The organism is Streptococcus infantis (assembly GCF_015546995.1).
GTDB lineage: Bacteria > Bacillota > Bacilli > Lactobacillales > Streptococcaceae > Streptococcus > Streptococcus infantis_J.
Map to the genome: position 1 here is coordinate 1 of NZ_JADMUH010000014.1, position 47,269 is coordinate 47,269.

Consider the following 47,269-nt stretch of genomic DNA (forward strand, 5'->3'; position numbering starts at 1 on the left):
TTCTATCTTTTTTCAAAACTATTTGAAATTATTTGTTGTTTAAAATCAAACAAAAAAAATAAAAATCAAACAAAATACAACAAAAAACATTGACAACGGTTTCATATAGTGTTATACTTGTATCATAAAAGTTAAATATGAAGGGAGAAGGTCATGGGATTAGATCATTTCTTCAGCAAAGACTTAGTTTTTTGTCTAGAAGCAGATAATCAAGAGCAACTATTTGATCAAGTTGCAACCCTATTGGAAGAAAAGAAAGTTGTTACGGATACCTATCGATCGGCATTGATTGAACGTGAAAAAATGTTTCCAACCGGTTTAGATATGGAATTTCTAGGGAAGGACTTGCCAAATGTAGCAATCCCTCACACTGATACGATTCATAATTTAACTGAAAACGTTGTTGTGGTTCGCTTAGCGAAACCAGTAACATTCCACAACATGATTGCTCCTGACAAGGAAGTAGAAGTATCGTTACTCTTCTTTATCATCAATAATTCAAGTTCGAGTCAAACTAATATTCTTGCTCAATTGATGGACTTCTTTACAGGTAATGGTCATCTAGAAGCACTTTCTAAGATTACAGAACCAGAAGCTTTGTTCCAGTATATCTCAGAAGCAACTGCTTAAATTCATAAATAAATAGTAAATATAAAACGGAGGAAATCCAAATGATTAAAATTCTTGCTGCATGTGGTGCAGGTGTTAACTCAAGCCACCAAATTAAAAGCGCTCTAGAAGAAGAGCTATCTAGCCGTGGATACGACGTACAGTGTGACGCAGTTATGGTTAAAGATGTCAACGAAGACTTGATTAAAGGTTATGATATCTTCACACCAATTGCTGCAACAGACTTAGGTTTTGACCCTGGTATCCCAGTAGTAGAAGCTGGACCAATCTTGTTCCGTATTCCAGCAATGAGCGCTCCAGTTTATGACAATATTGAAGCAGCAATCAAAGAACACGGATTAAGTTAATTATTATTTTGTAATTTTCCATAAAAATAAAGGGAGGAAAAATTATGGATTTCATTATCAATCTAGCCAACGATATTTTTAAACCTATCTTGGCTATGGGTGGCCCAATCATCATGCTGATCATTTTGACAGTATTGGCCTTGCTTTTCGGAGTTAAATTCTCCAAAGCACTTGAAGGTGGTATCAAACTTGCCATCGCACTTACTGGTATCGGTGCTATCATCGGAATGCTTAATGGAGCTTTCTCAGCTTCACTTGCAAAATTCGTTGAAAATACTGGTATTCAATTGAACATCACCGACGTTGGTTGGGCACCACTTGCAACAATCACTTGGGGATCTGCTTGGACACTTTACTTCTTGCTCATCATGTTGATTGTCAACGTTGTGATGCTTGCAATAAAGAAAACTGATACACTTGACGTTGATATCTTCGATATCTGGCACTTGTCTATCACTGGTCTTTTGATTAAATGGTACGCTGACAACAATGGAGTTAGCCAAGGAGTTTCACTCTTCATCGCGACTGCAGCAGTTGTTCTTGTTGGGGTTCTTAAAATTATCAACTCTGACTTGATGAAACCAACATTTGATGACCTTCTTAACGCACCAAGTTCATCACCAATGACTTCAACTCACATGAACTACATGATGAACCCAGTTATCATGGTTTTGGATAAGATTTTTGATAAATTCTTCCCAGGTCTTGATAAATACGACTTTGACGCTGCTAAATTGAACAAACGAATCGGTTTCTGGGGATCTAAATTCTTCATCGGTTTCATCCTCGGTATCGTTATCGGTTTGATGGGAACTCCACATCCAGTCGCTGGTGTAGAAGATGCATCTTCATGGGAACTTGTTATTAAAGGTTGGTTGTCACTCGGTTTGACTGCCGGTGTCTGCTTGGAGCTCTTCTCATTGATCGGTTCATGGTTCATCGCAGCCGTAGAACCACTTTCACAAGGTATTACAAACGTTGCTACTAAACGTCTTCAAGGACGTAAATTCAACATCGGTCTTGACTGGCCATTTATCGCTGGTCGTGCTGAAATCTGGGCTTGTGCGAACGTACTTGCTCCAATCATGTTGGTAGAAGCAGTGCTTCTTTCAAAAGTCGGAAATGGTATCTTGCCACTTGCTGGTATCATCGCAATGGGTGTGACTCCAGCTCTCTTGGTAGTTACTCGTGGTAAATTACTCCGTATGATTATCTTCGGAACTCTCTTGTTGCCACTCTTCCTTCTTTCAGGTACACTTATCGCACCATTCGCAACAGAACTTGCTAAAGGTGTAGGTGCCTTCCCAGAAGGTGTAAGCCAAACTCAACTCATTACTCACTCAACACTTGAAGGACCAATCGAAAAACTTCTTGGTTGGACAATTGGTAACGCTACTACAGGTGATATCAAAGCAATCCTTGGTGCTGTAGTATTCCTTGCTTTCTATATCGGTATCTTTGCTTGGTACAGAAAACAAATGATCAAACGTAACGAAGAATACGCAGCAAACGCAAAATAATTTGCTCCTAAAAATGTAAATTGTAAAAACTAGGTTGTCAGTTTCCACTATGGAGCAGCAGCCTAGTTTTTTTAGAAAATTGGAGGTAAGACTTATGATTGTATTAAAATCAGATCAATTATGTGTTGAGTTTCAAACACTTGGAGGAGCGCTTTCTTCCATAAAGGACAAGGAAGGCGTAGAGTATTTGTGGCAGGGGGATCCAACTTATTGGAGTGGGCAAGCACCCGTATTATTCCCAATATGTGGTTCAGTAAGAAATGATACGGTCCTTTATGATAAGGAAGATGGTAGTCAAAAAGAAGGAAAAATTCCTCGACATGGCTTAGTACGAAAAAAAGAATTTACATTAGTAGAACAAACAGATAATTCTGTTACATTCGCTATCGAAGACGATGAAGAAATGTATGCAAATTACCCTTATCATTTTCGTTTAGAAATCACTTATACAGTGACTGGGAAAACCATACGTACTCAGTATAAAATCTATAATAAAGAATCAGAAAAGAGTATGCCATATTTTATCGGTGGGCATCCTGGTTTTAACTGTCCCTTACTAGATGACGAGGTATATGAAGATTACTATCTTGAATTTGAAAAGCCAGAAACATGTACAGTTCCAAAACCTTTCCCAGAAACAGGAATGTTAGATTTCAAAGATAGAAGTTCCTGGTTAAATAATCAAAAAGAATTAGATTTAAATTTTGATTTCTTTAGTTTCGATGCTGTGACATTAGATGAGTTGGAATCTCGAACAGTAGCTTTGCGTTCAAGAAAACATGATAAAGGTTTGAAACTAGATTTTAAAGAGTTTCCATATTTAATCGTATGGTCAACTCTTAATAAAGGGTCTTTTATTGCCTTGGAACCATGGTCAGGTTTGTCTACTTCAATAGAAGAAGGAGATAGACTGGAAGATAAGAAAGATGTTAAGATTATAAAACCTAGTGATTTTGATCAGGTTGGATTTGATATCGAGATTTTATAAAAAAATAAACAAAAACAAACATAAATTGTTGACTTTTCCAACTAATAGTAGTATATTATGTTTATAAAGAACAATTTGTGTTTATTTTAACAAGATTACTGTTCTGGCTTTTCTCTGAAGAAAGCTTATTAAGAAACGAATAAGATATTTGTTCTTAATTTAAATTATTGTCAACAAAACTACTAGTAACTATTTGAGAAAGGTCTCTTTTAGGCTAGAATCAAAAAGTTTTACTGGTCTATTATAAAAAAGGAGTATACAATATGGCTATTGTTATTGGTGCAGATGCTGCAGGTTTAAGATTGAAAGAAGTTGTAAAAGACTTCTTGGAAAAAGAAAACTTCCACGTAGTGGATGTTACAGCAGAAGGTCAAGACTTTGTTGATGTAACTCTAGCAGTTGCGGAAGAAGTCAAGAAAGAAGAACAAAACCTTGGTATCGTCATTGATGCTTATGGTGCAGGTCCGTTTATGGTTGCTACTAAAATCAAAGGAATGGTTGCTGCAGAAGTTTCTGATGAACGTTCAGCTTATATGACTCGCGGTCACAACAACTCACGTATGATTACGATGGGTGCTCAACTTGTTGGTGATGAATTAGCTAAAAATATTGCTAAAGGCTTTGTGAATGGTAAATACGACGGTGGTCGTCACCAAATCAGGGTCGACATGTTGAACAAAATGTGCTAATACTCTTCAAAAATCAAGATAATCTGTCGTCAGCTCACTTTAGCTAACCTCAGTTATGCTCGCAGCTCGCTTCCTAAGCTAATCTTGATTTTTCTTGAGTAAGATAAATGATATTAGATTTATACAATTAATCGGAGGGAATAACTAATGAGAATTGCAATCGGATGTGACCACATCGTAACAAATGAAAAAATGGCTGTTTCAGAATTTTTGAAATCAAAAGGACATGAAGTTATCGACTTTGGTACTTATGACCATGCTCGTACCCACTACCCTATCTTTGGTAAAAAAGTTGGTGAAGCAGTAGTTAGTGGACAAGCTGATCTTGGTGTATGTATCTGTGGTACTGGTGTAGGTATTAATAATGCTGTTAATAAAGTTCCTGGTGTTCGTTCAGCATTAGTTCGTGATATGACAACAGCTCTTTATGCTAAAGAACAATTGAATGCCAACGTAATCGGATTTGGTGGTAAAATCACTGGTGAATTGCTCATGTGTGATATCATTGAAGCTTTCATCAACGCTGAATACAAACCATCAGAAGAAAACAAAAAATTGATCGCTAAAATCCAACACGTTGAAACTCATAACGACCATCAAACGGATGCCAACTTCTTTACAGAATTCCTTGAAAAATGGGATCGTGGTGAATACCACGACTAAGAGGTGACTTATGATTTTAACAGTCACAATGAACCCATCCATTGATATTTCCTATCCTTTGGATGAATTAAAAATTGACACTGTCAACCGTGTTGTAGATGTAACTAAGACGGCTGGTGGTAAAGGTCTTAACGTTACTCGTGTCCTATCAGAATTTGGTGACTCCGTAGTCGCAACAGGACTTGTCGGTGGTAAACTGGGTGATTTTTTAGTAGAAAATATTGATGATAAAGTAAGCAAACGTTTCTTCTCTATTCAAGGTGAAACCCGTAACTGTATCGCAATTCTACATGGAGAAAGCCAAACAGAAATCCTAGAAAAAGGTCCTGAAGTTCAAGAAAAAGAAGGTCAAGATTTCTTGGCTCATTTCAAAGAACTTTTAGAGACTGTAGAGGTAGTGGCCATTTCAGGTAGTCTACCTGCAGGACTTCCAGTTGATTACTATGCTAGTCTGGTTGAACTTGCTAACCAAGCTGGTAAACCTGTTGTCTTGGATTGTTCAGGAGCTTCACTTCAGGCGGTTCTTGAATCTCCACATAAGCCAACAGTTATCAAACCAAATAATGAAGAATTATCTCAACTTTTGGGAAGAGAAATTACTAAAGACTTGGATGAATTAAAAGAAGTTCTTCAAGAACCACTATTTGATGGAATCGAGTGGATTATCGTTTCCTTAGGCGCTAATGGTGCCTTTGCCAAACACGGTAACACTTTCTACAAAGTAGATATTCCAAGAATTCAAGTAGTAAATCCAGTCGGTTCTGGAGATTCTACAGTGGCAGGTATTGCTTCAGGTCTTTTCCATAAAGAAACGGATCAAGAATTACTGACTAAGGCTAATGTCCTTGGTATGCTAAATGCTCAAGAAAAAATGACCGGTCATGTCAATATGGCTAACTATCAAGGTCTCTATGACCAATTAATTGTAAAAGAGGTATAAAATGGTTTTAACAGAAAATAAACGCGCTTGTATGCAAAAACTCTCTGATGAGAATGGTATCATCTCAGCTCTGGCCTTTGACCAACGTGGTGCTTTGAAACGCCTCATGGCTCAATACCAAACAGAAGAGCCAACAGTTGCTCAAATGGAAGAACTTAAAGTATTGGTAGCAGATGAATTGACTAAATATGCTTCATCTATGCTACTTGACCCTGAGTACGGACTTCCAGCTACAAAAGCTCTTGATCCAAATGCTGGTCTTCTCCTTGCTTATGAGAAAACAGGATACGATACAACAAGTACAAAACGCTTGCCAGACTGCTTGGATGTTTGGTCTGCAAAACGTATCAAGGAACAAGGTGCAGATGCTGTTAAGTTCTTGCTTTACTATGACGTAGATAGTTCTGACGAACTTAACCAACAAAAACAAGCCTACATTGAACGTATTGGTTCTGAGTGTGTAGCTGAGGACATTCCATTCTTCCTTGAAATCTTGGCTTACGATGAAAAGATTGCGGACGCTGGTTCTGCCGAATACGCTAAAGTAAAACCACGCAAGGTTATCGGTGCTATGAAGGTCTTCTCAGACCCTCGCTTTAACATTGATGTTTTGAAAGTGGAAGTTCCAGTTAACGTGAAATACGTTGAAGGATTTGGCGATGGCGAAATCGTTCACACACGTGAAGAAGCTGCAGACTTCTTTAAAGCTCAAGACGAAGCTACTAACTTGCCATACATCTACTTGAGTGCAGGTGTATCAGCTAAGCTCTTCCAAGAAACTCTTGTATTTGCCCACGAATCAGGTGCAAACTTCAATGGTGTTCTTTGTGGACGTGCAACATGGGCTGGATCAGTTGAAGCTTATATCAAAGACGGTGAAGCAGCAGCTCGCGAATGGCTTCGTACGACTGGTTTTGAGAACATCGATGAACTCAACAAAGTTCTTAAAACAACAGCAACTTCATGGACCGAACGTGTGTAAATCCGAGTAAAAAATATAATAAAAAAAGTCTCACCATTGGTGAGACTTTTTAAGATGTAGACTTAATAATTTTAGTTTGTTTGGACAAAGTTTTTAGGGTTTCTTGGCTAAGTTTTGAATCTGAAATTATCGTATCAATATCAGCGATATTATAGAAAGTATAAAAATCAAACTTATTAAATTTACTGTGGTCAGCAAGAAGAATCTTTTTATTAGCATTATTTAATGCTAGCTTTTGGACTTCACCTTCATCTTCGCTAAAAGTAGCGATAGCATGATCTTTTATACCATTGCAACTAACAAAAGCTTTAGAGTATTGAAGACTTTCGATATCTTGGAGCGTTAAGGTTCCGACAAAGGCACCGGTGATTTCTCGATAATTTCCGCCAATCAAAATTAAATCAGTCAGTTTTCGTTCATTCAAGATAATGAAAACAGGAAGGCTATTTGTTACCACACGAATATTATCTATCGGAAGTTCACGCGCAAAGAACTCAAGAGTAGTACCTGGACCGATAAAAATCGTTTCTCTTTCTTCGACTAAATGACCAGCAAATTTTGCGATTTCTTGTTTTTCAGCAATCTGAAGACCTTGTTTTTCGACATTCGAGCGTTCATTTGCTAATAGAGAACCAGAACGAAGTTTTTCAGCGCCTCCATGTACTCGAACAAGTAGATCTTTGTCAGCTAACTCTTGCAGATAACGTCGAGCAGTCATATCAGAAATATCTAAACGATTCATTATTTCTTTGACTGTGATGGTTCCTCTTGTATTGACAATCTCTAAAATCACATCTAGTTTTTCTTGTTTTAGCATTGAATCACCCCCCATATCCAATATCATTTTATCATATTTTAAACATCTAAGCAACTTAAACAAAACAAAAATAAACAAAAACAAAAAACATCTGTGTTTGTTTTTAACTCAGATGTTTTTATATTTTTTAATTAGTCTAATCCGTAGTTATAATCATCGTCCTGCATAGCTTCAACTTCACCAAGTAGATAACCATTACCAACTTGAGAGAAGAAGTCGTGGTTGGATGTACCAGTTGAAATCCCGTTCATAACAATTGGGTTTACATCGTCAGCTGAGTCAGGGAAGAGAGGATCTTGTCCTAGATTCATAAGAGCTTTATTGGCGTTGTAGCGAAGGAAAGTTTTAACCTCTTCAGTCCAACCAACACCATCATATAAACTCTCTGTATAACCTTCCTCATTTTCATAAAGAGTGTAGAGGAGGTCGTACATCCAGTCCTTTAACTTTTCTTGCTCTTCTTCTGGTAATTCGTTGAAACCAAGTTGGAATTTATAACCAATGTATGTTCCGTGAACAGATTCGTCACGAATAATAAGTTTGATGATTTCAGCAACGTTTGCCAATTTGTTATTTCCAAGATAGTAGAGTGGTGTAAAGAAACCAGAATAGAAGAGGAAGGTTTCAAGGAATACACTGGCTACTTTCTTTTCAAGAGGAGTACCATTGAGGTAAATTTCATTGATGATTTGTGCTTTTTTCTGAAGATATGGGTTTGTATCAGTCCATTCAAAGATTTCTTCAATCTCAGTCTTGGTATTCAAGGTTGAGAAAATAGAAGAATAAGATTTAGCGTGGACAGATTCCATGAATTGGATGTTGTTAAACACAGCCTCTTCGTGAGGAGTACGAATATCAGCGCGAAGGGCATTTACCCCTGTTTCAGACTGCATGGTATCCAAAAGTGTTAAACCGCCAAAGACTTTTCCTACCAAGTCTTTTTCTTGATTTGATAACTTTCTCCAGTCATCTAAGTCATTTGACAAAGGGATACGTGTATCTAACCAAAATTGTTCGGTTAGTTTTTCCCAAGTTGATTTATCAATGACATCTTCAATGGCATTCCAGTTAATGGCTTTGTAGTAAGTTTCCATTACAAATCTCTTTCTTTTGATTTTTTTAAAATAGTGATGAATGTTCTAGCCTTGTGTGATTGGGCTACCTCACAAAAAGTCGGAGTACCGACTTTTTGATGTTACCTTATCTTTGTAATCAAGATTTTAGTGAGATTTTAAATCACACAGCTTTCACATTGGTTAGCACCAACTTCACCGCCGTCATCTGTGTAGGTACGAACGTAGTAGATAGACTTGATTCCTTTGTTAAAGGCGTAGTTACGAAGGATAGAAAGGTCACGTGTTGTTTGTTTGTTCTCTTTCTTCCATTCATAAAGACCTGTTGGGATATCACTACGCATGAAGAGAGTGAGTGAAAGCCCTTGGTCTACGTGCTCAGTTGCAGCAGCATAAACATCAATTACTTTACGCATATCCATGTCATAGGCAGAAGTGTAGTAAGGAATTGTTTCAGTTGACAATCCTGCAGCAGGATAGTAAATCTTACCAATTTTCTTCTCTTGTCGTTCTTCAATACGTTGCGTGATTGGGTGGATAGAAGCAGAAACATCGTTGATATAACTGATTGATCCATTTGGTGCGACAGCTAAACGGTTTTGGTGGTAAAGACCGTCTGCTTTAACTTTATCACGAAGTTCAGCCCAGTCAGCTGCAGACGGGATAAAGATACCTTCAAAGAGTTCTTTGACACGATCAGATTTTGGAACAAACTCGCCTGTTACATACTTGTCGAAGTAGCTTCCGTTTGCGTAGTCTGATTTTTCAAAGTTGTGGAAGGTAACACCTCGTTCACGTGCGATGTTGTTTGATTCAACGAGAGTCCAGTAGTTCATGAGCATAAAGTAAATGCTGGTGAACTCAATAGACTCAGGTGATCCATATTCGATCAGTTGTTGGGCAAGGTAGCTGTGAAGTCCCATAGCACCAAGTCCGAATGTGTGAGCTTGGCTATTTCCATGGTCGATAGTAGGAACAGCTACAATGTGAGAACTATCAGTAACGAAGGTCAAAGCACGTACCATAGCTCGGATTGAGCGACCAAAATCAGGTGAAGTCATCATGTTGACCACGTTGGTTGAACCAAGGTTACATGAAACGTCAGTACCCATTTTAATGAATTCTTGTGCGTCATTAATCAAGCTTGGTTCTTGAACTTGAAGAATCTCAGAACACAAGTTACTCATAATGATTTTTCCATCAACTGGATTTGCGCGGTTAGCCGTATCGATATTGACAACATATGGATAGCCAGATTCTTGTTGCAATTTAGAGATTTCTGTTTCCAAATCACGCGCCTTTATTTTTATCTTGCGGATGTTTGGATTTGCAACCAATTCATCGTATTTTTCAGTGATATCAATATAGTTGAAAGGTACGCCATACTCTTTTTCAACAGAATAAGGACTGAAGAGATACATTTCTTCGTTTTTACGTGCTAATTCGTAGAATTTATCTGGTACCACAACACCAAGTGATAAAGTCTTCACACGAACTTTTTCATCGGCATTTTCTTTCTTAGTTGAAAGGAAGGCGATAATGTCTGGGTGGAAGACGTTGAGGTAAACAACCCCAGCACCTTGACGTTGACCAAGTTGGTTAGAGTAAGAAAAGCTATCTTCGAAAAGCTTCATAACTGGTACGACACCAGAAGCAGCCCCTTCATACCCTTTGATAGGTGCTCCAGCTTCACGAAGGTTGCTGAGGGAAATTCCGACACCACCACCGATACGTGAAAGTTGAAGAGCTGAGTTGATAGAACGTCCAATAGAGTTCATATCATCTGTTACCTGAATCAAGAAACAGGATACCAATTCACCACGACGTGCACGGCCTGCATTCAAGAAAGAAGGTGTAGCTGGCTGGTAACGCTGGTGGATGATTTCATTGGCAATATCAATTGCGATAGCTTCGTCACCATCAGCAAAGTAAAGAGCGTTAAAGAAGACACGGTCTTCCATGCTCTCAAGATAGTACTCTCCGTCATTAGTTTTCAAGGCATATTGATTGTAAAACTTGTATGCTGCCATGAAAGACTTGAATTGGAAGTTTTGATCCTTAATAAATTGGTAAAGCTCTTCTAAGAATTCTGGACGATATTTCTTGATAAACGCTGTTTCGATATAGTCTTGTTTAATAAGGTAATCGATTTTATCAGTGATAGAATCAAAAACCATAGAATTTGGCACAACATTTTCTTTAAAGAAAGCGTCCAAGGCTTCTTTATCTTTGTGGAGCATGATTTGTCCATTAACAGGACGGTTGATTTCATTATTTAGACGGAAGTAAGTTACGTCCTCAAGTTGTTTTAATCCCATAAAATTTCCTTTAATTCATTACAAAAGAAAGGCTTCTAAGATTGACATAGAAGCTTTTAATCCTGATACTTAAGCAAGTTCTTTAAGTTTTGCTGGTTGGAAACCAGAGAAAACTTCAGTTGGTGTTTGAATGATAGGAGCAGCATTGAAGCCTAGCTCTTTAACTTGTTCAATAAATTCAGGTTGTTCATCAAGATTGATTTCGCGATATGCGATTTTGTTACTATCTAAGAATCGTTTGGTCATTTTACATTGAACACAATTGTTTTTAGAATAAACGGTTACCATTCTGTAACTCCTCTTTCAAAATTTAATTACTTCTTAAGTATATCAGAAAAAAAATCTTTGTCAACGAAGAAAAACTAAATATTGTAGATTTTTTTTAGATGAGAGTTATCTGAACACAATATATAGTGATTGCAAAAAATAAAACCCATAAATAACAGCGTTTTCTAAATGTTAAAATTATAAAAAACTACATGATGTATTTTGATACATAAAATAGAAGATTTTCAGCAAGTTATCTGAAAGGAAAAAGAAGAAATCCCATAAAATACTTGAAAAAAATCCTAGAAGGTGATATAATACCAAATTGTAAGGGTTATCAGATATAACTCAAAAAGAAAACATTTAAAGGAGAGTCAAATTATGGCTTCTAAAGATTTCCACGTAGTGGCAGAAACAGGTATTCACGCACGTCCAGCAACATTGTTGGTACAAACAGCTAGCAAATTTGCTTCAGATATCACTCTTGAATACAAAGGTAAATCAGTAAACCTTAAATCTATCATGGGTGTTATGAGCCTTGGTGTTGGTCAAGGTGCTGACGTTACAATCACTGCTGAAGGTGCAGACGCTGATGACGCTATCGCTGCTATCTCAGAAACAATGGAAAAAGAAGGATTGGCATAAGAATATGACAGAAATGCTTAAAGGAATCGCAGCATCTGATGGTGTTGCAGTTGCTAAAGCATATCTACTCGTTCAACCGGATTTATCGTTCGAGACTGTTACAGTCGAAGATACAAATGCAGAAGAGGCTCGTTTGGATGTTGCTCTTGAAGCTTCTCAAAACGAGCTTTCTCTTATTCGCGAGAAAGCTGTAGGTACGCTTGGTGAAGAAGCGGCGCAAGTATTTGACGCTCACTTGATGGTTCTTGCTGACCCTGAATTGATTGGTCAGATTAAAGAAACTATTCGTGCAAAAAAAGTAAATGCAGAAGCAGGTCTTAAAGAAGTAACAGACATGTTTATTACTATCTTTGAGGGAATGGAAGACAATCCATACATGCAAGAACGTGCAGCGGATATTCGCGACGTTACCAAACGTGTTTTGGCAAATCTTCTTGGTAAGAAATTACCAAACCCAGCTTCTATTAATGAAGAAGTAATTGTCATTGCACACGACTTGACTCCATCTGATACTGCTCAATTGGACAAAAACTTTGTAAAAGCTTTTGTAACGAACATTGGTGGACGTACAAGCCACTCAGCTATCATGGCTCGTACACTTGAAATTGCTGCTGTTTTGGGTACAAACAACATTACTGACCTTGTAAAAGATGGTGATGTTCTGGCAGTTTCAGGTATTTCAGGTGAAGTTGTTATTAATCCAACTGAAGAACAAATTGCTGAGTTTAAAGCAGCTGGTGAAGCTTACGCTCAACAAAAAGCTGAATGGGCTCTTTTGAAAGATGCTAAAACAGTTACTGCTGATGGTAAACACTTTGAGTTGGCTGCGAACATCGGTACACCTAAAGACGTTGAAGGTGTGAACGAAAACGGTGCGGAAGCAGTTGGTCTCTACCGTACTGAATTCTTGTACATGGATTCTCAAGACTTCCCAACTGAAGACGATCAATACGAAGCTTACAAAGCAGTTCTTGAAGGTATGAACGGTAAACCTGTTGTTGTTCGTACAATGGATATCGGTGGGGATAAAGAACTTCCTTACTTTGATCTTCCTAAAGAAATGAACCCATTCTTGGGTTACCGTGCTTTGCGTATCTCAATCTCTGAAACTGGTAACCAAATGTTCCGTACACAATTGCGTGCATTGCTTCGTGCATCTGTTCACGGTAAATTGCGTATCATGTTCCCAATGGTTGCTTTATTGAAAGAGTTCCGTACTGCTAAAGCTATTCTTGAAGAAGAAAAAGCGAAATTGGTTGCTGAAGGTGTTGCAGTTGCAGATGATATCCAAGTAGGTATCATGATTGAAATTCCTGCTGCAGCTATGCTTGCTGATCAATTTGCTAAAGAAGTTGATTTCTTCTCAATTGGTACAAACGACTTGATCCAATACACAATGGCTGCTGACCGTATGAACGAACAAGTTTCATATCTTTACCAACCATACAATCCATCAATCCTTCGCTTGATTAACAATGTTATCAAAGCAGCTCATGCTGAAGGTAAATGGGCTGGTATGTGTGGCGAAATGGCAGGTGACCAAACTGCGGTTCCACTCCTTGTTGGAATGGGCTTGGATGAGTTCTCGATGTCAGCTACATCAGTACTTCGTACACGTAGCTTGATGAAGAAACTCGACACAGCTAAGATGCAAGAATACGCTAACCGTGCTCTTACTGAATGTTCAACAATGGAAGAAGTTCTTGAACTTTCTAAAGAATACGTTAACTTAGATTAAAAACATTAAAACCTTGTAAGATAAAACTACAAGGTTTTTTTGTACGCTAATTTAAAAAGTCCACCTGTAAAATTTTCTAAAAATATGGTAAAATAGACAAAGGAAAAATACGGAGGCAACTATGCAAAATAGACCAATCATTATCGGAGTAACAGGGGGATCTGGGGGAGGGAAAACCAGCGTTTCTAAAGCAATCTTATCGCATTTCCCCAATGAAAAAATTGCCATGATTGAGCATGATTCCTATTATAAAGATCAATCTCATTTAACCTTTGAGGAGCGTATCAAAACCAACTATGACCATCCTTTTGCTTTTGATACTGATTTAATGATTGCGCAAATTAAAGAATTATTGGCAGGACGTCCTGTTGATATTCCTACCTATGATTATGCTGCCCATACAAGAAGTTCGAAGACTTATCGCCAAGAACCTCAAGATGTTTTTATCGTAGAAGGAATATTGGTTTTGGAAGACAAACGACTTCGTGATTTGATGGATATTAAGATTTTCGTAGATACTGATGATGATGTTCGTATCATCCGTCGTATTAAACGCGATATGGAAGAACGTGGTCGTAGTTTGGATAGCGTTATTGATCAGTATCTTGGTGTAGTAAAACCCATGTATCATCAATTTATCGAGCCGACAAAGCGTTATGCAGATATCGTTATTCCAGAAGGAGTGACAAATACAGTAGCAATTGATTTGTTGACAACAAAGATTGAAAAGATTTTAGAAGAAGCCCGTTTAGCCCAGTAATAGAAATAAAAAAACTGTATCTCTTGATACAGTTTTTATTGTTTAATCTTTTCAAGTCTCGGAACGATGACGAGAGTTAAAACAGCCGAGATAATTAACTCTGCTATCGAATTTGTTGATATTACAGATGCGAGTAGCAGTTGGATGTCTCCGTTATAAACATTTCCAAAGAGGAAGAAGATACCACCTAAGACAAATACGGTATTTGTTAAAGAACCAAGGGCACCTGCGAAGATTAGCCCAGCTTTTCCTTTTAGTAGTTTATAGACGAAATAGGGTGTTAAACCGATTAAGACACGAGGAACAATTGCAATGACAATTGAATAAAAATTACCGTTTGGTACAAATGGTGAGAAGAGATAGCTTGTTGGTAGGATTGTGATCGTATTGACCGTCAAGCTAAGCATTCCCATCAAAAAACCTAAGGTCGCGCCAATTCTTGGTCCGTATATAATACTTGCAATAATTACCGGAATGTGAACGATGGTTGGTTTGATTGGAAATGGAAGTACATTAAATAAAATCGAGCTCAGTAAATGAATTACAATCATAATGGCAAAAAAGATAGCAATTGGAGCAATATTAGAGCGTTTGTTCATGAAGTTTATCCTTTATTTCTTGTAAAATACTTTCAAGATCAGCGAGAGCGCCACGACCGATATCGCCGCATGCGAGTAGCGAATCTTTGGGAGAAATAATTGTATAACCATAATCTTCTAAAGTTTTAAGATTAGCTTGGGTAGCAGGATGGTCATACATCTTTGTGTTCATAGCTGGAGCCAATAGTTTAGGTACAAAGTGTGGCAAAGCAAGAGCAGTAGCAGTCACCATATTGTCAGCAAAACCGTGAGCTAATTTAGCGATTGTATTGGCTGTTGCTGGTACCACGATAAATAAATCTGTTTCTTTTCCTATTTGAATGTGATTCACTTGGTCTGGAAAAGGTTCCTGCATGACATCGAGATGTACTGTATTTTGTGATAGTACTTGTAGAGTTAAAGGTTGAATAAATGCTGTTGCAGCCTGGGTCATAAGAACAGTTACTGAATGCCCCTGTTTTTTCAAAGAACTAACTAGGTCAACTGTCTTGTATGCGGCGATAGATCCTGTAATAGCAAGTGTAATACGGGCCATAATATTCCTTTCTTTTACTCATAAGTCTGGATTTTCTTGAGAAGTAAATCCGCAATTTCGTGTTTACTAGTAGCGGTTTGGAAAGAATTTTTTTCAACTAAGTAAGCCTTATGTTGGTCGCTACTAATCTGAGTAAGGTCGTTTGCGACAATTAAATCAGCTTGGTTCTTTTCAAGACTTTCCCGAGCAACTTGAATCAGATGTTCCTGACTGACATCAACCAGTAATTTAAATCCTATCAGGTGAATCTTAGGATTCCATTCTTTGACCAGAGAAATAATCTTAGGATTTTTCTTAAGAAAAAGAATCTGAGCATCTTCCTTTGAAGAAATTTTGGTCTCAGTATTATGCTTAGTTAGAAATTCCGATAAATCTTGACTAGCTTGAACCTCATCTATATTTGTCATGTAGACCGGGGTATAGTCAGATACAGCCATAGAATGAATTAAAACTTGGTAATCTTTAACAAGATTTCGCATCTCCTCAAGTAAATCCAAAGTATTCTTAATTTCTATAATTTTAAGATTTGGATGACTAGCTGGTTTAATTGCATGAGAAGTTGTAATCAAGCAAACTTCATGACCTGCTTTTATTAAAGCTTCTGTTATAACCAAGCCAAGACGACCTGTAGAGTGATTAGTGATAGAGCGAACACGGTCTATAGCCTCACTAGTACCACCAGAAGTTACTAAAATTTTCATAGCATCATTTTACACAAAAAATATTTGCATGTCAAAGAAAGCGGTTCAGTATTTGATTCAATTCCTATAGTTTATCTTTATAAACACATATAAAAAATAAATAAGAATGAATTTAAACTAGAAAACTAAAGAAAAATACGAACATTAAAAAACTACTTGGATGAAATAAATCTTGTTTTGTGTTATAATGATTTCAAACATTAAAGGGCAGAGGAACTTCCTATGAAAACAGATATTGAAATTGCACAGAGTATTGAATTGAAACCGATTGTTGATGTTGTCGAGAAACTTGGTATTTCTTATGATGATTTGGAGTTGTATGGGAAGTACAAGGCTAAACTAAGCTTTGATAAAATTCGTGAAGTTGAAACCAATCCAGTTGGTAAGTTGATTCTTGTCACAGCTATCAACCCAACGCCAGCTGGTGAAGGAAAGTCAACCATTACCATTGGTCTTGCTGATGCTTTGAACAAGATTGGTAAGAAAACTATGATTGCCATTCGCGAACCTTCACTTGGCCCTGTTATGGGTATTAAAGGTGGAGCTGCTGGGGGTGGTTATGCCCAAGTGTTGCCAATGGAAGACATCAACCTTCACTTTACTGGTGATATGCACGCAATCACAACTGCCAACAATGCTCTTTCTGCCTTGATTGACAATCACTTACACCAAGGAAATGAGCTAGGAATCGACCAACGTCGTATTCTCTGGAAACGTGTTGTTGACTTGAATGATCGTGCGCTTCGTCACGTAACTGTTGGTCTTGGTGGTCCACTTAATGGTATTCCACGTGAAGATGGTTTTGATATCACAGTTGCTTCAGAGATCATGGCTATCCTTTGTTTGGCAACTGATATTGAAGATTTGAAACGTCGTTTGGCTAATATCGTCATCGGCTACCGTTATGACCGCACACCAGTTTCAGTTGGTGATTTACAGGTTGAGGGTGCCTTGGCATTGATTTTGAAAGATGCTATTAAACCCAACTTGGTTCAAACAATTTATGGTACACCTGCATTCGTACACGGTGGGCCATTTGCCAATATTGCCCATGGTTGTAACTCTGTATTGGCGACAAAAACAGCTCTTCGTTTAGCTGATTACACAGTAACTGAGGCTGGTTTTGGTGCAGACCTTGGTGCAGAGAAGTTCCTGGATATCAAGACTCCAAACTTGCCAACAGCTCCAAGTGCAGTAGTCATTGTAGCGACTCTTCGTGCCCTTAAAATGAATGGTGGAGTTGCTAAAGATGCTCTGACAGAGGAAAATGTAGAAGCAGTACGTGCTGGATTTGCAAACTTGAAACGCCACGTTGAGAATATCCGTAAGTTCGGTATTCCAGCGGTTGTTGCTATCAATGAATTTGTTTCTGATACAGAAGCTGAAATCGCGGCCTTGAAAGAACTTTGTGCCTCAATCGATGTACCAGTTGAATTAGCTAGCGTATGGGCTGATGGAGCTGAAGGAGGAGTTGCTCTAGCTGAAACTCTCGTAAAAACAATAGACGAAAACCCAGCAAACTACACACGTCTCTATGACAACGACCTTTCTGTTCAAGAAAAAATCGAAAAGATTGTGACTGAAATTTACCGTGGTAGCAAGGTTAACTTTGAGAAGAAAGCTCAAACCCAAATTGCACAAATCGTACAAAATGGTTGGGATAAACTGCCAATCTGTATGGCTAAGACTCAGTACAGTTTCTCAGATAATCCAAATGCACTTGGAGCACCTGAAAACTTTGAAATTACCATTCGTGAATTGGTACCAAAACTTGGTGCAGGCTTCATCGTTGCCTTAACTGGTGATGTCATGACTATGCCTGGACTTCCAAAACGTCCTGCCGCTCTCAACATGGATGTTGAAAGCGATGGAACTGTTCTTGGATTATTCTAATTCAAACACAAAAGACAACCTCTTAGATAAGGTTGTCTTTTTAACTACAAAAAAACTCCTAGAAATCATCTAGGAGTTTAGTTTTTATTTCATAGTTGGGAAAAGAAGTACATCACGGATAGTAGTAGTATCAGTGAGTAGCATGCAGAGACGGTCGATACCGATTCCCAAACCACCTGTTGGTGGCATACCATATTCAAGGGCTTCGATGTAGTCGTAGTCAATGCCTGTCGCTTCATCGTCACCAAGTTCTTTGGCTTTGGCTTGAGCTTCAAAACGACTAAGCTGGTCGATTGGGTCGTTCAACTCAGTAAAGGCATTCCCGTATTCTTTAGTCATGATGAAGAGTTCAAAACGGTCGGTGAAACGTTCATCTTCAGGATTTTTCTTAGCAAGTGGTGATACAGCAACTGGGTGACCATAGACAAAGGTTGGTTGAATTAAAGTTTCTTCTACAAACTCTTCAAAGAAAGCATTGATGATATGACCAACTTCTGTGTAGTGTTTTTCAACTGGAACTTTTTTCTCAGCTGCGATAGCTTTAGCTTCTTCGAAAGTCATATCTTTCCAGAAATCAACCCCTGTGATTTCCTTAATGGCATCCACCATGTGTACACGTTTAAATGGTTCGTTAAGTTTTATCTCAGTTCCTTGATAGATAACTGGAGCGTCGCCTTTAACAGCTTTTGCAACGTGTTGAATAATACCTTCAGTCAAGTCCATGATATCTTGGAAGTCTGCATAAGCTTGGTAAACCTCGATAGAAGTGAACTCAGGATTGTGTGTAGCGTCCATTCCTTCGTTACGGAAGATACGACCGATCTCATAAACACGTTCCATACCACCAACGATAAGTCGTTTCAAGTGAAGCTCAGTCGCGATACGAAGTACCATATCAATATTCTGTGCATTGTGGTGAGTGATAAACGGACGAGCAGCAGCACCACCAGCTTCATTGTGAAGAACAGGTGTTTCAACTTCTAGGAAACCTTTTTGATCAAGATAACGACGAATTTCAGAGATGATTTTTGAGCGAGTAACAAAGCGTTCAAAGCTTTCACGGTTTGAAATCAAATCAAGGTAACGTTTACGGTAAATAGTTTCAACGTCTGTTAAACCGTGGAATTTTTCTGGAAGCGGACGAAGGGCTTTAGACAAGTGAGTGATGTGAGTAGCCTTAATAGAGAGTTCTCCCATATCGGTACGCATGACTTCACCTTCGACACCAAGGAAGTCTCCGAGGTCAGCTTTTTTGAAGATTTCGTAGTTTTCTTCACCAACTTCATCATTACGAACGTAGATTTGGATTTGACCTTCACGGTCTTGAAGGTGAGCAAAACCAACTTTCCCTTTTCCACGTTTAGTCACCAAGCGTCCAGCGATAGTGGCAGTTTCATTTAGTTCGTGTAGTTGTTCTTTATCTAGCTCAGCAAATTTATCTTTTAGTTCTTGAGAGTTGGCAGTACGTTCAAAACGTTTACCGAAAGGATCAATTCCTTGTTCACGGAGCGCAGCCATTTTTTCACGGCGAACGATCTGCTGGTCATTCAATTCTTCCATATGTTCTGTTGACATGTGTTCCTCCTAATGAAATTCAAATTTTGAAATAATAAATCAATTTTTCACGGTACTCCCATTTTATCATAAAAAGCTAAGAAATTCACGGATATTCTATAAAAACTAAAAAGAACTTGACGTAATAGATCAAGTTCAATTATTTTTTTGATAAGAGGTATCGTTCCAAGTCTTAAGAGTAAATTTTTCAAAGTCGTCAGTCTCTAAAATTGTTAGACTTGCATTAGCCAAACCTCCGTCTTTACGAAGCAGAGCTTCCTGATAGCCTATAAGCGTTCGAAGACTAGCAGTAAGGTTCGCTCCATGACCGACTAGTAATAGGTGCTCTGCCTTAGAATTTTTTAAGGATCTGATAAATTGGATGGTGCGATGAGTTGTAGTGTAGAGTGATTCAGCTTCAAACATGCGAGTATCAAACTTAGCTAAGTTTGTTTTAAAAGCTTGAATTTGCTGAGGGTAGATAGCATTTAAAGTCGCAATTTTTAGACCTTCCAGTTTACCCAGATGCCATTCTCTGAGTTCGGGAACACTTTCTAAGGGACATGGATTTGTCAGCTGACTTTGGATAATTTCAGCTGATTTTACCGCTCTTGGTAAATCACTCGAATAGATCTTGTCAAAAGGGATATCTTTAAGATACCGACCCAGGTCTTTTAAAGTTTCAATAGATTCAGGGAGAAGTGGTGAATCTCCGCCAGCCCCTTGAAAGCGACCTTCTAGATTCCAGACTGTTCGACCGTGACGGACAAAGTAAAGTTTCATGAATTACTTTCCTCCAAGATATCTACAAATCTAGCTTTTACAAAGTTTGCCAGATCTTTAGGTGCGATGATGATACTGTGTCCAACCTCGCCAGCAGAGACAATCATTTTTTCCAATTCTAAAGCTGTTTCATCAATAAAAATAGGGTAGTTGTGTTTTTGACGGATACCTACAGGGTTATTAGCCCCATGGATATATCCAGTCGTTTTTTCTAAATCCTTTTGAGGAATCATGGCCACTTTTTTATTTCCAGAAATCTTTGCTAATTTCTTTTCAGAAAGGTGTTCGGTGATAGGGACAATTCCTATTACCGGACCAGTTTTATCACCCAATAATGCTAAGGTCTTAAAGATATGATTTCTATTATAACCAGAAGGAAGTTCTCCTTCTAAAGCATTGATTTGAATCCCTTGGTGTTCAACACCTGCCTTAGCTAATATTTGCTCGACTAAGGTCTTCTTTACTTTAGTTTTTTTTGCCATTATTTGTACTTATCCTCCAATTGACTCATCCAGATCCCTAACCAAATGCCAAGGGCGAAGAAGAAGGCGATGATGACATAGGAAACAAGAGATAAGCCACTATAGCTGATGCTCTCAGCATTACCAGCGTTTGGAATCAAAATCAGGAGAGTACTTGAAAGGACGATCCCAATGATAAAGTGATAGACACGAGAGTGGTAGACACGAAGAGCATAATCCATCAATTTTGAAAAAATAATAAGAGTGGCAGCAGCCCCAATTCCTATTGGAAGGAAGGTACCAAATAAATCAAAAGTTTTAAATCCAGTTAACATTGGGGTATAAAGACCTAAAATCAAGAGAAGATTTGAGGGGCTTAATCCAGGAACCAAGATACCTAGAGCGAGCAGAGCACCAGCTAGGATAAAACTTGTGAAACTTGCGCTGAGTGAACCAACAACAAAGTTTAAAGCGTAAAGACCAATTCCAGAAACGATAAAGGTAACCCAAAACCAAATCAGATCGACTTTGTCTCTTTCAGAATCTTGAGTAGCTTCCTTTACAAGACTTGGGACTGTACCAATAATAGCACCCGCAAAACTCCATAAAACATAAACCTGATAATGCTCAAGGAGGTACTCAATTGGATAAGAAAATAGCCCAATACCTAGTAACATTCCAATAGCAACAGGTAAGAAATAAAGGATATCTTCTTTAAGGTTTTTAAATGGATGGGCAAGAAAACGAATCATTCTCTCATAGATACCCAAAATAGCTGCCAAGACTCCACCAGAAATACCAGGCAAGATAAATCCTAGCGCAATAACAATTCCTTTAATCATTTTTGAAATCCAAGATAACATAAACTCTCTCCATATTTATTCTCTAAAATTCTCTTCTTGTATTATATCACAAAGTAAGAGAAATAAAAAAGCAAGCAGAAGTAATATCTGGCTTGCTGAATGAAATTAAGGTTTTAAGAATAATTTTCTAAACGTCTCTTCCTTATCTTTTGACAAAGAAATAAGATTTAGGTCTAGATAGTGTTCAAATCCAACCAGTTTACCCTTTGAGGTGTATTGATGAAGATCAAAGTCAAGGTCTGTATTTGGTGAACTTTCAAAGTAGCCTGAGTCAAGTCCGTAGGAAGGAATCCAAATAGCTGAAAACTTATCTGTGCTGATGCTATGCTCCTCCATGAAGTAAACTCCGATGTAAATACCGATGTTTTTAGCACCTAGAGATTCTAGTTTAGCACGGAAAGCTTCAACCCCTTTATTCATGTCTGACATGGTTTTTTCTTCGACATCTAACCAATAGTAACTTGGATTGTATGGGGAAGCTGAATTGTAGAATGCTTCAGCAGCCTTTTCCATTTCCTCTACACTTTTTCCAGATACATAGGCATATACAGCAACTGGAACATTTCTCTTTTGAAACTCAGCGATATGACTTTTATAAGCTTTATCTGTTCCATTCGTATAAGATGCATCGTTCTCAGTAGTAATCTGGTTTCCTCCGTGGACTCGAACAATAGCACCAGAGATATTTTTAGATAAAATATCATAGTTAATCTCTGACGGTCTTTGCCAACCAGAGATATCGATGATAGGCTTATCCAAGTTATGTAGAGCTTGTGTTTCTATTTGAACTGGATTTTGTTTGGTTTTTACAGGATGTTCTTCGAATCGTGGACGATTGAGAATCAAGAGTCCTATAAAAGCAGCAAATATAATAACTATAAAAGCTGGACGAATTTTTTTTCTCATACTCCTATAGTTTATCGTAATTTGTGGAAAAAATCAAAAAATTTACTCAAAATAGGACAGTGGCAGTAATTTGAGTGGCCTTGTCTTCAACAAATTTGTGTAAGATGAACTAAAATATGGTATAATGATAAAGAATTTCTATAGAAAAGAGAAAAATATGGCAAATTATGCAATTATTTTAGCAGCGGGTAAAGGTACCCGTATGAAATCAGATCTACCTAAAGTTATGCACAAGGTTGCGGGAATTTCAATGCTTGAGCATGTTTTTCGTAGCGTTGGCACAATTAATCCTGAAAAAACAGTTACTGTAGTTGGACATAAGGCAGAACTTGTTGAACAAGTTTTAGCTGGACAGACTGATTTTGTGAGACAGTCCGAACAATTAGGTACTGGTCATGCGGTTATGATGGCCGAACCAATTCTTGAGGGTCTTTCTGGACAAACATTGGTCATTGCAGGTGATACACCATTAATCACGGGTGAAAGTTTGAAAAACTTGATTGATTTTCATGTGAATCACAAGAACGTGGCCACTATCCTTACCGCAGAAGCTGAAGATCCATTTGGTTATGGACGTATTGTTCGCAATGATAATGCTGAAGTACTAAGAATTGTTGAACAAAAAGATGCGACTGATTTTGAAAAGCAAATCAAAGAAATCAATACAGGAACTTATGTTTTTGATAATGCTCGTCTCTTTGAAGCTCTAAAAAATATCAATACGAATAATGCTCAAGGCGAATACTATATTACAGACGTGATTGGTATTTTCCGTGAAGCTGGTGAAAAAGTCGGAGCCTATACTCTTAAAGACTTTGATGAAAGCCTCGGAGTCAATGATCGTGTAGCACTTTCTACAGCAGAAGCTGTTATGCGTCGTCGTATTAACCAAGCTCACATGATTAATGGCGTTAGTTTTATAAATCCAGAAGCGACTTATATTGATATTGATGTTGAGATTGCTCCAGATGTACAAATTGATGCTAATGTAACCCTCAAAGGTTCTAGTAAGATTGGTGCTGAGACTATTTTGACGAATGGAACTTATATTGTCGATAGTACTATCGGTTCAGGTGCAGTGATTACCAACTCTATGATTGAAGAGAGCACAGTTGCTGATGGTGTTACAGTCGGACCTTATGCTCATATCCGTCCAGGATCAAGCTTGGCAAAAGATGTTCATATCGGAAACTTTGTCGAAGTAAAAGGTTCTTCAATTGGTGAAAATACTAAAGCGGGTCATTTGACTTACATTGGAAACTGTGAAGTTGGAAGTGACGTCAACTTTGGTGCAGGAACCATCACTGTAAATTACGATGGTCAACACAAGTTTAAAACAACTATTGGTAACAATGTTTTCGTTGGATCTAATTCAACTATCATTGCACCGGTAGAACTAGGAGATAACTCTCTTGTCGGCGCAGGTTCAACGATTACTAAAGATGTCCCAGCAGATGCAATTGCGATTGGACGAGGTCGTCAAGTTAATAAGGATGAATACGCAACTCGTCTTCCTCACCATCCTAAAAACAAATAGGAGCAAACCATGGAATTTGAAGAGAAGACGATTAGTCGAAAAGAAATCTATAAAGGTCCTATTTTCCAACTGGTACAAGACCAGGTTGAACTTCCCGCAGGAAAAGGGACAGCTCAACGCGATTTGATTTTCCATAATGGTGCAGTATGTGTTCTTGCAGTTACTCCAGAAAATAAGATTGTTCTAGTCAAGCAATATCGCAAGGCGATTGAAAAAATTTCTGTTGAAATTCCTGCAGGAAAACTAGAAATTGGAGAAAATGCTGATCCTGAAGCGGCAGCCCTTCGCGAATTGGAAGAAGAAGCTGCCTACACTGGAAAACTGACTCTTTTGTATGATTTCTATTCTGCTATTGGTTTCTGTAATGAGCGATTAAAACTTTATTTGGCAAGTGATTTGACAAAGGTTAGAAATCCACGTCCACAGGATGAAGATGAAACTTTAGAATTACTTGAAGTTAGTCTTGAAGAAGCTAAACAACTGATCCAGTCTGGTGATATCTGTGATGCCAAGACTATCATGGCTATCCAGTACTGGGAATTACAAGAAAAATAGGGGAGGAACCTATGGGAAAACCTTTATTAACAGACGAAATAATCGAGCGTGCAAATCGTGGTGAAGATATCTCTGGTCCTACTTTAGTAGATGATCAAGAAACAAAGATATTGTCAACTTCATCTCAATATGATGGATATTCGCGTTCAAGAGACCACGGATTTAGTCAAGATACCTTAACGATCGAAGTTGAACCTCAAATCCATAAGAGTCGTCGAATTGAAAATACTAAGAGAAATGTTTTTAACTCAAAACTGAATAAGATTCTATTTGCTGTTATTCTTCTCTTGATTTTGCTAGTTTTAGCAATGAGATTTATTTAAGGGGAATGTCATGAAAATTGGAATTATAGCAGCTATGCCAGAAGAGCTAGTTTATCTGATTCAACATTTAGAAAACACTCAAGAAGAGACGGTATTAGGAAATCAGTATCATACGGGTAAAATTGGTTCAGTCGAGCTTGTCTTGGTCGAGAGTGGAATTGGTAAAGTCATGTCTGCTATGAGTGTTGCAATCTTAGCTAACCACTTTAAAGTAGATGCTGTCATCAACACTGGTTCAGCTGGTGCTTTAGCAGAAGGAATCGAAGTTGGAGATGTGGTCATTGCTGATAAGTTAGCCTACCACGATGTTGATGTGACTGCTTTTGGTTATGAATACGGTCAAATGGCCCAACAACCACTCTATTTCGAATCTGACAAGAAGTTTGTCAGTTTGATTCAAGAGAGTTTGTCTAAACTTAAACAAAAATGGCATTTAGGTTTGATTGCGACCGGTGATAGTTTTATTGCGGGCGAAGATAAAATTAAAGCTATAAAAGAACATTTTCCTCAGGTTCTTGCTGTGGAGATGGAAGGAGCGGCTATCGCTCAAGTAGCTCACGCTCTTAATCTACCTTTCTTAGTTGTCCGTGCCATGAGTGATAATGCTAACCACGAAGCTTCTATTTCATTTGATGAATTTATCGTAGAAGCAGGACGCAGATCGGCTCAAGCCTTGTTGACACTTTTACAATCTATTCATGATTAATATAAAAAGAACACATATTAGTGTTCTTTTTTTAGGAAAAAAGGAAGCTTGTCTCTGATAGAGTTATTTTCGGTCTTTTTTGATATAATAGAAACATTGATTTGAAGAATAGGAAGAGAAAATGAACCCTTTATTAAACGGTATGAATGACCGACAGGCAGAAGCGGTCCAAACAACAGAAGGTCCACTGCTGATTATGGCGGGGGCTGGTTCTGGGAAAACACGAGTTTTGACCCATCGTATTGCTTACTTGATTGATGAAAAGATGGTCAATCCATGGAATATCCTAGCTATTACCTTTACCAATAAGGCCGCTCTTGAAATGAAGGAGCGTGCCTATGGTTTAAATCCAGCTACCCAGGATTGTTTGATTGCGACTTTTCACTCTATGTGTGTTCGTATCTTACGTCGTGATGCAGACCATATCGGCTATAATCGTAACTTTACCATCATCGATCCAGGTGAGCAACGAACACTGATGAAACGCATTCTCAAGCAATTAAACTTGGATCCTAAAAAGTGGAATGAACGGACTATATTGGGAACCATTTCAAATGCTAAGAATGATCTGATTGACGATGTTGCTTATGCTGCTCAAGCAGGAGATTTATATACAAATATTGTCGCTAAGTGTTATGAGGCCTATCAAAGGGAACTCCGTCAGTCTGAGTCTGTGGACTTTGATGATTTGATTATGTTGACCTTGCGTCTCTTTGATCAAAATCCTGACGTCTTGACTTACTATCAGCAAAAGTTTCAATATATCCATGTCGATGAGTACCAAGATACCAACCATGCCCAGTACCAACTGGTCAAACTGTTGGCTTCTCGCTTTAAAAATATCTGTGTTGTTGGGGATGCGGACCAGTCTATCTACGGATGGCGTGGTGCTGATATGCAGAATATCTTGGATTTTGAAAAGGATTATCCTCAAGCCAAGGTTGTTTTATTGGAGGAAAACTATCGCTCAACCAAAACCATTCTCCAAGCAGCTAATGACGTTATTAAAAACAATAAAAATCGCCGTCCTAAGAATCTCTGGACACAGAACGCAGATGGCGAACAGATTATTTATTATCGTGCTAATGATGAACAAGACGAGGCTGTTTTTGTAGCCAAAACCATCGATGAACTTGGTCGAAGTCAAAACTTCCTACACAAAGACTTTGCAGTTCTTTATCGTACTAATGCCCAGTCACGTACTATTGAGGAGGCCCTTCTCAAGTCCAATATTCCTTATACTATGGTTGGTGGTACCAAATTCTACAGCCGTAAGGAAATCCGTGATATCATTGCTTACCTCAATCTCATTGCCAACCTAAGTGATAATATCAGTTTTGAGCGTATCATCAATGAACCAAAGCGTGGTATTGGACCAGGAACTGTTGAGAAGATTCGAGACTTCGCAAACATGCAAGAAATGTCCATGCTGGATGCTTCAGCAAATATCATGTTATCAGGAATTAAGGGTAAGGCAGCCCAGTCTATTTGGGACTTTGCAAATATGATTCTGGATTTGAGGGAGCAACTGGACCGACTAACTATTACAGAGTTAGTAGAAGCAGTATTAGAAAAAACAGGCTACGTTGATATTCTGAATGCTCAGGCAACATTGGAGAGTAAGGCCCGGGTTGAAAATATCGAGGAGTTCTTATCTGTTACAAAAAATTTCGACGACAATCCTGAGAGTCAAGAAGAGGAAACTGGCTTGGATAAACTTAGTCGTTTCTTGAATGACTTGGCTTTGATAGCAGATACCGACTCTGGTAGTCAGGAGACATCTGAAGTAACCTTGATGACTCTTCACGCGGCCAAAGGGCTTGAGTTTCCAGTTGTCTTTATTATCGGGATGGAGGAAAATGTCTTCCCACTCAGTCGCGCTACTGAAGATCCAGATGAATTAGAAGAAGAACGTCGTTTGGCCTACGTAGGAATCACGCGAGCTGAGAAAATTCTCTATCTAACCAACGCTAACTCTCGCTTGCTTTTCGGGCGTACAAGCTACAATCGTCCGACCCGTTTTATCAACGAGATTAGTTCAGATTTGTTGACTTATCAAGGATTAGCACGTCCGGCTAATACAAGTTTTAAAGCGTCTTATAGTGGCGGAGGAACAGCATTTGGTAAGGGAATGAGTTTGGCTCAGGCGCTTCAAGAACGAAAACGGAATGCAGCTCCTACATCAATCCAATCAAGTGGTTTACCATTTGGACAATTTGCGGCTGGGAATAAGCAAGATTCTAGTGATACAAATTGGTCTGTTGGGGATATTGCCCTTCATAAAAAATGGGGTGAAGGAACTGTGCTGGAAGTTTCAGGCAGTGGATCCACTCAAGAATTGAAAATCAATTTTCCAGAGGTTGGTCTTAAAAAACTCTTAGCCAGCGTAGCACCAATTTCGAAAAAGTAAGTTTCTAAACGAATAAAATACCCTCTTGAAATAGCAAGAGGGTATTTTTTGATTCTCTTATCACAAGATTGTGATAATTTACGTTTTCATAACAATGGAAATTTTTGCTTACATGGTTTTGAAAAATAGTGTATAATACAGTGGTTCTAAGTCGAAAGGAGAAGAAAATGACTGAAAAGCAAATGAAAACGTTGGGTTGGATTGCAACCTTTATGTCTGTTATGATGTATATCTCATATATTCCACAAATTATGAACAACCTTGCAGGTCAAAAGGGAAACTTTATCCAGCCAGCAGTAGCTGCAATTAACTGCAGTCTTTGGGTTTACTACGGACTCTTTAAAAAAGAACGTGATATTCCTTTGGCAGCAGCCAATGCACCAGGTATCGTTTTTGGGATTATCACAGCTTTGACAGCTTTATTTTAAAAATAAAAAGCAACTAGCAGAATGTTCTGCTGGTTGCTTTTATTTGTTTACAAAATATATTTTTCAATAGCGCGTGCAACGCCCTCTTCTTCGTTGCTAGTTGTTACGGCATCCGCGAGAGATTTGACGTAGTCGCTGGCATTTCCCATAGCAATCCCTAACCCTGCAAACTCCAACATCTCAATGTCGTTATTGGCATCACCCATTGCCATGATTTCAGAAGGTTGGATATCTAAAATCTCAGCCAAACGAGAAAGAGCAGAAGCCTTGGTTGTACCGAGTGGCATTGCTTCATAGATCACTGGTTGAGAACGAACACCGCTAAATCTCTGACAAAGTTCATCAGCAAATCGTTGTTCAAAGTCATCTGTTTGTTCTTTTGTCCCTAAAAACATTCCCTGGAACATACGATATTTACCGCTGGTAGCTTCCTCAAGTGAGATTTCAGTCAGGTCAGCAAAGACAAGTGTCGCATCATATTCAACAATAGGATTTGGTTTGCCTCCGAGAACGAAGTAGTGTTCCTCATCAAAGAGAGTCAACTGAACCTCACTCTTTTCAGCAAGGTCATTGAGGTATTCGATGTCAGATTTGCTAAGTTCCCGCCAGTCAACAAGGCCCCAGTCACTGGTTTGGTGGGTAGAACAACCATTGTTGACAATAACGTATTCATTTTGCAAATCAAGACCGAGTTTTTTGTAGTAGGGAAGAACTCCAAAGAGAGGACGACCAGTACATAGAACCAGTTTGATACCTTTTTCGATAGCCTTATGAATGGCATCAATATGAGCCTGAGGAATTTCCTTGGCTTCGTTTAGCAGAGTTCCGTCCATATCTAGGGCAAGTAATTTAATCATAGTATTTCCTTTTTATGTGTTTTGCCTATATTATAGCATATTTTGAGGCAAATAAGTCTAAAGCTAAGTGAAATGCCATTTCTATTTAGGTTTTTAGTAGATGGATAACAAAAATATGATATACTAAATTAGTAATATATTTAATATTATACTGATAATGGATAAAAAAATCAAAGGATTTATCATGAAAAGAAGAACAGTACAGATTTTACTAGCCTTGTTAGTAATTATTTATAGGAAGACATGGTTTTGGTGGATTTTTAATCATTTTGCAGGTAGGCTTGTACCTGCTAGTAGAGAATTTTTTCAAATTCTTGCTTTTTTAGAGTTTAGCGTTACTTTTCTAGCTATTCTTTATTTACTAGTATTCGAAGGTAGGAAAATTCTTGAGTTGAAGTGGAAATGGAGATATCCAGTTTATTTGCTTCTTGCTTATGGAGTCAATCATCTTTCAGGTATTGTGTTTTCCTTTTTAACCCCAGCAACGTCCAATCAAATGGCTTTAAATGAATTAGTTGAGATGACAGGGCGACAAGAGTTACTATATTTATTGCTTATTACTTGTCTTCTAGGACCAATTACAGAAGAATTGGTTTATCGAGGAGTTCTGATGAATACATTTTTGAAAGATTCACCTTGGTATGGAGATGTTTTGCTATCAGCCTGTGTCTTTGGCTATGTGCATGTTTCTGATGGTATAACACCACTTGCCTTTTTCACCTATGCAAGCGGAGGAGCGATTGTAGCATTCCTCTACCGAAAAACTCATTCTCTCTATTATCCCATTTTGCTCCATATCATGATTAACATTTTAGCATTTTGGGAATTATGGGTACTCTTGTTTTCTGGTAGTTAATAACTATAAAAGGTCGGATTTTATTCCGACTTTTTTGATATGGTACAGGTTAAAATTAGGGCTTTATATCAATCTGTTTTTACTTAAAAAATGATATAATAAAAGGTAATGACAAAAACAAACGAGGCAGAGATGAAACTACTTTATACCGATATTCGGACTTCTTTGACAGATATCCTAACCAAGGAGGCTCAAGGACTAGTTGCCCAAGGCAAACGAGTCTTTTATATCGCCCCTAACTCTCTTTCTTTTGAAAAGGAACGTGCCGTGCTGGAGTGCTTGAGTCAGCAGGCTTCTTTTGCTATCACAGTCACGCGCTTCGCCCAAATGGCTCGTTATCTGGTTTTAAATGATATTCCTGAGAGGTCAAGTCTCGACAATATTGGTCTTGGTATGGCTTTCTATAAGTGTCTGTCTGAGATAGACGCTAAGGATTTTCGTGTTTACGGGGCTATTAAACAAGATCCGCAATTCATCCAGCAACTGATTGAGATTTATCATGAGATTTCAACTGCAAATATGAGTTTTTTGGACTTAGAAAGTCTATCTGACGCTGATAAACGTTCTGATTTACTCTTGATTTTTGAAAAGATAACAGCTTATTTAAATCAAGGTCAAGTTTCACAGGGGAGTCCATTATCCTATCTGATTGATGCTATCGAAGAAAACAAGGTAAGTAGTGATTTTAGTAAGATTGCCCTAGTTATTGATGGTTTTACTCGTTTTTCTGCAGAAGAGGAACACCTAGTGGATTTACTTCACCGTAAGGGTGTTGAGATTATTATTGGTGTATATGCGTCTAAGAGAGCCTATAATAGCTCTTTTAGTGAAGGGAACCTCTATCAAGCCAGTGTTGAATTTCTACGTCATTTAGCTTTTAAATATCAGACCAAGGCAGAAGATGCATGTCAAGAACATAAAAATCTTGATACTTTTGCCAAGGCCTCAAAATTACTGGAAAGTGCTTATGATTATTCTGAAATTAGCTTAGAAGTGGATGCTAAGGATAGAGAAGACTTGCAAATCTGGTCTTGCCTGACACAAAAAGAAGAATTAGAATTGGTGGCTCGAAGTATTCGCCAAAAATTACACCAAGAAGCTGAACTAAGCTACAAAAATTTTCGAATCTTATTAGGAGACGTAGAGTCTTATAAACTGTCCTTGCAGACAATTTTTAATCAATATCAGATTCCCTTCTATCTGGGGAGAAGCGAGTCTATGGCTCATCATCCTTTGACTCAATTTGTAGAATCTGTGGGACGTCTCAAACGGTACTATTTCCGTCAGGAAGATTTGATAAACCTCTTACGAACTGGCTTATATACCGACCTTAGTCAAGAGGAAATTGATAGCTTTGAACAATATATCCGCTATTTAGGTATTGATGGACTTTCTAACTTTAAACAAGAATTTACAAAAAATCATCATGGAAAATTTGATTTAGAAGAATTAAATGAGCTGCGTGTCCGTGTCCTAAATCCACTAGAAACTTTATTATCCAGTCGTAAGCAAAAGACTGAAAATATCCTTGCAAAATGGAATAACTTTTTGAAGGACGCATCTGTTACCAAGAAATTACAATCCTTATCTGAAACGATGGATGCGGCAGAACAAGAAAGACAAGAGGAGGTCTGGAAAGCATTTTGCCACGTAATGGAGCAATTTGCTACTGTATTTGAAGGTTCTCAGGTTGCTTTAGATGATTTCTTGGCTCTTCTTCATTCAGGGATGTCCTTATCAAATTATCGTACAATCCCAGCAACGGTAGATACGGTTCTGGTGCAAAGTTATGATTTGATTGCGCCTTTGACTTCTGATTACATCTATGCACTTGGCTTAACCCAGGACCATCTACCTAAAATCACCCAAAATACTAGTCTTTTAAGTGATGAAGAAAGAGAAGTTTTAAACCAAGGTACTGAAGAAGGCTCTCAATTATTGATTGCTAGTCATGAAAATCTTAAGAAGAATCGCTATACCATGCTTTCTTTGGTAAATTCTGCTAAGAAGCAATTGGTCTTATCGGCACCAAGTTTACTCAATGAAAACGAGAGTAAAGAGTCAGTATATCTGAAAGAATTTCAGGATTTTGGTTTTACCAAGATTGAAAAGAGAATCGATCGAAAAAACCTATCAAAGGATGATATTGGTTCTTATCACAGTCTTTTGTCTAGTCTTGTTGCTTATCACCAGCAAGGTGAGTCGGAGACAAGTGAGCAGGACTTAACCTTTATTAAGGTTCTAGCTCGTGTCATGGGGAGAAAATTAGAAGATCAAGGGCTTGATAATCCTGTCCTACCGACAAGTCCAAAAAGTAAGACCTTAGCTACTGAAACTTTGGAAGCCTTGTATCCTCAAGATCAAGATTTTTATCTATCAACTTCTGGATTGACAGAGTTTTATCGAAACGAATACAGTTATTACCTTCGATATGTCTTAGGCTTACAGGAAGAATTGCGACTGCGACCTGATGCACGAAGTCATGGAAATTTCTTGCATCGTATTTTTGAACGAGCTATGAAACTTCCTGTTGATACACCTTTTGATCGTCGTTTAGAACAAGCAATCTCTGAAACCAGTCAAGAGCGAGAATTTCAAGCGATTTATCAAGAAAGTTTGGAAGCCCAATTAACCAAGGAAGTTCTTTTAGACGTTGCGCGTGCAACTGGGCATATACTTCGTCACAATTCTGAAATTGAAACAATTCAGGAAGAAGCAGTCTTTGGTGGTAAGGAACAAGCTTTTGTTCAGTTAGAAAACGGCAGGAATGTCTATGTCCGTGGTAAAGTCGACCGTATAGATCGCTTAAAGACAAGTGAAGCCATTGGTGTTGTCGATTACAAATCTTCTCTAACTCAGTTTAACTTCCCTCTCTTCTATAACGGCCTTAATTCACAGTTACCAACCTATCTAGCTGCTCTTAAGAAAGAAGGAAATACCGACTTCTTTGGTGCTATGTATTTAGAGATGGCTGAGCCAATTCAGTCCTTACAAACTGTTAAAACTCTTTCAAAGGCTTTAGCAGAAACGACTAAGAGTATGAAATATCAAGGGCTATTTCTTGAAAAAGAAATAAAGAATCTTGGGGAACTTTACAATAAAAACAAGACCTATCAGTTGTCTGATGAGGAATTCCAGTTATTGATGGACTATAACGCCCTTATCTATAAAAAGGCGGCAGAGAAGATTTTATCTGGTAGTTTTGCTATCAATCCTTACACAGAAGACGGCAGAAGTATTGCTCCTTATGTCCAACAATATCAGTCGATAACTGGTTTTGAAGCTAATTACCATTTAGGTCAGGCAAGATTGTTAGATAAGGTCGCTAAGAGCAATGATAAAGAAACATGGTTTAATAAAATTAGAGAGGAGTTGGAGCGATGAAATTTTTATCCCAAGAAGAGATTGAAAAGTTGCAGATAGAAGAAGCTCATTCTGACAAGAAAACAAAGAAAACTGCTGAGCAAATTCAAGCTATTTACAGTTCTGGTCAAAACATTCTGGTCTCAGCATCAGCTGGCTCAGGAAAAACTTTTGTCATGGCTGAACGAATTCTTGATCAACTAGCGCGTGGAGTAGAAATTCGCCAACTCTTTATCTCAACCTTTACAGTCAAGGCAGCAACCGAGTTAAAAGAACGATTGGAAAAGAAAATCAGCCAACAAATCCAAGAGACTCAAGATATGGAGCTAAAAAAGCATCTTGGAAGACAATTAGCTGATTTACCAAACGCTGCTATTGGAACTATGGACTCTTTTACTCAGAAGTTCCTGGCTAAACATGGTTATCTTCTCGATTTTGCTCCAAACTTCCGCATTCTTGAGAATGAAAGTGAGCAACTTATCTTAAAAAACGAAGTCTTTCGGCAAGTTTTTGAAAAACACTACCAAAGTAAGGAACAAGAACAGTTTAGTCAGCTAGTCAAAAACTTTGCGGGTAAAAGTAAGGATGCACGTGGATTGCGTAAACAGGTCTATATGATTTATGAGTTCTTACAATCCACTAGTAATCCTCAGGCCTGGCTACAGGACTCTTTCTTAAAAGGATTCGAAAAGGCCAATTTTACAAGTTCTAAAGAAAAGCTGGTTCAAGACATTCAGCAAAGACTCTGGGATTTGGAAAGTTTCTTTTGTTACCATTTAGAGAATGATGCCAAGGAATTTGGAAAAGCAGCTTACTTAGAAGCTATCCAACAAGTTCTTGATGAAATTGGAGCTTTAACAAACGAATCTACTTTTAGTCAATATCAAGAAGTTCTAGAGCGAGTTGTGAGTATTTCTAAAGATAAGGGTGGCCGTGCTCTCACAAATGCTAGTCGCAAGGCTGAACTCCTAGAACTGAAAGAAGCGTACAACCAAGAGAGAAAAGACAAGTTTGAAAAGCTAATTGCACTAAATGATCAAATTACCTTATTGAAATTCCAGGAAAAATATCATCAAGAGTCTTGGGACTTAGCAAAGACTTTTCAAGTTTTCATGAGTGATTTTGTTGATGCCTATCGAAAGCGTAAACGTGAAGAAAATGCCTTCGAATTTGCGGATATTAGTCACTATACTATTGAGATTCTGGAAAACTTCCCTCAAGTTCGAAAAGAGTATCAGGAACGCTTCCACGAAGTCATGGTCGATGAGTACCAAGATACCAACCATATCCAGGAAAGAATGTTGGAGCTCCTCTCAAACGGCTATAATCGTTTTATGGTGGGAGATATCAAGCAGTCTATTTATCGTTTTAGACAGGCAGATCCCCAAATCTTCAATGAGAAATTCCATAGTTTTGCTCAAGATAGTGAAGAAGGTCAGTTAATACTGCTCAAGGAAAACTTCCGTAGTAGTTCAGAAGTACTAAATGCTACCAATGACGTCTTTAAGCATCTCATGGATGAGGAAGTTGGAGAGATTTCTTATGACGGCATGCATCAACTTGTTTTCGGAAATACTGATTTACACCCAGATCCAGAAAACGAGGCAGAAGTACTCTTGTATGATAAGGATGTTGACGATGATTCTAAGGAAGAGGAAGAGTTTTCGACCAACAAACTGACTGGTGAAATGCGAATGGTCATTAAGGAGATATTACATCTTCATAATGATAAAGGGGTTCCTTTCAATGACATTGCTCTCTTGACTGCCAGCAGAAGTCGGAATGACCAGGTTTTACTTGCTTTGTCGGAATATGGGATACCAGTTAAAACTGATGGCGCTCAAAACAATTATTTGCAATCTTTAGAAGTGCAGGTTATGTTGGATACTCTTCGTGTCATCCATAATCCTCTTCAAGATTTCGCTTTAGTAGCTCTGATGAAGTCTCCAATGTTTAGTTTTGACGAGGATGAATTGGCTCGATTAGCCCTTCAGAAATCTGAGGATAAGGTTCAAGAAAACTTTTATGAGAAACTAGTCAATGCTCAAACAAAAAATAGTATTCAAAAGGATTTAATAAAATCTGAACTCCATAAAAAGCTTAACCTTTTCATGGAAACTGTTAATTCTTGGCGTTTGTTCTCAAAAACGCATTCGCTTTATGACCTTATTTGGAAAATCTATAGTGAACGTTTCTACTATGATTATGTTGGTGCTTTACCAAATGGTCAGGCTAGGCAGGCAAACCTCTATGCCCTAGCACTACGAGCTGACCAGTTTGAAAAGAGTAATTTTAAAGGCTTATCACGTTTCATAACTATGATTGATCAAGTCTTGGAAGCTAAGCACGACCTTGCCAGTGTCACTGTAGCTCCACCTAAGGATGCTGTGGAGCTTATGAGTATTCATAAGAGTAAGGGGCTTGAGTTCCCTTATGTCTTTATTCTCAATATTGATCAGCAATTTAACAAGCAAGATTCCATGTCTGAAGTTTTCCTAAGTCGTAAAAATGGCCTTGGTCTTAAGTACGTAGCTAGAGTAGCTACAAATGCAAAAGAGGAATATCTTCCATCTACGATTAAGTTATCCATTCCAAGCTTGACTTATACTCAAATTGAGGAAGAACTCCAATTAGCAAGTTATTCTGAGTTGATGCGTTTACTGTATGTAGCCATGACTCGTGCTGAGAAAAAACTCTATCTTGTCGGAAAGGGATCGAGGGAAAAGTTGGAGTCTAAAGAATACCCGACAAATGGGCAAGGTCTTTTGACTCGTGAAACTAGACTTGATGCTCAAAATTTCCAGGACTGGATTTGGGCCATCTATCAAGCTTTTTCTAAAGAGGACTTACACTTTAGTGTTCGTTTCGAGGGTGAAGAACAACTGACAGAAGAAGCTATCGGTAAATTGGAAACTAAAAGCCAGCTTCAAGATCTTTCTCAGGCAAGCAACCGTCAGTCTGATACCATTAAGGAAGCTTTAGAAATGCTGAAAGAAGTGGAAGTGTATAATGAAATCCACCGTGCAGCGATTAATCTTCCGAGTGTTCAGACCCCAAGTCAGATTAAGAAGTTTTATGAACCAGTCATGGATATGGAAGGTGTAGTAGTAGCTGGTCAATCTAAACCAAAAGAAACTATGATTCAGTTTGAACTTCCAGACTTCTCCAAGACAGAAAAAGTCACTGGAGCTGAAATTGGTAGTGCTACTCATGAATTGATGCAACGAATCAATCTCGCTAAGAAACCTACTTTGGAAACCTTGACAGAAGCCTTGGAGCAAGTTCAGGCGACTTCAGCTGTTAAAGATAAAGTTAATCTAGACAAAATCTTGTCCTTCTTTGATACAGCTCTTGGTCAAGAGATTCTAAAAAATCAAGATAAACTTTATCGAGAACAACCCTTCTCTATGTTAAAAAGAGATGCTAAGAGTCAGGAAGACTTTGTTGTTCGTGGGATTTTAGATGGTTATCTCCTTTATGAGGATAAAATTGTTCTCTTTGACTACAAGACAGATCATTATGAATATCCAAGTCAACTGATTGAACGTTATAGAGGTCAATTATCTCTATATGCAGAAGCCTTGTCTCGTTCTTACCAAATAGATCAAGTTGAAAAATATTTAATCTTACTTGGCAAAGATATGGTTGAGGTGTTCGAAGTTAACTAATCTAGTAAAAACTATTGCCTTAACGGCAGTAGTTTTTATTTATTTTCAGTTATGGTATACTAGTTTCAGAAAAGGATGTTAAAGAATCTATGTCAAAAGAAATCGATATCGAACACTATCACCAATTAGCTTTACAAAAACAAAAAGAGCATCGTAAATTTCTTGGAAATCTGAAAAAGAAAGCTCCAAAAAACCTAGATAAGATTGCGCTGGAGATTCACCAAGAAGTGTTTGAAGAAATTGATTGTACAGCCTGTGCTAACTGTTGCAAGAGCCTTGGACCAGACTTTAAAGAAGCAGATATTACACGTATTGCCAAGTACTTTAAAATGAAATTACCAGCCTTCGAAGATGAATTTCTACAGGTAGATGAAGACGGTGATAAGGTCTTTAAGTCAATGCCATGTCCATTTCTCGGTGGTGACAATCTATGTTCTATATACGATGTTCGTCCTAAGGCCTGTAGAGAATTTCCACATACCGACCGTAAAAAGATTTATCAAATTAATAATCTGACTATCAAAAATACTTTAACCTGTCCCGCAGCCTATCTCTTCGTCGAGAAATTAAGAGATAAAATAGAATAAATAGTTTATTTTATAATAAATTCCATCCTCAAATTCATTAGCTATTTGAGGATTTTTGTATATTTATTAATATTGATTGTCTTTGCTTTCTAAAGGAAATGAGTTCCAGTCTTAAAGTTTCTTTAACTTTTTCTTAAAGAAAACTGATATAAGGTATCTTTAAGCGAATTTTTGTATAGTTATACCATCACTAAGAAAGGAGTGCCGGTATGAACTATATAGTAATTCCAGCTTATCAACCTGATAATAAACTTATCAAACTCATCGAAAAAATCCACGAAAAGAGTGATTTTCGTATTCTAGTTATCGACGACGGAAGTTCATCAAAGTGTCAAAATATCTTTGATAAAGCAGAACAATATGCTACGGTACTCCGTCACCAAGTGAACCAAGGTAAAGGCCAAGCGCTTAAAACGGCCTTTGATTATATCCGACAACAAAATAGCTATGGAACGGTTGTAACGGCAGACGCGGATGGGCAACACAAAATCTGGGATATTTTCCGTGCGGCTAACAAAGCTTCTGAAAATCCTAACAAGCTAATCTTGGGTGTGCGTGCATTCACAGGTAAAGTTCCTCTCCGGAGCCGTTTTGGGAATAGCTTGACAAAAGCACTCTTTAAATTACAAACAGGAGTAGGAGTAACAGATACTCAGACAGGCCTTCGCGCCTTTACAACAAATCTCATTCCTTTTATGCTAAAGATCGAAGGTCAACGTTATGAATACGAAATGAATATGCTTCTGGAAGCATGCAAAGAATATGAAATCTTAGAAGTACCAATAGAAACCGTCTATATCAACGATAATGAAGGATCTCACTTCCGTCCGATTAGAGATGGATTAATGATTTATAAAAATATCTTTAAATTTGCCTTGTCATCTCTCAGTAGTTTTGTTGTAGACTATATCGTTTACGCTATTGCAATCTTGTTTTTACCAACAGCGCCAACAAGTTTCCGAATTTTCCTAGCTAACGGGCTAGCTCGTGTGACAAGCTCTGTTTTTAACTACTCTACAAATAAAAAACTAGTCTTTAAAAACGACGATAGTCTTGTGAAAACAGGGATGGGGTACTTTGGTCTAGCAGTCGGTCTCTTTGTCTTAGACACGCTACTAATTCGTCTCTTCTATACAGTCTTTGGTATCAACCTTCTGATTGCCAAAGTTATCGTCGGCATCCTTCTCTTCGCTGTCTCTTGGACAGTGCAAAAGAAATTGATTTTTAAGGAAAGGACATCTACGGTACTATGAAATTTTTAAAGAAACCATATGCTTATGCTTCGGTTCTCGGTTTACTCTTGACAGGATCCTTTTGTTACTCAATGTTGAAGACTTTTGTACTCGCTGAAACTATTTCGACAGTAGCAACAACTAATACAAGTTCCAATACAGCTCAAGCTAGTCAAGCAGCTGAAACAGCAACAGTAACTAACTCAAGTTATAAGGACGAGAATATCTCTATCAATTTGACTGAAACGACGGTTAATCATACCCAAGTGTATGTTGCAGATGTTACAGTAAGTTCATCAGAATATCTAAAAACAGCATTTGCTCAAAACTCATTTGGAACAAACGTAACAGCTAAAACATCTGTCACTGCTGCAGAAAATGATGCAATTTTAGCAGTCAATGGTGACTATTACGGTGCTAACTCTTCGGGTTATGTTATCCGTAATGGAGTTGTCTATCGTGATACTGTCCGTGAAAATTCTAATAATGGTGATTTAGCCATTTATAAAGATGGTTCTTTCAAGATTATTTACGAGGATCAGATTTCAGCTGAGCAACTAGTCAAAGACGGAGTTATTAATCTCTTAGCTTTTGGCCCTGCCTTGGTCGAAAATGGTGAAATAGCAGTAGGAAAAAACCAAGAAGTTGGACAAGCTATGGCTTCGAATCCACGTACAGCTATTGGTATTATCGACGAAAACCACTACATTATTGTAGTTTCTGACGGACGTACTTCTGAAAGTGAAGGTCTCTCTTTGTATCAGCTAGCTGAGGTTATGAAATCCTATGGTGCAAAAACTGCCTACAATCTTGATGGTGGGGGATCCTCTACACTTTACTTCAACGGTCAGGTTATCAATAAACCAACGACTGGAGGAAACAAAATTTCAGAAAGGGCGGTGAGTGATATTGCCTACATCGGTTATTAATCCTAACAAAAAACGTTTTAAGAAAGTAGTCATTTCTTATACACTAATTACGATTTTCTTCTTTGCCTTCTCTAGAATTTATGAAGCATTCAGTTTTGGTGAGACATCTGTTCATATGCATTACTTGTTCGCCGTACCTCTTATTGGAGGAATTCTACTAGTAATCTTTCTCAAAGTTCTTCCACATTTCTCTCGTATCAGTCTAAATTTATGGAATTCGGCAGTAGCGATTATTATAACAGGTACGATTTTCCGAGGAATTGTCAATCTATCTGGTCGTTCAACTACTCTTGATGCCCCTTACTGGTATGTCGGTATCAGTTTTGCGGCCCTTGCTATTTTATCTATCTTTATAAAACCGTTTCTAACTAATAAGCGTACCAAAGTAATAGAAGGTTAATTATCAGAATAAAAAAGTAGTCGTTCAGATATTGTTCGACTACTTTTTGTTGACTTTTATTTCTAAATTGTTTTAACAATATTACAACTTTCTTTCTTCTTAAAGACCTTACTTTTATAATTAAAATTATATTGTATAATAAAGTGGATAAATGTCGTCTTTAAAACGATAAGTAAGAAGTATAAAATATAGGGAATATAAAATTGAAAGGATAAAAATGAAAAAGATATTACTAGCAAGTACAGTTGTTCTTTCTATGGCCGGGATTTCTAAAACAACTGTATTAGCAAAGGAAAACCAAGCTACAAACAAAGTTCAAAGTTCAGAAAAAACTGTAGCAAATGGAACGAGTAAGGAAGCTAAAGAGAAAAAGCAAGCTCAAGGTCAAGAGCAGAAGGATAAGCAGAATCAAAACGAAACACAAATCAAGGCAGAAAAGGATTCTTCTCAATCTGAACAGAAACAAGAAACAGCCCTTACCAAGGATAACTCTTCAACAGAAGAAATTACTGAAGAGGTCAACAAAGAAGGTTGGCAAAAAGAAAATGGTCAATGGCGTTATTATGAAAGTAAAAAGGCTGTTACGAATTGGAAAAAAATAGCTGGTCATTGGTATTATTTTAACCAAGATGGTATCATGCTTAGCAATACAGTTTATGATGACTATCTCTTTAATAAAAGCGGTGCTATGGTTGAAACTTCTTGGGTAAAAATAGATGAGAAGTGGTTTTATGCCACAGAATCAGGAAAGATTATCCGCAACAAATGGGAAAAAATTAACGGTTCATGGTATCGTTTTGACGAAACTGGTATCATGTTAAGCAAAACTATTTATAATGACTATCTTCTTCAGACTAGCGGTGCTATGGCTGAAAAGAACTGGGTAAAAATGGATGAAAAGTGGTACTATGCTACTGATTCAGGAAAAGTCGTTCGTAATAAATGGGGAAAGATTAACGGTTCATGGTATCGTTTTGATGAAACTGGTATCATGTTAAGCAAAACCATTTATAATGACTATCTTCTTCAGACTAGCGGTGCTATGGCTGAAAAGAACTGGGTAAAAATGGATGAAAAGTGGTACTATGCTACTGATTCAGGAAAAGTCGTTCGTAATAAATGGGAAAAGATTAATAGCTCTTGGTACTTATTTGATAAAGACGGGGTCATGTTGAGTAGTCAATGGAAAGATAAATACTACCTAAAAGATAGTGGCGCCATGGCTCAAAACGAATGGTTCTTTGATAAAAAATACAATAGTTGGTTCTACCTAAAATCAGATGGTTCTTATGCTGAAAACCAATGGCAAGGGTCCTACTATCTCAAATCATATGGTTATATGGCCAAGAATGAGTGGATCTTTGATAAGAGTTACAATGCTTGGTATTATCTAAAAGATGATGGACTATATGCTACTGGAACACTCAAAATCAATGGTAAAAATTATAGCTTTGAAAATAACGGGAAGTGGATCTCTAATCCATCTAGTTATTATAAAGTAAAACCAATAACAGCCTATGTTTATAGTGCTTCTGGAGCTAGACTTAGCTATATTTCTCAAGGTACTATAGTTGCTGTTTCTGACACAGAGTCTCAAGGTGACAGACTCCCAGTCCAAATTTCTGGACTTTCAGGCTTTATGAATAAGAGTGACCTTATAGCTGTAAATGCTAGTGACGAGTTTATCCCTCATTACACAAGCGATGGTCGTTATCTTTATCACGAGTTATCACCTTATACAAGTATTCGTGTAGCACCTCATAGTTCATCTATGGCTATTGGTACAAAATACTATTCATCAGATGGCGTTAACTTTGATAACTTTAAAGTTGAGAACCCATTCCTCTATAGAGATCTAAGAAAGCCAACAAATTATACAGCAGAAGAATTGAATAAGGTTTATTCTCTTATGAATATTCAGGGCAGCCGCCTTGCAGGTAAAGGAGAGGTCTTCAAAGAAGCGGAGAAACGCTATCAGGTGAATGCGCTTTATCTAATGGCGCACAGTGCTCTAGAAAGTGCATGGGGACGTAGTCAGATTGCTAACGATAAGAATAACTTCTTTGGTATTGCTGCCTATGATACTACTCCATATGATTCTGCAAAAAGTTTCGACAATGTTGATAAGGGAATCCTAGGGGCAGCTAAATGGATCCGAGAGAATTATATTGATGAAGGTAGAACCCATCTTGGTAATAAATCATCTGGAATGAACGTTCTTTATGCTTCTGATCCGTATTGGGGTGAAAAGATTGCGAGTATCATGATGACCATCAACAGTAAACTAGGTGAAAAAGACTAAAAATATATTTAAAATCGATGACTATAAAATGGTTATCGATTTTTGTTTGTCTTAATGATCATGAAACAAAAAGAGGATTTACCTTTTAGTAAACCCTTTTTTTGTTTATGAACTTAAATCATCTAAAATTAGACCACTTTAATTTTGTTCATTAAAATTAGTTATTTTTAGATTTAAGTGAATTTCTAACAACTAGAATTGATGAAACAAGGATGATAGTACCAAGAATTGTTACAAATGTTCCTTTTCTTTCACCAGTTTCTGGAAGCCCTGGTTTATCCTTAGTTGTAGTTACTGTAGATTTAGGCTCTTCAGTAGTAGTTGTTGTAGTTGAAGTAGTCTTAGGCTCTTCAGTTGTAGTTGTTGTGCTTGAAGTAGTCTTAGGCTCTTCAGTTGTAGTTGTTGTGCTTGAAGTAGTCTTAGGCTCTTCAGTTGTAGTTGTTGTGCTTGAAGTAGTCTTAGGTTCTTCAGTAGTAGTTGTTGTAGTTGAAGTAGTCTTAGGCTCTTCAGTAGTAGTTGTTGTAGTTGAAGTAGTCTTAGGCTCTTCAGTAGTAGTTGTTGTAGTTGAAGTAGTTGTAGGCTCTTCAGTTGTAGTTGTTGTAGTTGAAGTAGTTGTAGGCTCTTCAGTTGTAGTTGTTGTAGTTGAAGTAGTCTTAGGTTCTTCAGTTGTAGTTGTTGTAGTTGAAGTAGTCTTAGGCTCTTCAGTTGTAGTTGTTGTAGTTGTAGGCTCTTCAGTAGTAGTTGTGGTTGTAGTTGTGGTTGTAGTAGTAGTTGAAGTTTGATCGCCATCCACACCACCATTTGCATTGATGTTTGCCACAGATGCGTTTACTTCTTTGGCCACAACCGCAGTTTCACCTTTGACTTGGTACCAAACTTTTGTGTTGTTCTTGAAGTCTTTTTGCTTTTCATTTTCTATTTTTGTACGATAGAAAATTAGAACGCCAGTCTTGTTGATCAAGTCTTTTGGAATTGTAACAGTGATTTTTCCAGAAGCATCAATTGTGAATGTTGATCCAGGAAAGGCTGCTAAGAAATCGTCGATAGCAGTTTCACCGCCGTAATATCCAGGTTTATTACCTGTTGTAGTAATACTGAAGCTATCTTTAACAAGTGAATGTCCACCTTGGACTTCATCTTCAACACGAACGTCGCCGTCCACTTCTAAGTTCATTGCGTTGATTGTCAATGTCCAAAGAATGTGTTCAGGGTCGTCAGCGTGCATGTCCCCAGCTTTTAAGTAGAATGGAGCGTGGTTTTCGCCAGTCGCCTCTTTCTTAACGCTTAAATCAACTGTCTTATCTCCACTGATGATAGTAAATTTACCAACATGTTCTTTATCAGTTGCTGTATTATTATGAACTTCAATCTCAAATTCACCCCAACCACGGATGTTTTGAAGGTTTTTGATAGCTTCGTTAAAAGTAACAGTAGCAGAGCCATCAGTAATGACCATGTCTCCAACGTAAGTTCCGTCAATGTTTAGAGGAATAGTCTTTTTAAAACCTACCCCATAGACTGTACCAGAACTAGTCCAATTAACTTTTAATGTATCACCTGGTTGGATTTTTTGTGCGTGCTCGTCAAATGTAAACTTAACAGTTGTTTGTCCACCATCTGTGATTTCATTTGATGAAACAGTCAGTGAGCTAATATTATTACTGACATCTCCAGCTTTTACCACATCAGACTGCGAAAATACTATGAACAATAAGGGTAAAAATACAAGAAAGAAGACTTTTGCAAGTCTACTTAGATTATTTTTTTTCATTTCCTTCTCCTATTTGTCTCCAATTTTTACACATTTTTGTATGTTAATACCAAAACTTACAAATATATGCATAATTATATAGGTTAATTTTTCAAGACAACACTACTAAAAATGCACCTCCTACTAGTCAATTATCAAAAAAATATCCTATAAGGTGAATTATATCACAAATAAATAAAACTTCAAATATTTAACTGTTTTAAGTATAAAATTATATCAAATTCGCTGAAAAAATTTAAACATTTACTTTGTACAATGTTTGTATGCAATGATTCATTCGTTGAGGAAATGAAAAAGGACTATTTTGAAATAGTCCTTTATATAGTTAATCAATCTTTAACCTTATTCTTTTTCATTTTTACGTAAGAATGCAATGGCAACGATTGATGAAATGAGAGTTGCAAAACCAATGATAGTAACCAATGTTCCTTTTCCTTCACCAGTATTTGGAAGTTCAGGTTTGTCATTTGTTGTTGTTACTGTAGTCTTAGGTTCTTCACCAGTGGTTGTTGTAGTTGTTGTGCTTGAAGTAGTCTTAGGCTCTTCAGTTGTTGTTGTTGTAGTTGAAGTAGTTGTAGGCTCTTCAGTTGTAGTAGTTGTACTTGAAGTAGTTGTAGACTCTTCAGTTGTTGTTGTAGTTGAAGTAGTTGTAGACTCTTCAGTTGTAGTTGTAGTTGAAGTAGTTGTAGACTCTTCAGTTGTTGTTGTAGTTGAAGTAGTCGTTGGCTCTTCAGTTGTTGTTGTAGTTGAAGTAGTCTTAGGCTCTTCAGTTGTAGTTGTAGTTGAAGTAGTTGTAGGCTCTTCAGTTGTAGTTGTAGTTGAAGTAGTTGTAGGCTCTTCAGTTGTAGTAGTTGTAGTTGAAGTAGTTGTAGACTCTTCAGTTGTTGTTGTAGTTGAAGTAGTTGTAGACTCTTCAGTAGTTGTTGTAGTTGAAGTAGTTGTAGGCTCTTCAGTTGTTGTTGTAGTTGAAGTAGTCGTTGGCTCTTCAGTTGTTGTAGTTGTTGTAGTTGTAGGCTCTTCAGTTGTTGTAGTTGTTGTAGTTGTAGGCTCTTCAGTTGTTGTAGTTGTTGTAGTTGTTGTAGTTGTTTCTTCTTTTGGATTCACAATTGTTTTAGTTACTGAATGATCAGCTCCAAAATCGTCAACATTAACTTCTGTATCTGCTACTTTGATGACATAACCTGATGGTGCTTCTGTTTCTGTCAAGATATATTTATCTTTTAATAATGCATTAACAGTAATTTTACCATTTTCATCTGTTTCGTATTCACCGATCACTTGATTGTTGGCTTCACGTACTACTTTAAATTTAGCACCTTTAAGCGGTTGATTCTCATTATCAACTTTTTGGATATTGATTGAGTAAACATAACCAAGACCAGCACCACCAGCAATTTGAACTAAAGCAGCATTGGTTACTTCTTTAACAACAACACCTTTACCTTTTAATGTAGCGTCATTCTTCAATAATTCGCCATCAACGGGTTCATAATTTAAACGTACGTTATAAGAAATACGATATTGGTCTTCTTCTGTCATGTCCCCTAATTCGACAACAAAAGATTGTCCATCTTCACTAACTGTAATCTTGTGTTGGTCAGTTACATCAACACGGTCAGAGAATTGCCATTCTCCATCTACGAATGCAAATTTACCTTTGATAACTTTAATACTATCTTTTACATAGCTAGCATTTGTAAATTTCAAGTGGTCCTCAATCGTTACACCTTGAATATTCTCTTTTGTACGATTGACTGAAATAGTGTATTGGACCTCTCTTTTATCACCTTCATTAACCCAACTAGTCTTTGATAAAAGTTTTGGATCACCATCACCGATACCTTTAAATGTAACCTTACCAGCAGGTTTTGTTTCTTTGTTTATCGTAATTTCAACTGGGATTTCTCCTTGTTGAGGGTGTTTTTTGAAATCGACACGAGCATAGAAGAAGAAAGATCCTTCAGTATCTGAGTGTTTTTCAGCATAATCCGTATAAGTTAAAGTAATGGACTTGTTATCAGCACTTAGTTTTGCATTTGCAATCACCTCATTTGTATTGATATCCTTGATTTCAATATTATCAGAGTTAATCATTAGAGCATCAGGCACCGTAATTATCGTTTGATCTCCTGCCTTAACATCTTTTCCTAATTTAAAATCTGCATTAAGACGGAATGTAGCCCATTGCGCTAAATCCCAAGTTAGATCTCCACCTTCATTATTTGATACCTTAACATTTGTGATTGTATCTACAATTTTTCCAGATGCTGAAACCTCAGGGGTTTCAGCAAATGTCTTATTCAAACTAAATACAAAGACAGTTGTCAATAAGCAAATAATAAAAGAAAAGATTCCCAATTTCTTTTTGTTCTTCATTATTTTCCTTCCCTTTTGTAAGATTGGTATTCTTAAGATACAAAAAAATATTGCACTTTAAGTAATACTCCCTAAGTAAATTATTATATATAGGATGATTTTATAGACACCCTTATTGCTGTCCTCCTCCTAGTCTTTTACTAAAACTATCCTATAAGCGAATTATATCACATTATAATGTCTACATCAATAATATATATGCGGAATTTACTATAAATTAAAAAAATCACAAAGAATTAGAATTTATCTGTTTTTTAAGAAATAAAATGATAGAAAAACGTTTACATTCTTTGTTAT

41 protein-coding genes are annotated in these 47,269 nt (G+C 37.5%); 26 read left to right on the forward strand and 15 right to left on the reverse strand.

All coding sequences use genetic code 11. The annotated features are described in order from the left end of the window. Window positions 1-153: 153 nt before the first annotated feature. The 8 genes from I1J71_RS05885 to lacD all read left to right on the forward strand — a co-directional run bounded on the left by I1J71_RS05885 (window position 154) and on the right by lacD (window position 6,759). On the forward strand, window positions 154-630 hold the full coding sequence (locus I1J71_RS05885) for a PTS sugar transporter subunit IIA (protein WP_006148588.1): 477 nt from the start codon (window positions 154-156) through the stop codon (window positions 628-630). A 41-nt stretch (window positions 631-671) separates the two neighbouring features. Then, complete coding sequence (locus I1J71_RS05890; protein WP_006151856.1) at window positions 672-977, forward strand: PTS sugar transporter subunit IIB; 306 nt, start codon at window positions 672-674, stop codon at window positions 975-977. A 44-nt stretch (window positions 978-1,021) separates the two neighbouring features. After that, window positions 1,022-2,497, forward strand: a complete 1,476-nt coding sequence (locus tag I1J71_RS05895) for a PTS galactitol transporter subunit IIC (protein WP_195184078.1) — start codon at window positions 1,022-1,024, stop codon at window positions 2,495-2,497. Window positions 2,498-2,591: 94 nt separating this feature from the next. Then, a complete protein-coding gene (locus I1J71_RS05900) occupies window positions 2,592-3,485 on the forward strand; it encodes an aldose 1-epimerase family protein (protein ID WP_195184079.1) in 894 nt (297 codons plus the stop codon). A 263-nt stretch (window positions 3,486-3,748) separates the two neighbouring features. Further along, on the forward strand, window positions 3,749-4,174 hold the full coding sequence (lacA, locus tag I1J71_RS05905) for a galactose-6-phosphate isomerase subunit LacA (protein WP_006148584.1): 426 nt from the start codon (window positions 3,749-3,751) through the stop codon (window positions 4,172-4,174). 147 nt (window positions 4,175-4,321) lie between these two features. Beyond that, complete coding sequence (lacB, locus tag I1J71_RS05910) at window positions 4,322-4,837, forward strand: galactose-6-phosphate isomerase subunit LacB (RefSeq protein WP_001216925.1); 516 nt, start codon at window positions 4,322-4,324, stop codon at window positions 4,835-4,837. A 10-nt stretch (window positions 4,838-4,847) separates the two neighbouring features. Continuing rightward, window positions 4,848-5,777, forward strand: coding sequence for a tagatose-6-phosphate kinase (locus I1J71_RS05915; RefSeq protein ID WP_195184080.1), 930 nt, complete (start codon window positions 4,848-4,850; stop codon window positions 5,775-5,777). 1 nt (window position 5,778) lies between these two features. Continuing rightward, window positions 5,779-6,759: a tagatose-bisphosphate aldolase gene (gene lacD, locus I1J71_RS05920; RefSeq protein WP_006148581.1), complete on the forward strand. Its 981-nt coding sequence runs from the start codon at window positions 5,779-5,781 to the stop codon at window positions 6,757-6,759. A 49-nt stretch (window positions 6,760-6,808) separates the two neighbouring features. Here the strand turns inward: lacD and I1J71_RS05925 are convergent, their stop codons facing one another. The 4 genes from I1J71_RS05925 to nrdH all read right to left on the reverse strand — a co-directional run bounded on the left by I1J71_RS05925 (window position 6,809) and on the right by nrdH (window position 11,255). Beyond that, the gene (locus tag I1J71_RS05925) at window positions 6,809-7,576 is read right to left on the reverse strand and encodes a DeoR/GlpR family DNA-binding transcription regulator (RefSeq protein WP_195184081.1); all 768 of its coding nucleotides are present in this window, start codon (window positions 7,574-7,576) and stop codon (window positions 6,809-6,811) included. 131 nt (window positions 7,577-7,707) lie between these two features. Then, a complete protein-coding gene (gene nrdF / locus I1J71_RS05930; protein ID WP_006148574.1) occupies window positions 7,708-8,670 on the reverse strand; it encodes a class 1b ribonucleoside-diphosphate reductase subunit beta in 963 nt (320 codons plus the stop codon). A gap of 137 nt (window positions 8,671-8,807) precedes the next feature. Further along, the gene (gene nrdE / locus I1J71_RS05935; protein ID WP_195184082.1) at window positions 8,808-10,967 is read right to left on the reverse strand and encodes a class 1b ribonucleoside-diphosphate reductase subunit alpha; all 2,160 of its coding nucleotides are present in this window, start codon (window positions 10,965-10,967) and stop codon (window positions 8,808-8,810) included. 69 nt (window positions 10,968-11,036) lie between these two features. After that, window positions 11,037-11,255, reverse strand: coding sequence for a glutaredoxin-like protein NrdH (nrdH, locus tag I1J71_RS05940; RefSeq protein WP_036757515.1), 219 nt, complete (start codon window positions 11,253-11,255; stop codon window positions 11,037-11,039). Window positions 11,256-11,615: 360 nt separating this feature from the next. On the opposite strand from nrdH, the gene I1J71_RS05945 reads away from it, so the two are divergent. The 3 genes from I1J71_RS05945 (at window position 11,616) to udk (ending at window position 14,377) form a co-directional block, all read left to right on the forward strand. Continuing rightward, complete coding sequence (locus tag I1J71_RS05945) at window positions 11,616-11,879, forward strand: phosphocarrier protein HPr (protein WP_000146952.1); 264 nt, start codon at window positions 11,616-11,618, stop codon at window positions 11,877-11,879. A 4-nt stretch (window positions 11,880-11,883) separates the two neighbouring features. Further along, window positions 11,884-13,617 carry a phosphoenolpyruvate--protein phosphotransferase gene (ptsP, locus tag I1J71_RS05950; RefSeq protein WP_195184106.1) on the forward strand — a complete coding sequence of 578 codons (1,734 nt, stop codon included), beginning with the start codon at window positions 11,884-11,886 and terminating at the stop codon, window positions 13,615-13,617. Window positions 13,618-13,738: 121 nt separating this feature from the next. Beyond that, the gene (gene udk, locus I1J71_RS05955) at window positions 13,739-14,377 is read left to right on the forward strand and encodes a uridine kinase (protein ID WP_004253618.1); all 639 of its coding nucleotides are present in this window, start codon (window positions 13,739-13,741) and stop codon (window positions 14,375-14,377) included. A gap of 35 nt (window positions 14,378-14,412) precedes the next feature. Here the strand turns inward: udk and I1J71_RS05960 are convergent, their stop codons facing one another. From I1J71_RS05960 to I1J71_RS05970, 3 genes are read right to left on the reverse strand one after another with little or no spacing between them, the layout of a single operon-like run. Beyond that, window positions 14,413-14,976, reverse strand: a complete 564-nt coding sequence (locus tag I1J71_RS05960; protein WP_195184083.1) for an ECF transporter S component — start codon at window positions 14,974-14,976, stop codon at window positions 14,413-14,415. Further along, the gene (gene coaC / locus I1J71_RS05965; protein WP_195184084.1) at window positions 14,960-15,511 is read right to left on the reverse strand and encodes a phosphopantothenoylcysteine decarboxylase; all 552 of its coding nucleotides are present in this window, start codon (window positions 15,509-15,511) and stop codon (window positions 14,960-14,962) included. Before coaC ends, I1J71_RS05960 begins: the two co-directional genes overlap by 17 nt. 14 nt (window positions 15,512-15,525) lie before the next feature. After that, window positions 15,526-16,212: a phosphopantothenate--cysteine ligase gene (locus I1J71_RS05970; RefSeq protein WP_195184085.1), complete on the reverse strand. Its 687-nt coding sequence runs from the start codon at window positions 16,210-16,212 to the stop codon at window positions 15,526-15,528. Window positions 16,213-16,434: 222 nt separating this feature from the next. Here I1J71_RS05970 and I1J71_RS05975 point away from each other — a divergent pair, with 222 nt between their 5' ends. Beyond that, window positions 16,435-18,105, forward strand: a complete 1,671-nt coding sequence (locus I1J71_RS05975) for a formate--tetrahydrofolate ligase (RefSeq protein WP_004253627.1) — start codon at window positions 16,435-16,437, stop codon at window positions 18,103-18,105. 84 nt (window positions 18,106-18,189) lie between these two features. Here the strand turns inward: I1J71_RS05975 and lysS are convergent, their stop codons facing one another. The 5 genes from lysS to I1J71_RS06000 form a co-directional block, all read right to left on the reverse strand. Beyond that, window positions 18,190-19,680 (reverse strand): lysine--tRNA ligase, encoded by a 1,491-nt coding sequence (gene lysS / locus I1J71_RS05980; protein WP_195184086.1) that lies wholly within the window; start codon window positions 19,678-19,680, stop codon window positions 18,190-18,192. Window positions 19,681-19,815: 135 nt separating this feature from the next. Beyond that, window positions 19,816-20,442: a histidine phosphatase family protein gene (locus tag I1J71_RS05985; RefSeq protein ID WP_195184087.1), complete on the reverse strand. Its 627-nt coding sequence runs from the start codon at window positions 20,440-20,442 to the stop codon at window positions 19,816-19,818. Beyond that, a complete protein-coding gene (locus I1J71_RS05990; RefSeq protein ID WP_195184088.1) occupies window positions 20,439-20,924 on the reverse strand; it encodes an aminoacyl-tRNA deacylase in 486 nt (161 codons plus the stop codon). The genes I1J71_RS05985 and I1J71_RS05990 overlap by 4 nt, the downstream gene beginning before the upstream one ends. Beyond that, the gene (locus tag I1J71_RS05995; RefSeq protein ID WP_195184089.1) at window positions 20,924-21,766 is read right to left on the reverse strand and encodes a DUF368 domain-containing protein; all 843 of its coding nucleotides are present in this window, start codon (window positions 21,764-21,766) and stop codon (window positions 20,924-20,926) included. Before I1J71_RS05995 ends, I1J71_RS05990 begins: the two co-directional genes overlap by 1 nt. A 105-nt stretch (window positions 21,767-21,871) precedes the next feature. Continuing rightward, window positions 21,872-22,672: a glycoside hydrolase family 25 protein gene (locus tag I1J71_RS06000; RefSeq protein WP_195184090.1), complete on the reverse strand. Its 801-nt coding sequence runs from the start codon at window positions 22,670-22,672 to the stop codon at window positions 21,872-21,874. Between the two features lie 157 nt (window positions 22,673-22,829). Between I1J71_RS06000 and glmU the strand changes: the two genes are divergently transcribed. From glmU to I1J71_RS06030, 6 genes are all read left to right on the forward strand, one after another. Next, the gene (gene glmU / locus I1J71_RS06005) at window positions 22,830-24,209 is read left to right on the forward strand and encodes a bifunctional UDP-N-acetylglucosamine diphosphorylase/glucosamine-1-phosphate N-acetyltransferase GlmU (RefSeq protein WP_195184091.1); all 1,380 of its coding nucleotides are present in this window, start codon (window positions 22,830-22,832) and stop codon (window positions 24,207-24,209) included. A 9-nt stretch (window positions 24,210-24,218) separates the two neighbouring features. Continuing rightward, window positions 24,219-24,764: an NUDIX hydrolase gene (locus I1J71_RS06010; protein ID WP_195184092.1), complete on the forward strand. Its 546-nt coding sequence runs from the start codon at window positions 24,219-24,221 to the stop codon at window positions 24,762-24,764. 11 nt (window positions 24,765-24,775) lie between these two features. Beyond that, complete coding sequence (macP, locus tag I1J71_RS06015; RefSeq protein ID WP_195184093.1) at window positions 24,776-25,087, forward strand: cell wall synthase accessory phosphoprotein MacP; 312 nt, start codon at window positions 24,776-24,778, stop codon at window positions 25,085-25,087. A 10-nt stretch (window positions 25,088-25,097) separates the two neighbouring features. After that, a complete protein-coding gene (locus I1J71_RS06020; RefSeq protein WP_195184094.1) occupies window positions 25,098-25,793 on the forward strand; it encodes a 5'-methylthioadenosine/adenosylhomocysteine nucleosidase in 696 nt (231 codons plus the stop codon). A 121-nt stretch (window positions 25,794-25,914) separates the two neighbouring features. Continuing rightward, window positions 25,915-28,203, forward strand: coding sequence for a DNA helicase PcrA (pcrA, locus tag I1J71_RS06025; protein WP_195184095.1), 2,289 nt, complete (start codon window positions 25,915-25,917; stop codon window positions 28,201-28,203). Window positions 28,204-28,370: 167 nt separating this feature from the next. Continuing rightward, window positions 28,371-28,631 carry a SemiSWEET family transporter gene (locus I1J71_RS06030; RefSeq protein ID WP_006150712.1) on the forward strand — a complete coding sequence of 87 codons (261 nt, stop codon included), beginning with the start codon at window positions 28,371-28,373 and terminating at the stop codon, window positions 28,629-28,631. A gap of 47 nt (window positions 28,632-28,678) precedes the next feature. On the opposite strand, the gene I1J71_RS06035 is transcribed toward I1J71_RS06030, so the two are convergent. Further along, the gene (locus I1J71_RS06035; protein WP_195184096.1) at window positions 28,679-29,488 is read right to left on the reverse strand and encodes a Cof-type HAD-IIB family hydrolase; all 810 of its coding nucleotides are present in this window, start codon (window positions 29,486-29,488) and stop codon (window positions 28,679-28,681) included. Between the two features lie 184 nt (window positions 29,489-29,672). On the opposite strand from I1J71_RS06035, the gene I1J71_RS06040 reads away from it, so the two are divergent. From I1J71_RS06040 to I1J71_RS06075, 8 genes are all read left to right on the forward strand, one after another. Continuing rightward, window positions 29,673-30,344, forward strand: coding sequence for a CPBP family intramembrane glutamic endopeptidase (locus I1J71_RS06040; protein WP_195184097.1), 672 nt, complete (start codon window positions 29,673-29,675; stop codon window positions 30,342-30,344). 132 nt (window positions 30,345-30,476) lie between these two features. Next, a complete protein-coding gene (gene rexB, locus I1J71_RS06045; protein ID WP_195184107.1) occupies window positions 30,477-33,728 on the forward strand; it encodes an ATP-dependent nuclease subunit B in 3,252 nt (1,083 codons plus the stop codon). Next, the gene (addA, locus tag I1J71_RS06050; protein WP_195184098.1) at window positions 33,725-37,375 is read left to right on the forward strand and encodes a helicase-exonuclease AddAB subunit AddA; all 3,651 of its coding nucleotides are present in this window, start codon (window positions 33,725-33,727) and stop codon (window positions 37,373-37,375) included. Before rexB ends, addA begins: the two co-directional genes overlap by 4 nt. A gap of 89 nt (window positions 37,376-37,464) precedes the next feature. Beyond that, on the forward strand, window positions 37,465-37,962 hold the full coding sequence (locus tag I1J71_RS06055) for a YkgJ family cysteine cluster protein (protein ID WP_195184099.1): 498 nt from the start codon (window positions 37,465-37,467) through the stop codon (window positions 37,960-37,962). A 209-nt stretch (window positions 37,963-38,171) separates the two neighbouring features. Next, window positions 38,172-39,215 (forward strand): bifunctional glycosyltransferase family 2/GtrA family protein, encoded by a 1,044-nt coding sequence (locus I1J71_RS06060; RefSeq protein WP_195184100.1) that lies wholly within the window; start codon window positions 38,172-38,174, stop codon window positions 39,213-39,215. Further along, the gene (locus I1J71_RS06065) at window positions 39,212-40,123 is read left to right on the forward strand and encodes a phosphodiester glycosidase family protein (RefSeq protein WP_195184101.1); all 912 of its coding nucleotides are present in this window, start codon (window positions 39,212-39,214) and stop codon (window positions 40,121-40,123) included. Before I1J71_RS06060 ends, I1J71_RS06065 begins: the two co-directional genes overlap by 4 nt. Further along, the gene (locus I1J71_RS06070) at window positions 40,104-40,523 is read left to right on the forward strand and encodes a hypothetical protein (RefSeq protein WP_195184102.1); all 420 of its coding nucleotides are present in this window, start codon (window positions 40,104-40,106) and stop codon (window positions 40,521-40,523) included. Before I1J71_RS06065 ends, I1J71_RS06070 begins: the two co-directional genes overlap by 20 nt. A gap of 217 nt (window positions 40,524-40,740) precedes the next feature. Further along, window positions 40,741-42,825: a glucosaminidase domain-containing protein gene (locus I1J71_RS06075; protein ID WP_195184103.1), complete on the forward strand. Its 2,085-nt coding sequence runs from the start codon at window positions 40,741-40,743 to the stop codon at window positions 42,823-42,825. 157 nt (window positions 42,826-42,982) lie between these two features. On the opposite strand, the gene I1J71_RS06080 is transcribed toward I1J71_RS06075, so the two are convergent. Both I1J71_RS06080 and I1J71_RS06085 read right to left on the reverse strand, forming a co-directional pair. Beyond that, on the reverse strand, window positions 42,983-44,596 hold the full coding sequence (locus I1J71_RS06080; protein WP_195184104.1) for a Gamma-glutamyltranspeptidase: 1,614 nt from the start codon (window positions 44,594-44,596) through the stop codon (window positions 42,983-42,985). A gap of 342 nt (window positions 44,597-44,938) precedes the next feature. Further along, on the reverse strand, window positions 44,939-46,972 hold the full coding sequence (locus I1J71_RS06085; RefSeq protein ID WP_195184105.1) for an Ig-like domain-containing protein: 2,034 nt from the start codon (window positions 46,970-46,972) through the stop codon (window positions 44,939-44,941). Between the last annotated feature and the right edge of the window lie 297 nt (window positions 46,973-47,269).

Excerpts from the sequence above, each read along its gene's own strand:
- I1J71_RS06065 (WP_195184101.1), top strand. The coding sequence starts at position 39,212 with ATGAAATTTTTAAAGAAACCATATGCTTATGCTTCGGTTCTCGGTTTA.
- pcrA (WP_195184095.1), top strand. The coding sequence starts at position 25,915 with ATGAACCCTTTATTAAACGGTATGAATGACCGACAGGCAGAAGCGGTC.
- I1J71_RS05995 (WP_195184089.1), bottom strand. The coding sequence starts at position 21,766 with ATGTTATCTTGGATTTCAAAAATGATTAAAGGAATTGTTATTGCGCTA.
- glmU (WP_195184091.1), top strand. The coding sequence starts at position 22,830 with ATGGCAAATTATGCAATTATTTTAGCAGCGGGTAAAGGTACCCGTATG.
- I1J71_RS05985 (WP_195184087.1), bottom strand. The coding sequence starts at position 20,442 with ATGAAACTTTACTTTGTCCGTCACGGTCGAACAGTCTGGAATCTAGAA.
- udk (WP_004253618.1), top strand. The coding sequence starts at position 13,739 with ATGCAAAATAGACCAATCATTATCGGAGTAACAGGGGGATCTGGGGGA.
- nrdH (WP_036757515.1), bottom strand. The coding sequence starts at position 11,255 with ATGGTAACCGTTTATTCTAAAAACAATTGTGTTCAATGTAAAATGACC.
- addA (WP_195184098.1), top strand. The coding sequence starts at position 33,725 with ATGAAATTTTTATCCCAAGAAGAGATTGAAAAGTTGCAGATAGAAGAA.
- nrdE (WP_195184082.1), bottom strand. The coding sequence starts at position 10,967 with ATGGGATTAAAACAACTTGAGGACGTAACTTACTTCCGTCTAAATAAT.
- macP (WP_195184093.1), top strand. The coding sequence starts at position 24,776 with ATGGGAAAACCTTTATTAACAGACGAAATAATCGAGCGTGCAAATCGT.
- lacB (WP_001216925.1), top strand. The coding sequence starts at position 4,322 with ATGAGAATTGCAATCGGATGTGACCACATCGTAACAAATGAAAAAATG.
- lysS (WP_195184086.1), bottom strand. The coding sequence starts at position 19,680 with ATGTCAACAGAACATATGGAAGAATTGAATGACCAGCAGATCGTTCGC.
- rexB (WP_195184107.1), top strand. The coding sequence starts at position 30,477 with ATGAAACTACTTTATACCGATATTCGGACTTCTTTGACAGATATCCTA.
- I1J71_RS06085 (WP_195184105.1), bottom strand. The coding sequence starts at position 46,972 with ATGAAGAACAAAAAGAAATTGGGAATCTTTTCTTTTATTATTTGCTTA.
- nrdF (WP_006148574.1), bottom strand. The coding sequence starts at position 8,670 with ATGGAAACTTACTACAAAGCCATTAACTGGAATGCCATTGAAGATGTC.
- I1J71_RS06010 (WP_195184092.1), top strand. The coding sequence starts at position 24,219 with ATGGAATTTGAAGAGAAGACGATTAGTCGAAAAGAAATCTATAAAGGT.
- I1J71_RS06075 (WP_195184103.1), top strand. The coding sequence starts at position 40,741 with ATGAAAAAGATATTACTAGCAAGTACAGTTGTTCTTTCTATGGCCGGG.
- I1J71_RS05990 (WP_195184088.1), bottom strand. The coding sequence starts at position 20,924 with ATGGCAAAAAAAACTAAAGTAAAGAAGACCTTAGTCGAGCAAATATTA.
- I1J71_RS06060 (WP_195184100.1), top strand. The coding sequence starts at position 38,172 with ATGAACTATATAGTAATTCCAGCTTATCAACCTGATAATAAACTTATC.
- I1J71_RS06020 (WP_195184094.1), top strand. The coding sequence starts at position 25,098 with ATGAAAATTGGAATTATAGCAGCTATGCCAGAAGAGCTAGTTTATCTG.
- ptsP (WP_195184106.1), top strand. The coding sequence starts at position 11,884 with ATGACAGAAATGCTTAAAGGAATCGCAGCATCTGATGGTGTTGCAGTT.
- I1J71_RS05960 (WP_195184083.1), bottom strand. The coding sequence starts at position 14,976 with ATGAACAAACGCTCTAATATTGCTCCAATTGCTATCTTTTTTGCCATT.
- I1J71_RS06035 (WP_195184096.1), bottom strand. The coding sequence starts at position 29,488 with ATGATTAAATTACTTGCCCTAGATATGGACGGAACTCTGCTAAACGAA.
- I1J71_RS05945 (WP_000146952.1), top strand. The coding sequence starts at position 11,616 with ATGGCTTCTAAAGATTTCCACGTAGTGGCAGAAACAGGTATTCACGCA.
- I1J71_RS05895 (WP_195184078.1), top strand. The coding sequence starts at position 1,022 with ATGGATTTCATTATCAATCTAGCCAACGATATTTTTAAACCTATCTTG.
- I1J71_RS06030 (WP_006150712.1), top strand. The coding sequence starts at position 28,371 with ATGACTGAAAAGCAAATGAAAACGTTGGGTTGGATTGCAACCTTTATG.
- I1J71_RS06040 (WP_195184097.1), top strand. The coding sequence starts at position 29,673 with ATGAAAAGAAGAACAGTACAGATTTTACTAGCCTTGTTAGTAATTATT.
- I1J71_RS05975 (WP_004253627.1), top strand. The coding sequence starts at position 16,435 with ATGAAAACAGATATTGAAATTGCACAGAGTATTGAATTGAAACCGATT.
- I1J71_RS05900 (WP_195184079.1), top strand. The coding sequence starts at position 2,592 with ATGATTGTATTAAAATCAGATCAATTATGTGTTGAGTTTCAAACACTT.
- I1J71_RS05890 (WP_006151856.1), top strand. The coding sequence starts at position 672 with ATGATTAAAATTCTTGCTGCATGTGGTGCAGGTGTTAACTCAAGCCAC.
- I1J71_RS06000 (WP_195184090.1), bottom strand. The coding sequence starts at position 22,672 with ATGAGAAAAAAAATTCGTCCAGCTTTTATAGTTATTATATTTGCTGCT.
- I1J71_RS06080 (WP_195184104.1), bottom strand. The coding sequence starts at position 44,596 with ATGAAAAAAAATAATCTAAGTAGACTTGCAAAAGTCTTCTTTCTTGTA.
- I1J71_RS05885 (WP_006148588.1), top strand. The coding sequence starts at position 154 with ATGGGATTAGATCATTTCTTCAGCAAAGACTTAGTTTTTTGTCTAGAA.
- lacA (WP_006148584.1), top strand. The coding sequence starts at position 3,749 with ATGGCTATTGTTATTGGTGCAGATGCTGCAGGTTTAAGATTGAAAGAA.
- I1J71_RS06055 (WP_195184099.1), top strand. The coding sequence starts at position 37,465 with ATGTCAAAAGAAATCGATATCGAACACTATCACCAATTAGCTTTACAA.
- I1J71_RS05970 (WP_195184085.1), bottom strand. The coding sequence starts at position 16,212 with ATGAAAATTTTAGTAACTTCTGGTGGTACTAGTGAGGCTATAGACCGT.
- coaC (WP_195184084.1), bottom strand. The coding sequence starts at position 15,511 with ATGGCCCGTATTACACTTGCTATTACAGGATCTATCGCCGCATACAAG.
- lacD (WP_006148581.1), top strand. The coding sequence starts at position 5,779 with ATGGTTTTAACAGAAAATAAACGCGCTTGTATGCAAAAACTCTCTGAT.
- I1J71_RS05915 (WP_195184080.1), top strand. The coding sequence starts at position 4,848 with ATGATTTTAACAGTCACAATGAACCCATCCATTGATATTTCCTATCCT.
- I1J71_RS05925 (WP_195184081.1), bottom strand. The coding sequence starts at position 7,576 with ATGCTAAAACAAGAAAAACTAGATGTGATTTTAGAGATTGTCAATACA.